We start from the raw sequence: 57,671 nt of genomic DNA on the forward strand, positions 1-57,671 counted from the left end.
AGATTGGTGTGCAGCACGGTGCCGGTCAGGTTAAACACCGGGCGCAGCGCGCTTTGCTGCTGCTGCTGCGCGCGGCGCAGCGCTTCATCCGGCCAGCTGGCGTGCCAGTGCGGTAACGATTGATGTTGCTGAATGTGGTCGCGCGCCTCCTGCTGCATGCCGCGAAGCTGGCGCGTGATAAAGGCGGTACCGGATTGTGCCAGCAGCGTCTGCAGCGCCGGATCGCGCAGCAGGCTGTCGATGGCAGGGAGCTGACTGTAGAGGGCTTTCATCACATCACTTAGTGGGTGGGCGGAACCGTACGGGCAAAGCTTTCCCGCTCGAACAGCGTTTCTGCCAGTTTAACCAGCGCCGGGCGATTGACGCACCAGTTGGGCAGCACGCGGCGAAAATTGAGATAGCCCAGGGTGCAGCCGGTGGCGATATCGGCGAGGTTGAGCGTGCCGCTGTTGAGCAACTCGCCCTGCGCGGCGGCGGTTTCCAGAGCGTCGAGGCCGCGCGCGATTTTCTCGCGATTACGCAGCAGCACCTCTTCCGATTGCCGATCACCGGGACGCATCTGTTCGCGCACGATCATCACCGCCGCATCATTGATGCCGTCGGCCAGCTTCTCCAGCTGGCGGATCTGCAGGGCGCGCAGTGCGTCGTCGGGCAGCAGGGCAGGGGCATCGCCACGCAGTTCAATCACCTGAGCAATGATCGAGGAGTCAAACCAGGTCAGCTGCTGGTCATCAATGAAGGCCGGCACTTTACCCAGCGGATTGTACTGCGGGACGTGGCTGTCAGGCTCCCACGGAGAGTGGTTGACGAATTCAAACACCAGGCCCTTTTCCAGCAGGATCACTGAGATTTTGCGCACAAACGGGCTGGTATAGCTGCCAATCAGTTTCATCAGATGTCTCCGTTGCGATAAATGCCAGGCTCCACATTGTAGCGGCGCGATTTATCGCGCAGGGTTTGATGGTGCAAAACCGCGCGATAAATCGCGCCGCTACAAATCGCAGAATGAGTAAATTTACTGCATCAATCCCCGGGAAACATAAACGGATTCAGGCTGCTGCGCGCGAATCCTTCCTGCTCCATGCGGGCATCCAGCACCAGCGAGGCGAGATCGTCGGCTACCGGTTCCAGCGCCGGATCTTTCTCCTGGTATAGCATCTTCAGATAGGTACCGCAGTCGCCGCAGCTTTCGGCTTTCACGGCGGCCTGCTCGCTGTCCAGCGACCAGTAATGCAGATCGCGCGTTTGCTCGCAGTTCGAGCACTTGCTGCGCACCACGTACCACTCGCTTTCGCACAGGTTACAGTGCAGATAGCGCAGACCCTGCTGGCCAACGTCCATGTGCACCACGCTGGCGACCGGCACGCTGGCACACACCGGGCAGAACTGACGGTGCTCGCCATATTCGGCCCGCGCTTTGCCGGGGATCATCGCCGCCATCTGCGCCCAGTAAATTGACAGCGCCGCCCAGATGAACGGGGCTTTATCACTGCTGACCTGGGCGAATTCGCCTTCCAGCAGCGCGCTGGCAAGGGTTTCCAGCTCGGTGGACGAGGCCTTCTCCAGATTCTCCAGCACCGCCAGCGCCTGGCCGCTCATCTCTGGCTTCAGCTCGGCGATCAGCGAATGCAGCAGCCGCTGCCAGTGTACATCGCGCGGATAAGTGTGGATATCCAGCGGCGGTTTGCCCTGCTGCGCGCTCTCTGCCAGCCGCTGATGCAGATCGATCTGCAGCGGATGGTCATACAGCACGATTTCCTGGGCCTGCGCGATCACTGCGGCAAAACGCAGGTAGTCGCCCAGCGGATTTTTCGCCGCCAGATCACGCAACCGCGCCGCACGGCGGCTGTAGAGATTTTTCAGCCGGGGGAAAAGTAACGGCGGAACTTGCTCCGCCGTGTTCTTTTCGCTCTTCTCCAGCTGCTCCTGCGGGATGATGCGAATACTCATCAGGGACGTTTTTCCTGTTGTGTTTGGCGTTGGCGCTGCTCGCGATACCAGCGTGGGTGATGTTTCTTCGCCCACGCGGCCGGTACCCAGCCCTCAACCATGGCGGTAATGGTGCCTTTCACCCACAGGGCGGCATAAATATGCACCATAATCGTCATGATCAGTGCCACAGCCGAGACCGAATGCACCACCAGCGCGGCGCGAATCAGCGGAATGGTGAAGTACCCGGCGAACCAGGGGCGCCAAATGACAATTCCGCTCGCCAGCAGCAAGACTAAGCTGATGATAGCAGCCCAGAACACACACTTCTGCCCGAAGTTGTATTTCCCGGTATCGCCCACCTCTTCATTACGCACGATTTTGCGGATATTTTTCGCCCATACCAGATCGTCGCGCTGGATAAGATTGTGCTTCCAGTAGCGTAAGAACATGATAATAAAGGCTGCAAACATCACCACGCCGACGAACGGGTGCAGAATACGCGCCAGCTGTGGCGTACCGAGCACGTGCATCAGCCAGTTAAACGACGGGAAAAAGAAACCCAGTCCGCTGAGCGCGGCAAACACAAAACAGAACGCGACAATCCAGTGATTGATGCGTTCCGGCGCGCTGTAGCGCACCAGACGATCGCGCTTTTTCATCATTCGCGCTCCTCTTTTTCATGCAGGTTTTCGTCGTCGTCCTCTTCCACCCGGTTCGGACCGACACCAACGTAGTGGAACACCGCGGCGGCGAAGGTGGCGGCAAAGCCGATAGCAGCCAGCGGTTTCCAGACGCCTTTCCAGAAGGTGACCGCCGGGCTGATGCTCGGGTTGGCCGGCAGGCCGTGATACAGCTGCGGTTTGTCGGCGTGGTGCAGCACGTACATGACGTGCGTGCCGCCGACGCCAGCCGGATCGTACAGCCCGGCGTTGGCATAGCCGCGCGTGTTCAGCTCAGCGACGCGATCGGCAGCCAGCTGCTGCATATCACTTTTGCTGCCGAAATGAATCGCCCCGGTCGGACAGGTTTTCACGCACGCCGGTTCCTGACCGACGTTAACGCGATCAACGCACAGCGTGCATTTATACACGCGGTTGTCGTCTTTATTCAGCCGCGGCACGTCAAACGGACAGCCGGCGATGCAGTAGCCGCAGCCAATGCACTGTTCCGACTGAAAATCGACGATCCCGTTCGCGTACTGAATAATCGCGCCTTCCGACGGGCAGGCTTTCAGACAGCCGGGATCGGCACAGTGCATGCAGCCATCCTTGCGGATCAGCCACTCCAGCTTGCCGTTCTCCTCGACCTCCGAGAAACGCATCACCGTCCAGGATTTGGCGGTCAAATCCGCCGGGTTGTCATACACCCCGACGTTATGACCGACTTCGTCGCGGATGTCGTTCCACTCTGAACACGCGACCTGACACGCCTTACAGCCGATGCAGGTGGTGACGTCGATCAGTTTCGCCACTTCCTGCTGATGGTCACGCGCCTGCGGGGCAGGCGTGAAACCATTGGTGGCGGAGCGGCGGATAATGTCTTGCGATTGATAAGCCATATTCGTTCTCCGTTACACCTTCTCGACGTTAACCAGGAACGCCTTAAACTCCGGCGTTTGCGTGTTGGCGTCACCGACAAACGGCGTCAGGGTATTGGCGATAAAGCCTTTTTTCGCCACGCCCTGATAGCCCCAGTGAATCGGGATGCCAATGGTATCGACAGTTTTGCCATCGACGTTGAGCGGACGCAGGCGCTTGGTGACCACCGCTTTGGCTTTGATATAGCCGCGGTTGGAGCTCACTTTCACCGTATCGCCCTGGGCGATGCCGAGCTTGTTCGCCAGCTTCTCGCCAATCTCCACAAACTGTTCCGGCTGCGCGATAGCGTTGAGCAACGCGTGTTTGGTCCAGTAATGGAAATGCTCGGTCAGACGATACGTGGTGCCGACATACGGGAACTGCTCCGCTTTGCCCATTGCCGCCAGATCGTCTTTGAACACGCGCGCGGCCGGGTTGGAGACCACGTCAGGATGCAGCGGGTTGGTGCCGAGCGGCGTTTCAAACGGCTCGTAGTGCTCCGGGAACGGTCCTTCTGCCATTTTGTCGATGGCGAACAGGCGGCCCATGCCTTCCGGCTGCATGATAAACGGCCCGACGTTACTGCCCGGCGCGGCCGTGCTGTAGTCCGGAATATCCATACCGCCCCACTTGCTGCCATCCCATTTGAGGATCTGGCGTTTCGGATCCCACGGGTTGCCCTGCGGGTCGGCGGAGGCGCGGTTATACAGGATGCGGCGGTTCAGCGGCCACGCCCAGCTCCAGTTCAGCGTATTGCCCAGCCCGCTCGGATCGGTGTTATCGCGGCGCGCCATCTGGTTACCGTCCGGTGTCCAGCTACCGGCAAAAATCCAGCAGCCGCTGCTGGTGCTGCCGTCATCTTTCAGATGGGCAAAAGTGCTGAGCTGCTGGCCTTTTTTCACCAGCAGCGTGCCTTTGTCATCGTAGATATCCGCCAGCGCCTTGCCGTTGCTCTCCATCGCCACCTCTTCCGAGGCCGGATTGTCGGGCGTCAGGTAATTCCAGGTCATGTTCAGCACCGGCTCTGGCTGCGCACCGCCTTCGCGCGCATACATCTCACGCAGACGCAGATAGATACCGGAGAGAATTTCACCGTCGTTGAGCGCTTCGCCCGGCGCATCCTGACCTTTCCAGTGCCACTGCAGCCAGCGGCCGGAGTTAACGATTGAGCCGTTCTCCTCGGCAAAGCAGGTCGATGGCAGACGGAACACTTCGGTCTGAATCTGCGCCGGATCGACATCGTTAAACTCGCCGTGGTTTTGCCAGAAGGTCGAGGTTTCGGTGTTGAGCGGGTCGATGGTGACGAGGAACTTCAGCTTCGACAGTGAATCGATCACTTTGCGCTTGTTCGGGAACGACGCCACCGGGTTAAAGCCCTGGCACAGATAGCCGTTGACCTTGCCCTGCGACATCATCTCGAAGTACTGCAGCACGTCGTAGCCTTTGTCCCACTTCGGCAGCCAGTCAAAGCCCCAGCTGTTCTCCGCCTGCGCTTTATCGCCAAAGAAGGCTTTCATCATGCTGACGAAGAATTTCGGGTAGTTGCCCCAGTAATTCACCTGGCCCGGCAGCGTCGGCTTCGGCGTGTTCGCCGCCAGATAGCTGGTGAGATCGGTTTGTTTTTCCGACGGCAGCGTCATATAGCCCGGCAGGCTTTGCGACAGCAGGCCGAGATCGGTCAGACCCTGAATATTGGAGTGTCCGCGCAGCGCATTGACGCCGCCGCCGGCCATCCCCATATTGCCCAGCAGCAGCTGAATCATCGCCATGGTGCGAATGTTCTGCGCCCCGACGGAGTGCTGTGTCCAGCCCAGCGCATACAGGAACGAGGTGGTGCGGTCGCGCGCGCTGGTTTCGCCAATCAGCTCACAGACGTGCAGGAAATCCGCCTTTGGCGTGCCGCAGATGCGCTCGACCATTTCCGGCGTATAACGGCTGACGTGCTGCTTCAGCAGATTCCAGACGCAGCGCGGATGGCTCAGGCTGTCATCGCGTTTGGCAAAGCCGTCGTCGCCCAGCTCGTAGTTCCAGCTGGTTTTGTCATATTTGCGATTGGCTTCGTCGTAGCCGCTGAACAGGCCGTCGTCGAAATGGTAATCCTCTCGCACGATCAGGCTGGCATTGGTGTACGCCTGCACATATTCATGCTGGATTTTGTCATTCTGCAGCAGCCACAGCAGTACTCCCGACAGGAAGGCAATGTCGGTGCCGGGGCGGATAGGCGTGTAAAAGTCTGCCACCGATGCCGTGCGCGTGAAGCGCGGATCGATAACAATCAGTTTGGCTTTGTTGTGAATTTTGGCTTCCATCGCCCAGCGGAAACCGACCGGATGCGCCTCAGCAGCGTTTCCGCCCATCACCACAACCAGATTGGCATTACGGATGTCGACCCAGTGGTTGGTCATCGCACCGCGACCAAATGTTGGAGCAAGACTTGCTACCGTTGGTCCGTGTCAGACGCGTGCCTGGTTGTCGACCGCCAGCATACCGAGCGATCGGGTAAATTTTTGCGTTAAGTAGCCGGTTTCGTTGCTGGAGGCCGAAGCGCACAGCATGCCGGTGGAGAGCCAGCGGTTTACCGTCACGCCGGCGGCGTTCTGCGCGATAAAGTTGGCGTCGCGATCGGCTTTCATCAGCTGCGCGATGCGCGTAAAGGCGTCATCCCAGCTGATGCGCTGCCATTTGTCGGAGCCTGGCGCACGGTATTCCGGATATTTCAGACGGCTGTCGCTGTGGACAAAATCAAGCAGGCCCGCGCCTTTCGGACAGAGCGCGCCGCGGCTCACCGGATGGTCCGGATCCCCTTCGATGTGGAAAATGGTCTCTTTGGCGTTTTTCGCGCCATCGCCGAGGCTGTACATTAACAGGCCACAGCCGACTGAGCAGTAAGTGCAGGTATTACGGGTTTCGCGGGCACGCAGCAACTTATACTGCCGTGTTTCCGCCAGCGCGGCTTCCGGCGTAAAGCCGAGCAGTGCTGCCGTGGTTCCTGCCATACCGCCAGCGCAGATCTTGAAGAATTTTCTTCGGCTGACGTTCATGGGTAATCCTTGAGTCGACATTGCTGTAATAATTTTTTTGCGCTGGATGGAGCCGGGGTTCAGAATGGCTCCACGCAGGATTGCGTCAAAAGCGACCTGATATTACCACTACTTTAATGTGGTTGTTATGCGAGACGAGAGAAGTGAAAGCGAAACAGCAAAAAAGTAACCAGAATGTGAATGAGATCGCAGGACTGAGCCAGACCACCGTATGGCAGCGCCACGCGATTACTGAAGCGGAAAGCGACTGGCTGGCGCAGGAAGTGCCGGTGGCGCTGGTCTACAACGGCATTTCACACGTGGTGATGATGGCGACGCCGGATAATCTGCAGGCTTTTGCGCTCGGTTTTTCGCTCTCCGAAGGCATTATTGAGCAACCCGGCGAGATCTATGGCATGGATGTGGTGCCGGGCTGCAATGGGTTCGAAGTGCAGATCGAACTCTCCAGCCGGCGTTTTATGGCGCTGAAGGCGCAGCGTCGCGCCATGGCGGGCCGCACCGGTTGCGGCGTATGCGGGGTGGAGCAGCTGGATCAAATCGGCAAGCCGGTGCAGCCGCTGCCGTTTACGCAGACCTTCGATCTGGCCTGCCTTGATAACGGGCTGGCACAGCTGCGCGATTTCCAGCCCATCGGCAATCTGACCGGCTGTACGCACGCCGCCGCGTGGATGTCGCCGCAGGGCGAACTGCAGGGCGGCTGCGAAGACGTGGGTCGCCACGTGGCGCTGGATAAGCTGCTGGGTCAGCGCAGCCAGCAGCACTGGCAGCAGGGCGCGGTGCTGGTTTCCAGCCGCGCCAGCTATGAGATGGTGCAAAAATCTGCCATGTGCGGCGTAGAGATCCTGTTTGCCGTCTCGGCCGCCACCCAGCTGGCGGTTGAAGTGGCCGAGCGCTGTAACCTGACGCTGGTCGGTTTTTCTAAACCGGGACGCGCCACGGTGTACAGCCATCCGCAGCGTCTGATCAACGGTTGATGTGCGATACATGCCGGGAATCTCACCGTTCGCGGCATGCGGCGTACCGGGAGGTGTCAGGCAATCTTATATTACGCTGCGCTTTTTCTGGTTAGCCTGCTAAATAATATGCATGCAATAGTTTTTAATGTGACATTCTTTTCGATAGGAATGAAGAAGTTGATGCGCTATCATTAACGTCTCAATCAATAATAATATATTCATTATGGCTTTAATTAAAAAGCTGCGGCAGCTGAATCGCAGGCGTAATTATTTAAAGAAAGAGATTAAATATTCTCTTGATCTTTATTTTGCAGCAAGGAAATGGAAAAAGACTTCAAGCCACAAACAGAATAGACAGGATATCAAATCCATTCTGCTGGTTCGCAATGAAGGTAAAATCGGCGATGCCATCGTTTCTACGTGTTTTCTCAGAGCGCTGTTTGAAGCCGGGTATCGTGTAGATATTCTGGCGGTAAAGGAGAATGAGAGCCTTTTCCGGCATAACCCGTATATTCACAACATCTATCTCTCGGAGAGTTTCAGCGATTGTCATCAGCGCGATAAATATGACACCGCCATCGGGAGTGAGGTCGTTACCCTCCTGAGAGACAATGCTTACGATTTATTGATCGATACGGCTATCTGGCAAACCGCGCTGTATATGCCCAAAATGATTGCCGATATCAATCCTAAAATGACGCTGGGTTTCAACAAGCCTGGCTGGCTTAAACCCTACGATATCAACATTCAGTTCGATCACCTTAATAACCACGTTAAAAATATCTATCGTGCGGTTCTTGACTATCTTCAGGTTGAGACGGTTGATGGGCTGAATTATGAAATATTTTATCCTGAGCGAATTGATGCCGAAATTCACCAGTCCGGCATGTTTTCCGCTGATGAGCACAATATTTTAATCAATATTTATGCCAGTCATGCCGATCGTGACCTCTCTGAGCAGCAGCTGAATGAGCTAATCGGGGCGATTGTCAGGCACAATGCGGCCACCAATATCGTGGTGCTCGATCACAAAGGCGCGCTGGAACAGGCGTCGCTGCACCCCGCGAAGTTATACCGCGTTCCCTCGCTGTATCACGCTTTCGCTGCGGTTAAGCAAAGTGATTGCGTGATTACTCCCGATACCGCCGTGGTGCATATCTCGGCGGCTTATAACAAAGCCCTGGTTGGCATCTATCAGGACTCATTGAAAAATAATCAGCTGTGGTCGCCTGGCTACAGTAACGGCCATCAGATATTTTCCGATGAGTTTGTTTTTAAAAATGACGGACGGCTGGTTGAGAAAATAAGCCAAAAAATCCACACGCTGGTTCAGCCATAATCGATGAGGTCACTGTGCCGTCAGTACGGTGACCGTGCATCGGGCAGTTCCTTACACCACCTGCACCGCTAACGCCTGCTGCAGAGCGCTGAGCGCACCGGGCTTTGCCGCGCCGCCGTCGCAAATCAACAGATCGATATCGCCGACAGGGGCGTACTGGGTACGGCTGATCACGCCGAGTTTGCTGTGATCCGCCAGCAGCAGGGTGCGGCTGGCCTGCTGTACCATGGCGTGCGCGATGGCGGCTTCATGCGGATGGAAACTGCTGGCGCCGTTTCGGGCGTCGATGCCGACCGGTGACAGCAGCGCCACGTCGGCGCGATATCGATAAATTTCCCCCACCGTCATTTCTCCCCGCGTCTGCTGCGCGCCGGCCATCATCATGCCGCCCAGCAGCAGCACCTGGTTATTCAGGGTTTCATGCTCTTCGGCCGCGGTGAGCGCCAGTGCCGCCTGCAGACTGTTGGTGATGATGGTCAGGCCGGACATGGTGCGCAGCTCTTCTGCCAGCAGCGTGGTGGTGGTGCCGGCATCGAGGAACAGCGTCTGGCCGGGCTGCAGATGTTGTACCGCCGCGGCGGCAATCGCGCGTTTCTCTCTGGCCTGTGCGTTACGGCGCACCTGCAGCGGTGGCTCCGGCGGGCTCTCCAGCGCCACCAGACCGCCATGTACGCGGCGCGCCAGCCCCTGCGCCTCAAGCGAAATGATATCGCGCCGTGCCGTTTCCCGCGAAATACCCAGCTCTTTAATGATGCGTTCAGTGCTGAGCTGATATTGCGTGCTCAGCAGCGCGCGGATGCGATGTAAACGGGTTTCCTGCAGCATGACGTTTCCCTGTGGCAGAGCGAAGCTGGGCCTAAGCTTACCTGAGTGTCATCGTGGCGTCATGTGTATTTGGTTGTATTTGTGTATTTGGTTGCATTTTTCACTAAAGCAGGCATGATGTTCGCAGAGATCAGGCTGCAAACACCCCCTTTCACCTTCGCAACGGGAGTTACCATGGTTACACGTTCCACCATCATGGATACCAACAGTTTTCGCGCCGAACACGCCGACGCGCTGGATCCGGCCACCCGCACTCTGACGGACAAGCGCAGCAAAGTGCTGGGCGAATCGTATCGTCTGTTTTATCGCAAGCCGGTGCATCTGGTGCGCGGCGAAGGGCAGTATTTGTGGGATGCGGCGGGTAATAAATATCTGGATGTGTATAACAATGTGGCGAGCATCGGCCACTGCCATCCGGCGGTCATTGAGGCGGTGAGTCAGCAGATGAAGATGCTGAACACGCACACGCGTTATCTGCACGAGCGCATTCTTGACTACAGCGAAGCGTTGCTGGCGACCACGCCGGAAGCCATCGATCGCGCCATGTATATGTGTACCGGCTCAGAAGCCAACGATTTGGCGATACGCGTGGCGCGCGCCTGGAGCGGTGGCACCGGTATTATTGTCTCGCAGGAGGCGTACCACGGTACCAGTGATTTGACCTCTGGCGCGTCACCGGCGCTGGGTAGCGGTCAGCCGCTGGCCGCGACCACCCGCCTGGTGCCACCACCGGATGCTTATCGTGTCGATGCGCCTGACCTCGGGGCATGGTTCGCCGACCAGATTCAGCAGCAGATTGATGACATGAAAGCGCACGGCATTAAATTCGCCGGTTTCCTCGCCGACTCGATCTTCTCCTCCGACGGCGTGCTGCCTAATCCGCGCGGATTCCTGCAGCAAGCGGTGGATGTGGTGCATGCTAACGGCGGCATTTTTATCGCTGATGAAGTGCAGCCCGGCTTTGCCCGCACCGGCGATGCCTTCTGGGGCTTTGCCCGTCACGGCGTGGTGCCGGATGTGGTCACCACCGGTAAGCCGATGGGCAACGGTATTCCGGTTTCCGGCCTGCTGGCGAAAAGCGACGTGCTGGCCGCGTTCAGCGACGAGATCCCTTATTTCAATACTTTCGGCGGCAATCCGGTGGCGATGGCCGCTGCGCAGGCGGTGCTGACGGTGATTCAGGAAGAGGGGCTGCAGGAGCATAGCCGCGTGGTCGGCGCACAGCTGCTGGCGGAGCTGCAGAAGCTGATGGACCGCCATGACTGCATTGGTGATGTGCGCGGTGCCGGGCTGTTTATCGGGTTTGAGCTGGTGCAGGATCGCAGCAGTAAGACGCCGGACAAAGCGCTGGCGCTGGACTTGATCGAGAAGCTGCGCGATCACCATGTGCTGACGTCGGTGGCCGGGCCGTACGGCAACGTGCTGAAACTGCGTCCGCCGCTGGCGTTCCAGAGCGGTGATATCGACTGGCTGGTGGGAGCACTGGATAAGTCGCTGACCGAGCTGGGGCGTTAATTACTCAGATATCAGGTCGCCATGAATGGCAACCCGACAGCATAATGTGCCAGATGCGCGTTGATGCGCATCTGGCAGGGCGCGAAAGGACATCACGCCGCGGCAGTTTCCTGCGCAAAAATCTGCTCCATCTTCTGCCACGCCTGCGCCACATCATCGTCGAGATTGAACAGGCCGGAGGTGCCGACAATAAACACGTCGACGCCCGAGGCGGCAATCTGCTTAAAGGTGCGCGCATTGCACGACCCATCGATTTCGGTCAGATAGTGATAACCGTGCGTTTCCCGCATGGCGATCAGCTGGCGAATTTTGTTCAGCGTTTCCGGAATAAATTTCTGCCCGGCGAAGCCGGGATCGACCGACATCACCGTCACTTTATCCAGCAGATGCGCATATTCACGAATGCTGTCGGCTGGCGTAGCCGGATTCAGCACCACGCCGCAGCGACGGCCAGCCTCTTTAATTTGCGTCAGCAGGCGAAAAATTTTGTTATTCGCCGTCTCCGGATGGAAACTGATAATATCCGCACCGGCATCAATGCACATCGGAATAATATCTTCCGGGTGGTTCACCATTAAATGCACATCAATCGGCACATCGGTAATTTTACGCAGGTTCTCAATAAAGAACGGCGACAGCGTAATATTCTTAACATAGCTGCCATCCATAATATCGACATGATAGAACGAGGCGCTGGCGTTCATCGCTTCGATCTGCTCGCGGAAGCGGGTCAAATCCATGCACATCAGGGACGGTGAAAAGCGGGCGTTCATGCTGATTTCCTCATTACGCAAACAGCGCCCGCAGGCGCTGTCTGTGACATCAATGGAAGAACGAAATAATATGGCCGAGCACAATGCCGACGATACCGAAGTCCGCATCACCAAAGGTGGTGGACGCGAAGCCAAGGTCACCCATCAGCGGCAGCAGAATGGCGGGCAGGAAGGAGATCAGCAGCCCCTGGACAAAGGAACCGATGATGGCACCGCGCCGTCCGCCGGTGATGTTGCCGTAGACGCCAGCGGTCGCGCCGCAGAAGAAGTGCGGCACCAGGCCCGGCACAATCACGCTCAGACCGAACAGCGGGCATAGGAACATGCTGATCAGACCGGCGGCGAAGCTGCACAGGAAGCCGATGATCACGGCGTTCGGTGCGAACGGGAAGACCGTCGGGCAATCCAGCGCTGGTTTTGCGTTCGGCACCAGTTTATCGGCGATGCCTTTGAACGCCGGGACGATCTCGGCAATCACCATGCGTACACCGGCAAGAATGATGTAAACACCCGCAGCAAAGGTGATTGACTGGATAATGGCAAAGACGATGAAGTTCTGGCCGCCGCTCACCTGGCTTTCGGTAAACTCTTTACCGGCGACCAGTACCAGCGCGACAAACAGAATCATCATGGTCAGCGAAATCGCCACGGACGAGTCGCGCAGGAAGTTGAGGGTTTTGGGTACTTTCAGCTCTTCAATTGACGGGCTGCCTTTGCCCACCGCTTTGCCGACCAGCGCCGACAGCAGGTAGCCGGTGGAGCCAAAGTGGCCCAGCGCCAGGTCGTCCGAGTTGGTGATTTTGCGGGTGAACGGCTGCAGAATCGCCGGACATACCACCATCATGGTGCCGAGAATCAGCGAGCCGATCAGCACCAGCCAGAAGCCGTGCACGCCGCCCACCGACAGGATCACCGCCAGCATGGCCGACATATACAGCGTATGGTGCCCGGTCAGGAAGATGTATTTCAGCGGCGTGATGCGCGCCAGCACAATATTCACCAGCATACCGAACACCATGATCATCGCGGTTTCGGTACCGTAGTTTTTCTGTGCCAGCGCGGCCATTGCATCAGTATTCGGCACTACGCCCTGAATATTGAACGAGTGCTCGAATAGCTGGCTGAAGATGGTCAGGGTGGCCGCAATTAAGTTGGCCCCGGCGATAAGAATAACAAAACCCATGATGGTTTTTAGCGTACCGGAAATCACATCGGATACCGGTTTCTTTTGCAGTAATAAACCAATCAGGGAAAAAAGGCCGACAAGTATAGCGGGTGTTCCAAGAACATCCTTAATTATAAACTGCAGCATAAATTACTCCGTGTGAGTAAATTTCGTCGGGTCAATTACAGGTTGTCGGCGAGAATTTCTTTGATTCTGGCGTTATCCAGTAAATTGCTCAGGCCAAATACCTGTGCGCTGTGGCTCGACAGCTGGTCAGCGATATCTTTAGCGCTGATGATAATATCGGCCTGCTCAGATTTGGCAGAGGTTAAATCGGTATGACCCACTTCAGCCTCTTTACCCAGCTCCTTAATAATTTTCTTCACGTTCATTTCCACAATGAAGCTGCTGCCTAAACCGTTTCCACACACAATCAGTACTTTTTTCATTTTCAGGTTTCTCTGGTGATTAATCTTTAATGACAGCTTCAATCGCTGGCAGGGTCGATGCCGACAGCAACTGCTGCAGGCGGGATTCGTCGCTGAACACCTCAGCCAGCGCGGTGATCATCTGAATATGATCGTCGCCAGACAGGGCGCACAGCATAATAACGACAAACACCGGGTCGTTTTCATCGGCGGCAAAATTCACACCTTGTTTTACGTGCAGCAGCGACAGGCCGTTTTTGCGCGCACCCTGTTCCGGACGCGCATGCGGCATCGCCAGACCCGGCGCCAGCACATAATAGGGCCCCAGCTCAGCGTGCGACGTAAAGATCGCATCCAGATAAGCCGGGGTAATTGCCCCCTCCGCCAGCAGCGGCTCGGCCGATAAACGCACCGCTTCCTGCCAGTCGCTAACGTCGTCTATTACCCGGATATGTTGCGGTGTCAGCCATTGAGTGAGCATCAGTAATTCCTGTTTATTCGTCGATGCGGTGCACTGTAGGTGATTTTATCGCCTGGGTTCTGTGATGTTGCTCGCAAAAGTTAGCGCTAACACGAATGATGTTAAAAAGTGTGTTAGCGATAACATTTTTGCGCGCGCGGTTTGTCACGCTGAGGCCGGGGTGACATGCTCAGGCCAGCGAAAATTACGCAGCCAATGAGACATGCCCGATTCTGTGGTTTTTAACATGGCACCAATTTGCTTTTGGTTTTAAGCTGCGTGCGGATAAATCGAGCGCTACCCGGAACCAGCAGGGTAGAGACAGGAGAACGCATGACAGAAAAACGACGGCGCAGTACCGGCAAAAGCACGCTGGCCGATGTTGCCCGTTTGGTCGGTGTCAGCGCCATGACGGCGTCGCGCGCTTTGCGTATGCCGGAGAAAGTGTCGCCCGAAATTCGCGCAAGGATCGACGCGGCCGTCGCGGAACTGGCCTATGTGCCCAACGTGCAGGCGCGTAACCTGGCGTCAGCCTCGTCGCGGCTGATCACCATGGTGGTACCCTCATTTGCGACGCCGGGCAGCGCGATTGTGTCAGAGGCGCTGCAGGAGGTGCTGCGGCCGCAGGGCTATAACATGATGCTGGCCGAAGCCAATCATTCGGCGGCGGAGGAGAGCGAGCTGATCGAGATGCTGCTCTCTTACAACCCGGCCGCGATGGTGCACTTCAATTTCGACAATGCCGCCGAAGCGCAGCGCCTGCTGAGTAACTCCGGCCTGCCGGTGATGGACATCGGCGGCGTGCATCAGGATTCTGCCGGCATCAGCATCGGCGTGGACTATGCGAAAGCCATTCGCCAGCTGGTAAACAGCCTGGTGGAGCGCGGCTATCGCCATCCCGGCCTGCTGTGCACACAAACGCACAGCACTATTTTCCGTCAGCTGCTCAATGGCTGGCACAGCGGGATGCTGGCGCTGAATCTGGCACCGCACCGCGTAGTGACCTCACCGAAAATGCCCACCTTTGCCGCCGGCCACAGCCTGCTGGCAGAGATCCGTCTCACCTGGCCGGAACTGGACGTCCTGATCTGTACCAGCGATGAAGTGGCGTGCGGTGCCATCATGGCCTGTCACGCAGCCGGCGTCTCGGTGCCCAGCCAGCTGGCAATAGCCAGCATCGGCGGTGGCCCGCTGGCGGCGGTATGTTCGCCGCCGCTGACCAGCATTGTGCTGCCGTACGAGGAGATGGGGCGCATGGCCGGTAAACGCCTGCTGGCGGCGCTCAACGGCGACGAGCCGCCTGCCATCAATGAGCTGCCGGTGCAGCTTAAGCTGCGCGCCAGTACGCATAAGGTGTAGCCGTGTGTGCGCACCTTTTGCCAGATTGATCAAATCCTTATCATTACTAAGGCATTGATAACCCTTTTCCGGATCATGATTTTAACTATAATGATCCGACTGCTTATGCGGCACACCAGCAAGGTTGTGCTGCCAAACACTAAATGGAGAGGAAGAACATGAGTTATTCACTGCCATCCCTGCCGTACGCCTACGACGCACTGGAACCGCACTTCGACAAGCAGACGATGGAAATCCATCACACTAAACATCACCAGACCTACGTTAACAACGCCAACGCGGCGCTGGAAGGTACCGAATTCGCAAACCTGCCGGTTGATGAACTGATCACCAAACTGGATCAGCTGCCAGCAGACAAAAAAGGCCCACTGCGTAACAACGCTGGCGGCCACGCTAACCACAGCCTGTTCTGGAAAGGCCTGAAAACCGGCACCACGCTGCAGGGCGACCTGAAAGCAGCAATCGAAAAAGATTTCGGTAGCGTTGAGAAATTCCAGGAAGAGTTCGAGAAAGCGGCTGCGACCCGTTTTGGCTCTGGCTGGGCGTGGCTGGTGAAAAAAGGCGATAAACTGGCGGTCGTTTCAACCGCTAACCAGGACAACCCGTTGATGGGCGAAGCCATCGCTGGCGTGTCTGGTTTCCCAATCATCGGTCTGGATGTGTGGGAGCACGCTTACTATCTGAAGTATCAGAACAAGCGCCCTGACTACATCAAAGCGTTCTGGAACGTGGTGAACTGGGACGAAGCAGCGGCACGTTTCGCCTCGGCAAAATAAGTTCTGGCTTACGCTATGTGAATAACCGGTGCCTGCGTGCACCGGTTTTTTTATCGCCATCCTAAACCGCAGCTCAACAAACATCACGTCATGACCAGGCTAAAGTGGTTATTAACGCGCCGTTGATATTTTGGGGCATACAGTAGCCTTCAGTTATCTCGCGACGTAAAAATAATCATGTCTATTATTACACATTCTGAGCCGGACTCCGTTTCGTCGGCTGCGCTGTTTATACCTTTAGTCAGTGGAAAGCTGCGGCCAAATAAGCTGTGGAATAGCCAGCAATTTCGCCTGAAATTTGCCTTAAGGTCAGCGGTATTTCCACTTACCACCTTTAATTATCTCCATCAGCTGGCCAGACTCTCTTTTCTGCCGCAGCTGTTAAACAGCCAGGGCTTACTGCCGGCTAAGCCGCATCGTCCCTATTTGCGCGCCGGTTTCAGCGTGGCGCAGCGTGCGCAGGCGATTCTCGATCATTATCAATTGATGGACAGGCTGGCGAATAATCAGCTGCGCCAGTTGCTGCTGAGCCCGACCGGTAATCTCCTTGCCCGTTTCGACGGCAAAAACGAGGAGCAGTTTGCGCTTTATTGCTGCTCCGGCCATTACGACCGGGAAGGGGAAATTACGCTGCTGCTTAATTATCAGGATATGACGCTGGCCTCGCTGTCATTCTCTATTATTCAGGAACAGCAGCAGCGCACGCTATTAATTGGGGGCTTGCAGGGGCCGCGGAAACATATTTCCAGTGACGTTATTCGCGATGCCACCAAAGCCGCACACGGCGTATTTCCCAAGCGTCTGCTGATGGAAGCGGTATTTATTCTGGCGGCACAGTGCGGCGTACAGGCCATTACCGCGGTTGGCGATACCACCCATGTTTTCCGCAGTCTGCGCTACCGTCACAGCAAAGGTGATAAATTCTTTGCCAGCTATAGCGAGTTCTGGCTGTCACTGGGCGGGGAAATGCGTGGTGATGAGCTGTTTACGCTGCCGCTGAGCATGGCACGTAAAGATCTGGAAGAGATTGCCAGCAAGAAGCGCGCGGAGTATCGCCGCCGCTATGCCTTGCTGGATACGCTGGCGCAGCAGGTGCTGCAGGCTGCCGGGGCAGAACGCGACGTGGCCCACGCCGCGTAACGGCAATCAGAACGGCTGCTTCGCGTAGCCGGTCATCACCTTCAGCCCCATCTCGCGTCCCAGCGCGGTCATCGGGTGTACCACCACCAGGCCGCGCACGCTTTTCTTCAGCGCGCCCATGTTTGCCTGCTCTTTTTTGGTGATTTCACGGCTGAACGGCAGCTTTTTCAGCTGCTGGGCTTCTTTGCTCAGCTTCTCTTCGCGCACGTTGCGCAGACGCTCAATCTCCTGCACCAGCGTCTCTTTCTCTTTCAGCAGCGCGCCAAGCTTTTCGGCATCGCCCGCTTCCAGCAGCTGCGGTTCTTTGCGATTCAGCGCGTCCAGCTGGTCGCTGAGACGTTTAATCTCGGCTTTTTCTTGTTCTTTCATTGGGAAAACTCATTAAGGAAAACAGGCAAAGGATACATCAAATCCGCCCGCTTTTGCAGCGCAGCGACAACAGAGGCAATGGGATAATCGGGTGCAGCTGGCGGGCGGGCAAAAAAATACCCAGCGCAAGGCTGGGTATTGACTGGAATTACAGAATGAAGCGGCTGAGATCTTCGTCGGCCACCAGTTCATCCAGATGCTGACCAACGTATTCGGCATCGATGGTGATCGATTCGCCGTGGCGATCGCTGGCGTCGTAGGAGATATCTTCCATCAGACGCTCCAGCACGGTGTGCAGACGACGTGCACCGATGTTCTCGGTGGTTTCGTTCACCTGCCACGCCGCTTCGGCGATGCGACGGATGCCGTCTTCAGTGAATTCAACGTTAACGCCTTCGGTGCCCATCAGCGCTTTGTACTGTACGGTCACGGACGCGTTCGGCTCGGTCAGGATGCGTTCGAAATCATTGACCGTCAGCGCCTGCAGCTCAACGCGAATCGGCAGACGACCCTGCAGCTCCGGAATCAGATCCGACGGGCTGGCCACCTGGAACGCACCGGAGGCGATAAACAGGATATGGTCGGTTTTAACCATGCCGTGTTTAGTGGACACGGTGCAGCCTTCCACCAGCGGCAGCAGATCGCGCTGTACGCCTTCACGTGACACATCCGGGCCCGACGACTGGCCGCCGCGCTTACAGATTTTGTCGATTTCGTCGATGAACACGATACCGTGCTGTTCAACCGCGTCGATGGCGTCCTGCTTCAGCTCTTCCGGATTCACCAGCTTGGCCGCTTCTTCTTCAATCAGCAGCTTCATCGCATCTTTGATTTTCAGCTTACGCGGTTTCTGCTTCTGGCCGCCGAGGTTCTGGAACATCGACTGCAGCTGGCTGGTCATCTCTTCCATGCCCGGAGGCGCCATGATTTCAACGCCCATCGGTGCAGCAGCCAGATCGATCTCAATCTCTTTGTCATCCAGCTGGCCTTCGCGCAGCTTTTTGCGGAACGACTGGCGCGCAGCGGACGGCTCAGCGCTCTGCTCCGGCTGGCCCCAGTTGTTTTTCGCTGGCGGGATCAGCACATCCAGAATGCGATCTTCTGCCATCTCTTCAGCGCGGTATTTGTTTTTCTCGATCGCCTGGCTGCGCACCATCTTGATGGCGGAGTCCGTCAGATCGCGAATAATCGAATCCACTTCTTTCCCGACATAGCCCACTTCGGTGAATTTAGTGGCTTCAACTTTGATGAATGGCGCATTGGCCAGCTTCGCCAGACGGCGGGCGATTTCGGTTTTACCGACGCCGGTTGGGCCGATCATCAGGATGTTTTTTGGGGTCACTTCATGGCGCAGCTCTTCGTCAAGCTGCATGCGGCGCCAGCGGTTACGCAGCGCAATGGCGACCGCTTTTTTGGCGCCGTCCTGGCCGATGATGAAGCGGTTAAGCTCGCTGACAATCTCGCGTGGAGTCATCTCAGACATGGTTTTGGTCCTTACGCCTTAGACGGTAATTCTTCGAAGTTAATGTTGTGGTTGGTGTAGATGCAGATATCACCGGCGATATTCAGCGCTTTGGCTACGATATCGTGCGCACCCATCTCCGTGTTCTCCAGCAGCGCGCGGGCGGCTGCCTGGGCGTAAGGCCCGCCGGAACCGATGGCAATCAGGTCATTTTCCGGCTGAATCACGTCACCGTTACCGCTGATGATCAGCGAGGAGTTCTCATCGGCAACCGCCAGCAGCGCTTCAAGGCGGCGCAGCATCCGGTCAGTACGCCAGTCTTTCGCCAGTTCGACCGCGGCTTTCACCAGATGGCCCTGATGCATCTCCAGTTTGCGTTCGAACAGTTCAAACAGGGTAAAGGCATCTGCGGTGCCGCCAGCAAAGCCCGCGATCACTTTGTCGTTGTAAAGACGACGCACCTTTTTAACATTGCCTTTCATTACGGTATTGCCGAGCGTCGCCTGGCCATCACCGCCGATCACGACCCGGCCGTTGCGTCGTACACTTACTATTGTTGTCACGGGCAGACCCCTTGTTGCAGTGGAAAAAAGACACCGCGCAGCGGGCGCGGCGTATCATGCAACCAGATATGGGGTAATCCTGTGGGGTTTCAACCCCCGGCAATATCTGATGCTGCAAATTGCCGGGGGCGAGCAGGGAGGGTTAAGGCAGGGCGAGCGGGATACAGCTGCTGTGGCCGGAGCTGTGCAGGCGCTTCACGGTGCTGTCTGCGCTGCTGCGGTCTTTAAACGGCCCAATCACCACGCGATTCCAGCCGCCGCCAGTCGTGATGCGGCTTTCGAAACCTTCAAACGCCAGACCGGCGCGTACCGATTCCGCCTGATCGGTGCCTTTAAACGAGCCACACTGCACCATCCAGCGCTGGGTGCTCGCTTTCTCTTCCGTTTTGGCTTTGGCGCTCTCCTGCGGCTTCGCCGGCTCGCGAGTGATCGGCGCGGCCTGTTGCTGCTGCTGGCGTGCCGCCTGCTGCTGCAATTCCTGCTGGCGCTGCTGCTGCAACTGTTGCTGACGCTGCTGCTGTAACTGCTGTTGCTGACGCTGCAACTGCTGTTGTTGCTGTTGTGCCTGCTGCTGACGCTGCAGCGTTTGCTGGCGCTGAGCCGGGGTTTGTTCGTTCCACGGCACTTCATTCAGCTGGGTCGGCTGCTGGCGCATATCGGCCTGCATCTGCTCCAGCAGCTGACGCTGTTCGTCGGTCAGCTGGGTTTGCGACTTGATTTCGCCACCGGCAGACGGCTCGGTGGGCGACGGCACGGTCACCTGACGATTTTCCAGCTCTTTGATGTACTTCCAGCGCTCTTCCGGCTTCGGCGGCAGGCCATTACCGTTGGCTTTATGATTCGGAATCACCGGTGTTTCTTCTTTTTTGTGATGCGAGATGAACCATAAACCACCGGCAAAGGTCACCAGCACTGCCACGGCCAGTACTATCATCAGCTTTGAAGTGCCGGAGCCGCCTTTGCTTTTCTTGCTGCGGCCTGCGGGTTTTTTGCGACGCGTCCCTGTTGAACGCCCGCGGCCTACGTAATCTCTCTGTGCCACTTTCGTTCTGATACCCTTCAAAAAAATGCCACTGGGCGTGTAAATGGGGTGTTAATTTTGCCCGGCAAGGAATGCGTCATGTTACTCAAGGGCTGGAACTTTGACCAGCACAGTCTGCCTTCAGAATCTGCTGAAAATGCAGGGTTCCCGCATTCATTTTTCGCGTTTTGCTGCCGGTGCGGTACTGCCGCGGACGCGGAGTTCGGCGTCGAGCAGGCGTGAACCGTTATTGACCCGTTTGCCCTGCAGCTCATCCAGCAGCAGCAGCATCGCTTCGCGGCCAATGGCAAAACGCGGCTGTGCCACGGTGGTCAGGGGCGGATCGTAGTATTGCGCCAGCTCGATATCATCGAAGCCGACCACCGACAGATCCTGCGGAATACGCATTCCCAGCTTACGCGCCTGGTTCATCGCGCCCAGCGCCATCAGATCGCTATGGCAGAACAGGGCTTTCGGCGGCTGCGGCAGGCTCATCAGCTGCTTCAGCGCGCTGGCACCGGCTTCAAAGGTAAAGTCGCCGTGCACAATCAGCGTGGGATCGATGGCGATATTGCTGCGGCGCAGCGCCTGGATGTAGCCCTGCAACCGATACTGGCTGAGCGGGATATGTTCCGGTCCGGTGATGCAGGCGATCTGCCGATGGCCCAGCTGTAACAGGTGATTCACCGCTTCAAAGGCCGCGGTCAGGTTATCGATATGCACCGTGGGCAGCGCCATCTCCGGCGCGAACTCGTTGCCCATTACCATGGGCGGCAGATTGCGCTGATCTTCAATACCGGCGTCAAACGGCAGCTGCGAACCCAGCAGTACCATGCCGTCAATCTGGCGCGTCAGCATCAGGTTAAGGAAGGTTTTCTCCTGCTGATCCTGATGCGCGCAGTCACCAATCAGCACCAGATAGCCTTCCTGCGCGGCGGTCACTTCCACGCCGCGGATAATCTCGCTGAAGAAAGGGTCACAGATGTCCGGCACAATCACCAGAATGGTTTGCGTGTCGCCGCGTTTGGCGTTGCGCGCCAGACCGTGCGGCGCATAGCCGACGGCCTGCACCGCCTGTTCCACTTTCTGCCGGGTCGCGGCGGAGACTTTTTCCGGATTCATCAGCGCGCGCGAAACCGTGGCGGTGGAGACGCCAGCCTGCTCGGCCACATCTTTCATGGTGGCTGCCGATGAGGGTTGCTTCTGATCCAACGTTAACTCCTGACGCGGTACAGCGCATAGATATTCACACATAGCCGGCCCAGAGCCGGGACGGGCACTATTGTTAACCCAACGCCGTGTGAGGTTGTTACTTAATTTGCATAAAAATTGTGACTTGTGCGACTTTTTTCGATCTGGCTCGCAGATGTGGCGCGGCTTAACTCTCGGTGGGGTCGATATCCAGCGTCCATTTGACTTTGCGCGCGGCGGGCAGGGTGGTGACCAGCGGCAATGAACTGCTCAGCAACTGCTGCAGCCGCTTACGCGACGGATGCTGTAGCAGCAGTTGCCAGCGCCAGCGTCCGCTGCGCTTCGGTGCCAGCGCCGGCACCGGCCCCATCAGCCACATCGCCTCATCTTTGAGCGGGCTGGCTTCCAGCAGGTTACGTAGCTGCGTAAGGAACTCCGCCGCCTGCGCGTTATCCAGATCTTCAGCGCGAAACAGTGCGTGGCTGGTCCACGGTGGCAGCTGCACTGACTGACGCTCCAGCAGCGTCTGATCGGCAAACGCAAAATAGCCGCGATGCAGCAGCGTTTGCAGCAGTGGATGTTCCGGATGGTGCGTCTGTAGTAGCACTTCGCCCTGCTTACCGGCGCGGCCGGCGCGCCCTGCGACCTGCGTATAGAGCTGGGCAAAGCGCTCGGCGGCACGGAAATCCGCAGAAAACAGCGCGCCATCGACATCCAGCAGCGATACCAGCGTCACGTCCGGGAAGTGATGGCCTTTGGCCAGCATCTGCGTGCCGACCAGAATGCGCGCTCCGCCGCGATGCACATCGGCCAGATGCTGCTCCAGCGCGCCTTTGCGGCTGGTGGTGTCGCGATCGATGCGCGACACCGGTACGCCAGGAAACAGCGTGCTGAGCTGCTGCTCCAGCTGTTCCGTGCCCACGCCGACCGGCAGCAGATGGGTGGAACCGCAGCCCGGACACTGATGCGGCAGCGGACGCTGGCTGTCGCAGTGGTGACAGCGCAACTGACGATGCTGCTGATGCAGCGTGTAATAACTGTCGCAACGCTGGCACTCCGCCAGCCAGCCGCAGTCGTGGCACATCAGCGCCGGCGAAAAGCCGCGGCGATTGAGAAACAGCAGAACCTGATTATCCGCCTGCAGGTGCTGGCGCATCTTGCCCAGCAGCGCCGGCGCAAGACCGCCTTTCAGCTGCTGTCCCTTGAGATCGATTAGCTGCTGCAGCGCCGGTTTGGCGTTACCGGCGCGTTTGGTCAGGTTGAGCTGGCGATATTTGCCGACACGCACGTTGTGCAGCGTCTCCAGCGCCGGCGTCGCCGATCCCATCACAATCGGCACATCTTCTTCGTGAGCACGGAATACCGCCAGATCGCGCGCCTGGTAGCGCCAGCCTTCCTGCTGTTTGTAGGAGCTGTCGTGTTCTTCATCAATGATGATCACGCCCGGCCGCGCCAGCGGTGTGAACAGCGCGGATCGTGTGCCGATGACGATGGCGGTCTCGCCGCTGCGCGCGCGCAGCCATACCGCCAGACGCTCGCTGTCATTGAGCGCCGAGTGCAGCACATCAATCGGCGCATCGAAGCGTTCACGGAAACGGGCGATAGTTTGCGGCGTCAGGCCAATTTCCGGCACCAGCACCAGCGCCTGTTTACCGCGCGCCAGCACATTCTCCAGCACGCTGAGATAGACCTCGGTTTTACCCGATCCGGTAATGCCTGCCAGCAGCCACGCGGCGTAATGTTCGTCCTCGCTGCGAATGGCGCCCACCGCCATCGCCTGATCGGTATTCAGCCGCAGCCGTTCACCTTTCACCGCGAAACTGGTGCGCCAGTCGTGCTGCTGTGGCGCATGTTCGCGCAGGTCGCACAGCCCTTTGGCACGCAGCGCCTGCAGCGCGGCATCGGTAAAATCCTGCTCGCCGATCTGATGCCGATACAGCGGCCGCTGACGCAACGCCGCCAGCGCCTGCTGCTGTTTCGGCGCGCGCTTCAGGCTTTCCAGCGCCACTTCGCGCCCGGCTTCGTTCACCACCCACTGCCACAGCGGCGCTTCCTGGGCCGGCTTGCCCTGACGCAGCAGCACCGGCAGCGCATGGCTGAGCACTTCGCCGAGCGGAGAGTGATAGTAGCCGGCGGCCCAGTTGAGGATGCGCCACAGCGCGGGTGAGAACAGCGAGCGGTCGTCGAGCAACGCATCAATCTGCTTCAGCTGGGCAAGGGGGAGATCGCTGGTGGCGCGCGTGCTAACCACGATGCCCGTCATTTTCCGGTTGCCGAACGGTACGCTCACGCGCGCGCCGGCCACCGGCTGCGGCGCATCGGCGGGCAGCAGGTAGTCAAACAGGCGAGGCAGCGGAACGGGCAGGGCAACCTGAACAACGGGCATGTCGATCTCTATCCGGTTCTGTAAAAAGGAGAAGTAGTGTACACGCTGGCGTCACCCCCGTCATACTTCAGCGCGCGGCGGCGCTGGCTGCAGGCGTTTCCCCGGCATGGCAGAGCACGGCGCATTGCGCGGATTTGATCAATGCGCTCATTTTCTGTATACTATGCCGCCTTTGATGAGATGACTCGTCAAAGATACACCATTTATTAACCGCGTGTGGTGCTGTGCAGGTTCGCCTGGCACGGAGAGCGACACGGCCTTTTATGAGGTTCTCCCATGAAACAAGGTATTCACCCGAAATACGAAGCTGTGACCATCACCTGCTCTTGCGGCAACGTGATCAACACCCGTTCAACCATGACTGGTACCCTGAACCTGGACGTGTGCGGCAAATGCCACCCGTTCTACACCGGTAAGCAGCGTGTTGTTGACTCTGGTGGTCGTGTTGATCGCTTCAACAAGCGTTTCAGCATCCCAGGCAGCAAGAAATAAGATTATTTGCCGGCGAATCTTCACGATTCGGTTGCAAGAAAAAACCCAGCCTCGGCTGGGTTTTTTTATTTCTGGCCTCAGTATTCCCAGCTGTCGGGATCGATGCCCATCTCACGCATAATCTGTTTTGCTTCTTCCGGAATCTCGTCGCTGCGCTCTTTACGCAGATCAACATCATTCGGCAGCGGTTGCCCGGTGAAGGCATGCAAAAAGGCTTCGCACAGCAGTTCGCTGTTGGTGGCGTGACGCAGATTGTTCACCTGACGGCGGGTACGCTCATCCGTTAAAATCTTCAGCACTTTCAGCGGGATAGAAACTGTAATCTTCTTAACCTGCTCGCTCTTCTTACCGTGTTCAGCGTAAGGGCTGATATATTCGCCGTTCCATTCAGCCATGGGTTACCTTAATCAATAAAAAGTTGAATATGGGGAAATCCGTTGATTATGCCCGATTTTTCGATGCCTGACCGCTTAAACTGCCGGTTTTATGCTTACACATCGCGTTTCACAGGAAAGCGCGCTGAACACCAGGCGATGACGCGTAATTTTAGCGGGTATTGCGGCTTTGCTCAATCTATACGCAAAGACATTTAGATGTCCAGATGTATTGACGTCCAGTTGCGGAATGTTATTCTGTTGCCACTTTTTTATTACACTTCAGGAACAGTAAGCACCATGACGCGTAAACAGGCAACCATCGCAGTACGCAGCGGTTTGAATGATGACGAGCAATATGGCTGCGTTGTCCCACCGATTCACCTCTCCAGCACCTATAACTTCCTCGATTTCAACGAGCCGCGCGCGCATGACTATTCACGCCGTGGTAACCCGACGCGCGATGTGGTCCAGCGCGCGCTGGCTGAGCTGGAAGGGGGTGCGGGCGCGGTGCTGACCAACACCGGGATGTCGGCGATTCATCTGGTGACGACGGTGTTCCTGAAGCCAGGCGATCTGCTGGTGGCGCCGCACGACTGCTACGGCGGCAGCTATCGTCTGTTTGACAGCCTGAGCAAGCGCGGCGCTTACCGCGTGAAGTTTGTCGATCAGGGCGATGAAGCGGCACTGGCGGCGGCGCTGGCGGAAAAACCAAAGCTGGTGCTGGTCGAAAGCCCGAGCAATCCGCTGCTGCGCGTGGTGGACATTGCGGCCATCTGCGCCGCCGCGCGTGCTGCCGGTGCGGTGAGCGTCGTGGACAACACCTTCCTCAGCCCGGCGCTGCAGAACCCGCTGGCGCTGGGTGCCGATCTGGTGATCCACTCCTGCACCAAATATCTCAATGGTCACTCGGACGTGGTGGCCGGTGCGGTCATCGCTAAAGATCCGGCGCTGGTCACGGAACTCGCCTGGTGGGCGAATAACATTGGCGTCACCGGCGCGGCGTTTGACAGCTATCTGCTGCTGCGCGGCCTGCGCACGCTGGCACCGCGCATGGCGGCGGCGCAGCGTAACGCCCTGGCGATTGTTGATTACCTGAAGCAACAACCGCTGGTGAAAAAGCTGTATCATCCGTCTCTGCCAGAGAACGCCGGCCACCAGTTTGCCGCGCGTCAGCAGCGCGGTTTTGGCGCCATGCTCAGTTTTGAACTCGACGCCGATGAGGCGCGGCTGCGCCGCTTCCTGAAGGCGCTGCAGCTGTTTACGCTGGCGGAGTCGCTGGGCGGCGTGGAAAGTCTGATTTCGCACACCGCCACCATGACGCACGCCGGCATGTCGGCGGACGCGCGTGCCGCAGCGGGCATTTCCGACTCGCTGCTGCGTATTTCTGTCGGAATTGAAGATCACGAAGATTTAATCGCCGACCTGGATAATGCATTCAGGATCGCAGCCGAGGGGTAACCATGACGATTTCAGCAGGCGCGGGAACGCCGATCAAGCAGTTGCATAAATTTGGTGGCAGTAGCCTGGCCGACGCGCGCTGTTATCAGCGCGTCGCCGGTATCATGGCCGATTACAGCCAGCCGGGCGACTTAATGGTGGTCTCTGCCGCAGGCAGCACCACTAACCAGCTGATCAGCTGGCTCAAACTGAGTCAGAGCGATCGCTTATCGGCCCATCAGGTGCAACAGGCGTTACGCCGTTTTCACAGCGAGCTGATCGCTGCACTGCTGCCTGCTGAATATGCAGAAACCCTGACCGCAGCCTTCATCCGCGATCTTGAACGCCTGGCGGCGCTGCTCGACGGCGCCATCACCGATGCGGTGTACGCCGAAGTGGTCGGCCACGGCGAAATCTGGTCGGCGCGCCTGATGGCGGCGGTGCTCAGCCAGCGCGATATCGAAGCGGCGTGGCTGGATGCGCGCGACTTCCTGCGTGCCGAACGTGCGGCGCAGCCGCAGGTAGATGAAGGCAAATCCTGGCCGCTGCTGCAGGCGCTGCTGGCGCAGCATCCGCATAAGCGTCTGGTGGTGACGGGCTTTATCAGCCGCAGCGAAGCGGGCGAAACCGTGCTGCTCGGCCGTAACGGCTCTGACTACTCGGCAACGCAGATTGGCGCGCTGGCGGGCGTGAACCGCGTCACCATCTGGAGCGACGTGGCTGGCGTTTACAGCGCGGACCCGCGCAAGGTTTCCGATGCCTGCCTGCTGCCGCTGCTGCGGCTGGATGAGGCCAGCGAGCTGGCCCGACTGGCGGCGCCGGTGCTGCACACGCGTACGCTGCAGCCGGTCTCCAATAGCGACATCGATTTACAGCTGCGCTGCAGCTATCAGCCGGAGCAGGGCTCAACGCGCATTGAGCGCGTGCTGGCGTCCGGCACCGGCGCGCGCATTGTCACCAGCCACGACGATGTCTGCCTGGTTGAGATTCAGATTCCCGATAGCCACGATTTTGCTACCCAGCAGAAAGAGATCGATCTGCTGCTGAAGCGCGCGCAGCTGCGTCCGCTGGCGATGGGTATCCATCCGGATCGTCGCCTGCTGCAGCTGTGTTACACCTCGGAAGTGGTCAACAGCGCCTTTAACCTGCTGCAGGACGCGGCGCTGCCCGGTCATCTGCAGCTGCGCGACGGTCTGGCGCTGGTGGCGCTGGTCGGTGCTGGCGTAACGCGTAATCCGCTGCACAGCCATCGCTTCTGGCAGCAGATCAAAGACCAGCCGGTCGAATTCGTCTGGCAGTCAGAAGATCACATCAGCCTGGTGGCGGTGCTGCGTGTCGGACCGACCCAGCACCTGATTCAGGGACTGCACCAGTCGCTGTTCCGCGCCGAGAAGCGCATCGGCCTGATTCTGTTCGGCAAAGGCAATATCGGCTCACGCTGGCTGGAGCTGTTCGCGCGCGAGCAGGAGACGCTGTCGGCTCGTACCGGGTTCGAGTTTGTGCTGGCGGGCGTGGCGGACAGTAGCCGCAGCCTGCTGAGCTATGACGGTCTCGACGCCAGTCGGGCGCTGGCCTTCTTTGATGATGAGGCCGAAGCGCGCGACGAAGAGTCGCTGTTCCTGTGGATGCGCGCACACCCGTTTGACGATCTGGTGGTGCTTGACGTCACCGCCAGTGATTCGCTGGCGCAGCAGTATCATGATTTTGCCAGCCACGGCTTCCACGTCATCAGCGCCAACAAAGTGGCCGGCGCTGCCAGCGGCCAGAGCTGGCGTCAGGTACGCGATGCCTTCGCCAAAACCGGTCGCCACTGGCTGTATAACGCGACCGTGGGTGCCGGATTGCCGGTCAATCACACGGTGCGCGACCTGCGCGAAAGCGGCGACAGCATTCTGGCGATCAGCGGTATCTTCTCCGGCACGCTGTCGTGGCTGTTCCTGCAGTTTGACGGCACGGTGCCGTTCAGCGAGCTGGTCGATCAGGCGTGGCAGCAGGGCTTAACCGAGCCCGACCCGCGCGTCGATCTCTCCGGTCAGGACGTGATGCGCAAACTGGTGATTCTGGCGCGCGAAGCCGGTTACGACATCGAACCGGATCAGGTGCGGGTTGAATCGCTAGTGCCGTCACAGTGCGAAGGCGAATCCATCGACCACTTCTTCGAAAACGCCGACGAGCTGAACGAGCAGATGCTGCAGCGCTTCGAAGCCGCACAGGAGATGGGGCTGGTGCTGCGCTACGTAGCGCGTTTCGATGCCAACGGTAAAGCGCGCGTCGGCGTGGAAGCGGTGCGTCCGGAGCATCCGCTGGCGGCGCTGCTGCCGTGCGATAACGTGTTTGCTATTGAAAGCCGCTGGTATCGCGACAATCCGCTGGTGATCCGCGGGCCGGGCGCCGGCCGGGATGTCACCGCCGGTGCGCTCCAGTCTGATATCAATCGTCTCGCCCAACTGCTGTAAACCTGCTGCGCAGACGGCGTCCGCTGTCTGCGTTTTTCCCTCTGCTTCCCCGTCAGGTGAATCCCTTTCACTTTGGTTGAATATTTGTCACGCCCGGCAAACAATTTTATGTTGACGCTAAGCTGAAGATCGTTCATTTTGTGCATCTGGACGTCTAAACGTATGGATGTTCGCGGTTCGCAAATTAATCGATATGTGATGATGAGGTAACAGGATGAGTTTCTTTCATGCCAATCAGCGCGAAGCGCTGAACCAGAGCCTGGCTGAGCTGAACGGGCAAATTAATGTCTCTTTTGAGTTTTTCCCGCCCCGCACCAGCGAAATGGAAGCAACTCTGTGGAACTCCATCGACCGCCTGAGCAGCCTGAAACCCAAATTCGTCTCGGTAACTTACGGAGCCAACTCCGGCGAGCGCGACCGCACTCACAGCATCATCAAAGGCATTAAAGAGCGCACCGGACTGGAAGCGGCACCGCATCTCACCTGTATTGATGCGACGCGCGATGAACTGCGCGCCATTGCGCGAGACTACTGGAATAACGGCATTCGCCATATCGTGGCGCTGCGCGGCGATTTACCACCGGGCGGCGGCAAACCAGACATGTACGGCAGCGATCTGGTGTCGCTGCTGAAAGAGGTCGGTGATTTTGATATCTCGGTAGCGGCCTATCCCGAAGTGCATCCGGAAGCGAAGAGTGCGCAGGCGGATCTGATCAATCTGAAGCGAAAAATTGATGCCGGCGCCAGTCGCGCGATCACCCAGTTTTTCTTCGACGTGGAGAGCTATCTGCGCTTTCGCGATCGCTGCGTGGCTACCGGTATCGACGTGGAGATCGTGCCGGGCATTCTGCCGGTCTCCAACTTTAAACAGCTGCAGCGTTTCGCCACCATGACCAACGTGCGCGTACCGGGCTGGATGAACGCCATGTTTGACGGGCTGGATGATGATGCGGAGACGCGCAAAATGGTCGGTGCCAACATCGCCATGGACATGGTGAAAATCCTGTCGCGCGAAGGGGTGAAGGACTTTCATTTCTACACGCTGAACCGCGCCGAGATGAGCTACGCCATCTGCCACACGCTGGGTGTTCGCCCGACGCTGGCGGCATAAGCGTGAAAGGATAAAAAAGAGAAGGGGGCCTCAGGGCCCCCTTCTTGCTGTGATGCGCCGCCAGCCGTTAGCCAGTGTTACGCATGCCGGCCGCGACGCCAGCGATAGTGACCATCAGCGCCTGTTCTACGCGCGCATCAGGTTCATCGCCGCGCTCTTCCTGCGCACGCGCACGCTGCAGCAGTTCCGCCTGCAGCACGTTGAGCGGATCGGTATAGACGTTACGCAGCGCGATGGATTCGGCGATCCACGGCTGGTCCGCCATCAGATGCGCATCGTTCGCGATGGTCAGCACCGCTTTGATGTCGGCATCGAGCTGATCGCGCAGCTGTTTGCCGAGCGGCCACAGCGATTTATCCACCAGACGCTGATCGTAATACTCCGCCAGCCACAGGTCAGCCTTCGAGAACACCATCTCCAGCATGCCGAGGCGCGTGGCGAAGAACGGCCATTCGCTGCACATGGTTTCCAGCTGATCCTGATGGCCTTCGTCCATCGCTTTCTGCAGCGCCGCGCCGGCCCCCAGCCACGCGGGCAGCATCAGGCGGTTCTGCGTCCAGGCGAAGATCCACGGAATGGCGCGCAGCGACTCTACGCCGCCGGTCGGACGCCGTTTCGCCGGGCGCGATCCGAGCGGCAGTTTACCCAGCTCCTGCTCTGGCGTCGCCGAGCGGAAGTAGGGAACGAAGTCCGGATTTTCACGCACATAGCCACGGTACATGGCGCACGAATAGGCTGACAGGCCGTTCATGATCTCCTGCCATTCGCGTTTTGGCTCTGGCGGTGGCAGCAGGTTGGCTTCCAGAATCGCCCCGGTGTAAAGCGACAGGCTGGCGATGGTGACTTCCGGCAGGCCATATTTGAAGCGAATCATTTCGCCCTGTTCGGTCACGCGCAGGCCGCCTTTCAGGCTGCCCGGCGGCTGTGACAGCAGGGCTGCATGCGCCGGTGCGCCACCGCGGCCAATCGAACCGCCGCGTCCGTGGAACAGCGTCAGGGTAATGCCGGCTTTGTCGCAGGTTTTAATCAGCGCATCCTGGGCCTGATACTGTGCCCAGCTGGCTGCCATCACGCCGGCATCTTTTGCCGAGTCGGAATAGCCAATCATCACCATCTGCTTGCCGTTGATGAAGCCGCGATACCAGTCGATATTCAGCAGCTGGCTCATCACGTCATTGGCGTTGTTGAGGTCGTCGAGGGTTTCAAACAGCGGCGCCACCGGCATTGCGTAAGGGATGCCGGCCTCTTTCAGCAACAGATGCACCGCCAGTACATCAGACGGCGTTTTGGCCATTGAAATCACATAGGCGGCAATCGAGCCCTGCGGCGCTTCTGCCGCCACTTTGCAGGTATCCAGCACTTCACGCGTGTTGTCGCTGGGCTCCCACTGCCGCGGCAGCAGCGGCCGCTTGGAATTCAGTTCACGGATCAGGAACGCCTGCTTGTCGGCTTCTGACCAGCTTTCGTAGTCGCCCAGTCCGAGATAGCGCGTCACTTCGGCAATCGCTTCGGTGTGGCGGGTGCTCTCCTGACGGATATCGATGCGCACCAGCGGCACGCCGAAGCACTTCACGCGGCGCAGCGTGTCCAGCAGCTGGCCGTTGGCGATGATGCCCATGCCGCACTGCTGCAGCGACTGGTAAATAGCAAACAGTGGCTGCCACAGCTGATCGTTAGAAACCAGCAGATCGGCCGGACGCGGCAGGCGCTCACCCTTCAGACGGCGCTCCAGATAGCTCTGGGTGCTCATCAGCTGGCTGCGGATACGCTTCAGAATCACACGATATGGCTCCAGCGCCTCCGCATCGCCACACAGTTCGCGCACTTCGTCGCTGCACTCGGACATCGACAGCTCGGACACCAGCACGCCGATGTCGCGCAGGAACAGGTCGGCGGCTTTCCAGCGGCTTAGCTGCATCACGTGGCGGGTAATCGGTGCGGTGACGTTCGGGTTACCGTCACGGTCGCCGCCCATCCACGAGGTAAATTTGATTGGCACAAAATCCACCGGCAGCTGGATGCCGAAGCTCTCTTCCACCTGCTGGTTCAGCTCGCGCAGAAACGCCGGTACGCCTTCCCACAGGCTGTTCTCTACCACCGCGAAGCCCCATTTGGCTTCATCTACCGGCGTCGGGCGATATTTACGGATCTCATCGGTGTGCCACGCCTGCGCCACCAGCTGACGCAGACGGCGCATGACCTGGTTGCGTTCGTAGTCGGTGATGTCGCTGTGGTCGAGCTGTTGCAGACAGCTGTTCACTTCGCCCAGCTTGTGGATCAGCGTGCGGCGGGTAATTTCGGTCGGGTGGGCGGTGAGCACCAGCTCCAGCGACAGCTCCTCAATCGCCTGGCGGATGGCCGGCTCGCTGAGATCGCTCTGCTGCTTCAGGCGCTCGAAGGTCTTTTTCAGCAGCTCCGGATGGTTAGCACCGTCGCCGCTGCGCGAAATGGTTTGATACTGTTCTGCCACGTTGGTGAGGTTAAGGAACTGGCTGAACGCGCGTGCCACCGGCAGCAGCTCGTCGTTAGACAGGTTTTGCAGCGTGGAGAGCAGTTCCTTACGATGAGTGTCATTTCCTGCACGGGATGACTTAGAGAGCTTGCGGATGGTCTCCACCCGATCGAGGATGTTCTCTCCCAGTGCATCCTTTATCGTATCCCCGAGCAGTTTGCCGAGCATACTGACATTACTTCGCATTGCGGAATATTGTTCGTTCATGTGACCCTGACACCCTTATCGTCTTAAATATAAAACCTCTATACCCAACGGGCATAACATCGTCTTTTATCTAGCCACGGTTCTTCCTGTTCGTCAATTGACTTAAATTGCCGGTATCGTGCTGCTAACTATCGGAAATTCATCGAATTTAATTGACAGGAGGTGGGATAAGTTATTCTTATTATCAAATCCCGGATAATGACGGGGCAATTTGCTGATTTCGCAGTGAAATGCCCCATCTTTTAATCATCAATGGCAAAAATGCTGCACAACCTGAGTGATAAGCGCATGAGTCGGCTTAATAAATGCGGTATCAATAAACTCGTCTGGCTGATGCGCCTGATTGATGGATCCAGGCCCTAACACCAGCGTCGGGCACAACTGCTGGATAAACGGCGCTTCGGTGCAGTAATTCACCACTTCTGTCGGCACGCCCAGTAGCTTCTCCACCACTTTGACCAGTTCATGGTCGGCCGGGCATTCGTAGCCGGGAATCGGCGGATGCAGCTCACCGACAGTCAGACGGCCCGGCCAGCGCGCGCTCACCGGCGCCAGCGCTTCATTGAGTAAACCGTCGAGATCGCTCAGCGTCAGTCCCGGCAGCGGACGGATATCCATATGCAGCTCGCAGCAGGCGCAGATGCGGTTCGCCGCGTCGCCGCCGTGGATATGGCCAAAGTTCATGGTCGGATACGGAATGGCGAAGCCGTCGTGGTGATAGCGCTCTTTCAGCGTATTACGCAGCTGCATCAGCTGAGTAATGGATTCATGCATCAGCTCGATAGCGTTCACGCCGCGCGCCGGATCGCTGGAATGACCGGACTGACCCTGAATGCGGATGGCGTGCGACAGGTGGCCTTTGTGGGCGCGCACCGGTTTCAGCGACGTCGGTTCGCCGATGATGGCGCAGTCCGGCCGCAGCTGGGTCGATTCAGAGAAGTATTTCGCGCCGGCCATCGTGGTCTCTTCATCGGCGGTGGCAAGGATGTACAGCGGTTTGCTGAGCTTCGTCACGTCAACGTCACGCAGCGCATCAAGAATAAAGGCAAAGAAACCTTTCATGTCGGCGGTGCCTAAGCCGTACAGCTTGTTGTCGTGTTCGGTCAGGGTAAAGGGATCGCGCGTCCAGCGGCCGTCGTCATACGGCACGGTGTCGGTATGGCCCGCCAGCAGCAGGCCACCTGCGCCGCTGCCGCTGCGCGCCAGCAGGTTGAATTTGTGGCGTGTACCCGGCACCGGCTGGACTTCCACGCTGAAGCCGAGATCGCGGAACCAGCCCGCCAGCAAATTGATTAAAGTTTCATTGCTCTGATCCAGCGCGCTGTCGGTGGCGCTGATCGACGGTGTCGCAATCAGCTGGCGGTAGAGTTCGATAAAAGGTGGAATTTTTGTCTTCACTGTTGACGGTCCCTGGGTTAGGATGTATCAATATTAATGCATTAATAGTGAATAAAAATACATTAACGTCGTCTGCATGTGAACTGAAAAAAGCTGCAAACGGCATCGTGGGCAACGGGGCAATGCCGCGACCCGATACGTGTGACTGTAATAAGGTATACAGCCTGATGTTGAATACGCTGATCGTTGGTGCCAGTGGTTATGCTGGCGTAGAGCTTGCCACCTACCTGAATCGCCACCCGCATATGAACATAACCGCTTTGGCGGTTTCAGCGCAAAGCCCGGATGCCGGAAAGTTACTCTCCGATCTCCATCCGCAGCTGAAAGGCAGGGTCGATTTGCCATTGCAGCCGCTGGGTGATGCCGCAGAGTGGGCCGGCAAGGTCGATGTGGTGTTCCTCGCCACCGCACACGAAGTCAGCCACGATCTGGCCCCGGAATTCCTGAAAGCCGGCTGCGTGGTGTTCGACCTCTCAGGTGCGTTCCGCGTTAACGACGACGGCTTTTATCAACAGTATTACGGTTTCAGCCATCAGCACCAGGCGTGGCTCGACAAAGCCGTTTACGGCCTGGCCGAATGGAACCACGAGCAGATTAAGGACGCGCAGCTGGTGGCGGTGCCGGGTTGCTATCCGACCGCCGCGCAGCTGGCGCTTAAGCCGCTGATTAAGGCTGGCCTGCTTAATCCGGCTCAGTGGCCGGTCATCAATGCCACCAGTGGCGTCAGCGGTGCCGGGCGTAAAGCCAGCGTCACCACCAGCTTCTGTGAAGTCAGCCTGCAGCCGTACGGCCTTTTCAATCACCGTCACCATCCGGAGATTGTGGCCCATCTCGGCACGCCGGTGATCTTCACGCCGCATCTCGGTAATTTCCCGCGCGGCATTCTGGAAACCATCACCTGTCGTCTGAACGCCGGCGTGAGCCAGCAGGATGTGGCGGCGGCGTTCCACAGCGCTTACCACGACAAACCGCTGGTGCGGCTGTACGACAAAGGCGTACCGGCGCTGAAAGGGGTGGTTGGCCTGCCGTTCTGCGATATCGGCTTTGCCGTGCAGGGCGAGCACCTGATTGTTGTCGCAGCGGAAGACAACCTGCTGAAAGGCGCCTCCTCACAGGCGGTGCAGTGTCTCAATATTCGTTTCGGCTTCCCCGAAACGCTGTCTCTGATTTAACGGACGGATAACCTGACCATGAGCAATCCTCTGATCATTAAGCTGGGCGGTGTACTGCTGGATAGCGAAGAAGCGCTGGCGCGTCTGTTTGATGCCCTGCTGGCGTACCGCACGCAGCACCAGCGTCCGCTGATCATTGTCCACGGCGGCGGCTGCCTGGTGGACGAGCTGATGAAGAAACTGGCGCTGCCGGTGAAAAAGAAGAACGGTTTGCGCGTGACGCCAGCCGATCAGATCGACATTATTACCGGTGCGCTGGCCGGCACCGCCAACAAAACGCTGCTGGCGTGGGCGAAGAAGTACGGCATCGGCGCGGTGGGTTTGTGCCTTGGCGATGCGGACCTGGTGAATGTGGCGCAGTTCGATGAAGAGCTGGGTCACGTGGGCAACGCCACGCCGGGCAATCCGCAGCTGCTGAATACGCTGCTGGACGCGGGCTATATGCCGGTAATCAGCTCGATTGGCATCACCGACGGCGGTGAACTGATGAACGTCAACGCTGACCAGGCTGCGACTGCACTGGCCGCGACCATCGGTGCCGATCTGGTGCTGCTGTCGGACGTCAGCGGTATTCTGGACGGCAAAGGTCAGCGTATCGCCGAGATGACTGCAGCCAAAGCCGAGCAGCTGATTGCCCAGGGCATTATTACCGATGGCATGATTGTGAAAGTGCATGCGGCGCTCGACGCGGCGCGTACGCTGGGCCGCCCGGTGGATATTGCCAGCTGGCGTCATGCTGAACAGCTGCCAACCCTTTTCAACGGCGTGTCGATTGGCACCCGGATTCTCGCATAATCAAGGATTACGACATGAGCACGCAAAACATCAAAAAAATCGTTCTGGCTTACTCGGGCGGTCTGGATACCTCGGCCATCATTCCCTGGCTGAAAGAGAACTACGGTGGTTGTGAAGTGGTGGCGTTCGTGGCCAACATTGGTCAGGATCCGGCCGATCTGGAAGGCGTAGAGACGAAAGCGCTGCAGTCGGGCGCGTCTGAGTGCCATGTGGTCGATCTGCGTGAAGAGTTTATCAGCGAATACGTTTACCCGGTGCTGCAGACCGGTGCGCTGTACGAAGGCACCTATCTGCTGGGCACCTCAATGGCGCGTCCTATCATCGCCAAAGCGCAGGTTGAACTGGCGCTGAAAGTGGGCGCAGACGCGCTGTGCCACGGCGCAACCGGTAAAGGCAACGATCAGGTGCGTTTCGAAACCACCTATACCGCGCTGGCACCGCAGCTTAAAGTGGTGGCGCCATGGCGTGAGTGGAACCTGCGTTCGCGTGAAGCGCTGCTGGATTACCTGAAAGAGCGCAATATCCCGACCACCGCGTCGCTGGAGAAGATCTACAGCCGTGATGAAAACGCCTGGCACATCTCGACCGAAGGTGGCGTGCTGGAGAGCCCGTGGAACGCGCCAAACAAAGATTGCTGGGTGTGGACTGTCGATCCGCTGGAAGCGCCGGATCAGCCAGAAAATGTCACTGTCAGCGTGGAGAAAGGCCAGGTTGTCGCGGTGAACGGTGAGAAACTGAGCCCGTTCCAGTGTCTGGAAAAACTCAATGCGCTGGGAGCGAAACACGGCGTAGGCCGGATTGATATCGTGGAAAACCGTCTGGTGGGCATCAAATCACGCGGCTGCTACGAAACCCCTGGCGGTACCATCATGGTCAACGCGCTGCGTGCGGTTGAGCAGCTGGTACTGGATCGCGACAGCTTCAAATGGCGTGAACAGCTGGGTCAGGAGATGTCTTACGTGGTGTATGACGGCCGCTGGTTCGCACCGCTGCGTCAGTCAATCCAGGCCGCTGCCGCATCGCTGGCAGAGCTGGTGAACGGTGAAGTGGTACTGCAGCTGTATAAAGGCCAGGCCACGGCGATCCAGAAAAAATCGGCGAACAGCCTGTACTCAGAAGAGTTTGCCACCTTCGGCGAAGACGAAGTGTACGATCACCGTCACGCGGGCGGCTTTATCCGTCTATTCTCGCTCTCTTCACGCATTCGCGCGCTGAACGAGCAGAAGAAGTAATACCGGCGGCAGGCGACATATTTTGCAGGGGCGGCTTCGGGCCGCCCTTTGTTTAACAGATTCAGGAGCAAGCAGATGGCACTTTGGGGCGGACGTTTTTCGCAGGCGGCAGATCAACGGTTTAAACAGTTCAACGACTCACTGCGGTTTGACTACCGCCTGGCGGAGCAGGACATCATCGGTTCGGTGGCCTGGTCAAAAGCGCTGGTAACGGTAAACGTGCTGAGCAGTGAAGAGCAGCAGCAGCTGGAAGCCGCGCTGAATGCGCTGCTGGAAGAGGTTCGCGCCAACCCGCAGCAGATTCTGCAGAGCGATGCCGAGGATATTCACAGCTGGGTGGAAGGCAAGCTGATCGATAAAGTCGGCGCGCTGGGCAAAAAGCTGCACACCGGGCGCAGCCGTAACGACCAGGTGGCGACCGATCTCAAACTGTGGTGTAAAACGCAGGTGGCACTGCTGCTGGAAGCTACGCGCGAGCTGCAGTCAGCGCTGGTAGCCACGGCTGAAGCCAATCAGGATGCCGTGATGCCGGGCTACACCCACCTGCAGCGGGCGCAGCCGGTGACGTTTGCCCACTGGTGTCTGGCCTACGTTGAGATGCTGGCGCGCGACGAGAGCCGTCTGCAGGATACGCTGAAGCGGCTGGATGTCAGCCCGCTGGGCTGCGGCGCGCTGGCCGGGACTGCTTATGAGATCGACCGTGAGCAGCTGGCCGGCTGGCTCGGCTTCGCTTCTGCCACGCGTAACAGCCTGGATACCGTGTCAGACCGCGATCACGTGCTGGAGCTGCTGTCTGATGCCTCGATTGGCATGGTGCACCTGTCGCGCTTCGCTGAAGACATGATCTTCTTCAACACCGGTGAAGCCGGCTTTATTGAGCTGTCCGATAAAGTGACGTCGGGCTCATCGCTGATGCCGCAGAAGAAAAATCCGGACGCGCTGGAGCTGATCCGCGGCAAGTGCGGTCGCGTGCAGGGCGCACTGACCGGCATGATGATGACGCTGAAAGGGCTGCCGCTGGCGTATAACAAAGATATGCAGGAAGACAAAGAAGGGCTGTTCGATGCGCTCGATACCTGGCTTGACTGCCTGCATATGTCAGCGCTGGTGCTGGACGGCATTCAGGTGAAGCGTCCGCGCTGTCAGGAAGCCGCCGAGCAGGGTTACGCCAACTCGACCGAACTGGCCGATTATCTGGTAGCCAAAGGCGTGCCGTTCCGCGAAGCGCACCATATCGTCGGCGAAACCGTGGTGGAAGCGATCAAACAAGGCGTCGCGCTGGAGGCATTAAGTCTGGCGCAGTTTAAGCAGTTTAGCGCGGCGATCGGGGAAGATGTTTATCCGGTGCTGTCGCTGCAGTCTTGTCTAGATAAGCGTAACGCGCGCGGCGGCGTGGCACCACAGCAGGTGGCGCTGGCGATCGGCGAAGCGAAGCAGCGCTTAAACCTCGCGTAATGCGCGCCAGGAAATTTCTTTCGTAAAAAAGAGACAATTCTTGATCGGCCTGGCGTGAAGAGTTCTTAAAGTGTGCTCGCAGTTAATTTGGAGAACATAAATGAGCACTTCACGCTTTGGCTACCCTTTCTTTCCTCTGGAGCCGGCCGTTGAAAACCAGGTTCCTGTCACCTTCGATTCCGCCTCGGTGAATGACGGCGGTTTTATTGTCGATGGCGAAATCACCCGCGATACGCGCCCTGCGCTGAACGGCTATGCCGGCCGGGGCGTCACGCTTGAGTGTTACCATAACGGCGAGTTAGTGGGCAGCACGCTCAGCGATGCTCAGACCGGCTACTTCAGTTTTACGCTGCCTGCCGCGCTGGTGGGCGGGAGTCATCAGTTCGTGGCACAGGTGGCGGCAATGCCGCAGAGCGCCAGCGCGCCCTTCACGCTGATCGTCGAAGACGCCGGTTTTGTGCCGGTCACGCTAACCGCCATGCACAGCGGTGCGCAGTTTATCTGGCCGGAAGAGAGCACTACGCAAACCCAGCCGACCTTTTCCGGTAAAGGCCAGCCCGGCAGCCGGGTTGAGCTGTTTGATAACGATGAGCCGCTCGGCAGTGCGCTGGTCGATAGCGATCACAAATGGACCTTTACGCCATCTCATGCGCTGGCCGCTGGCGAGCATCAGATCGTGGTGACATGCGGCGCAGGGAATGTCAGTGCGCCGGTCAGCCTGATCGTCGCGGATGATATTACGGGAGATGTGGCCCGGCCGGAGGCACTCAGCGGCCTGCATCTGCATGATCTGCTGGCCAGCGTGCCGGTTAACCTGTTCCAGGACGCGGAGCTTAACCCGGCCACGCAGCAGTATGAGCTGGTGCTGAATAATGACGATCTGCAGCAGGAGCTGACGCAGTCCGGTATCGTTGGCCACTCCCTGGTGCTGACGGAGCAGGATTTGCAGCAGTTGCTGGGTGATGTGCCACTGTGATGCAGAGGCAAAAAAAAGCGGGCTTTAAGTAGCCCGCCAACCTCTAGCTTCGGAATTACATATAGTTATAGGCACATCATCAAAGGGCTGGCACTCCCGGCCAACTCAGTGATTTCGTGAGCAGGTTGCAGGTGCTGCTCCAGATTGTTGTTGTTGCGTGTCTGCGTTAGCCGCTTTAACAATCTGTGGTCTTAATCAGATGGCCGGTATTATTCCTGTTCACCGCTTGATAGGGCTAATCGTTCATTGCTATTCTATCTATCGCCACGGGCTATCGTGGTTTGGAGGCTATCAATGAACATTCGTGATCTGGAATATCTGGTTTCGCTGGCGGAACATCGCCACTTTCGTCGTGCCGCTGATGCCTGTCATGTCAGCCAGCCGACCCTGAGCGGGCAGATTCGCAAGCTGGAAGATGAACTGGGTGTGATGCTGCTGGAACGGACCAGCCGTAAGGTGCTGTTTACTCAGGCTGGACTGCTGCTGGTGGATCAGGCGCGAACCGTGCTGCGTGAAGTGAAGGTACTGAAGGAGATGGCCAGCCAGCAGGGCGAAACCATGTCCGGGCCGCTGCACATTGGTCTGATTCCGACCACCGGTCCCTATCTGCTGCCGCATATTATTCCGATGCTGCATCAGACCTTCCCGAAACTCGAGATGTATCTGCACGAGGCGCAAACGCAGCAGCTGCTGGCGCAGCTCGACAGCGGTAAGCTCGACTGCGCGATTCTGGCGCTGGTAAAAGAGAGCGAAGCTTTTATTGAAGTGCCGCTGTTTGATGAGCCGATGAAGCTGGCGATCTACCAGGATCACCCGTGGCACGATCGCGATCGCGTGCCGATGTCGGATCTGGCCGGTGAGAAACTGCTGATGCTGGAAGATGGTCACTGTCTGCGCGATCAGGCGATGGGCTTCTGCTTCGAAGCCGGTGCTGATGAAGATACCCATTTCCGCGCGACCAGCCTGGAAACGCTGCGCAACATGGTAGCAGCCGGCAGCGGTATCACTTTGCTGCCGTCGCTGGCGGTACCGAATGAGCGCGTACGTGATGGCGTGTGCTATCTGCCGTGTTACAAACCGGTGCCGCAGCGCACCATCGCGCTGGTGTATCGTCCGGGATCGCCTCTGCGCAGCCGCTATGAGCAGCTGGCAGAAGCAATTAAAACCCACATGCAGGGTTACCTGGGCCGTTCGTTAAAACAGGCGGTTTAAGCCGTTTAACGCCGCCACGCGGTAGGCTTCGGCCATGGTGGGGTAGTTGAAAGTAGTGTTCACGAAATACTCAATCGTGTTACCGCCGTTCTTCTGCTCCATGATGGCCTGGCCTATGTGAATGATCTCCGCCGCACGCTCGCCAAAGCAGTGAATACCCAGAATCTCTTTGGTTTCGCGGTGGAACAGGATCTTCAGGCTGCCGACGTGCATGCCGACAATCTGCGCGCGCGCCAGATGCTTAAACTGCGCACGGCCCACTTCATACGGCACTTTCATCGCCGTCAGCTGCTGTTCGGTTTTGCCGACGGAGCTGATTTCCGGAATGGTGTAGATTCCGGTCGGGATATCTTCAATCAGGTGCGCGGTGGCTTCCCCTTTGATGATCGCCTGCGCGGCAATGCGGCCCTGATCGTAAGCGGCAGAGGCCAGGCTCGGGTAACCAATCACGTCGCCCACCGCATAAATGTGCGGCTGCGCAGTCTGATACATACTGTTCACTTTCAGCAGGCCACGGCCATCGGCTTCCAGCCCGACGTTTTCCAGCGCCAGTGAATCGGTATTACCGGTACGGCCGTTAGCATACAGCAGGCAATCGGCTTTGACCTTTTTGCCGGACTTGAGGTGCATGATGACGCCATCGCTGACACCTTCAATCTTCTCAAACTCTTCGTTGTGACGAATCACCACGCCGCTGTTCCAGAAGTGATAAGAGAGCGAATCAGACATCTCCTGATCGAGGAACGCCAGCAGGCGATCGCGGGTGTTGATCAGGTCAACCTTGACGTTAAGGCCGCGGAAAATCGACGCATATTCACAGCCAATCACACCCGCACCGTAAATGATGACGTGGCCGGGTTCATGATGCAGGTTGAGGATGGAGTCGGAGTCGTAAATGCGCGGATGGGTAAAATCGACGTCCGCCGGATGATACGGGCGGGAACCACAGGCGATGACAAACTTCTCTGCGGTTAAGCGCTCGCGCGTGCCGTCTGGCTGTTCCACTTCGATGGTGTTGGCATCAACAAAATGGGCGTCGCCCTGATAAAGCTCACAGCGGTTACGCTCGTAAAAGCCCTGACGCATGGCAGTCTGCTGGCTGATGACGTTCTCAGTATGATTCAGAATGTCGGCGAACGAGGAGCGCAGGAGTCGGGTGTGATCGCTATAAAGAGGGTTTTGATTGAACTCAATGATACGGCTGACAGCGTGACGCAGAGCTTTGGAAGGGATGGTTCCCCAGTGAGTACAACCGCCGCCGATGTTGTGGTAGCGTTCGATCACTGCAATGCGCGCTCCCTGCTTCACCAGCCCCATCGCCGCACCTTCGCCGCCCGGACCGGAGCCAATCACAATGGCATCGTAATCGTAAGACTTTTGCATACCAGTACGTCCTATGTTTCTATACATTTTTACAACGAGATTCTAACATCTCGCCGCGCACATCTGAATTCTAACAGCGTAAATTGGCAAAGTTTGACAATCAGTGAGGTTAACAGGCGGTCACAAACTTTGCGCCGCTGTACGCTGAAAAGTTTGTTATAGTGCCTGCCTGATTACTCACAAGGCCGGGAAAATGGGCGTTCGAGCGCAACAAAAAGAACGTACACGACGTTCACTGATTGAAGCGGCATTCAGTCAGTTAAGTGCAGAAAGGAGTTTTGCCAGCCTGAGTTTACGCGAAGTGGCACGCGAAGCCGGCATTGCACCGACCTCGTTTTACCGTCACTTTCGCGATGTGGATGAGCTCGGCCTGACGATGGTCGATGAAAGTGGCCTGATGCTGCGCCAGCTGATGCGCCAGGCGCGCCAGCGCATTGCCAAAGGTGGCAGCATCATCAAAACCTCGGTCGCCACGTTTATGGAGTTCATCGGGAACAATCCCAACGCTTTTCGTCTCTTACTACGCGAGCGCTCCGGCACCTCAGCGGCTTTTCGTGCGGCGGTCGCGCGGGAGATTCAGCACTTTATCGCTGAACTGGCCGACTACCTTGAGCTGGAAAACCGCATGCCGCGCAGCTTTACCGAAGCGCAGGCGGAAGCGATGGTGACGATTGTGTTCAGCGCCGGCGCGGAAGCGCTGGATGTGGATATCGAACAGCGGCGCAAACTGGAAGAGCGTCTGGTGCTGCAGCTGCGAATGATCGCCAAAGGCGCGTATTACTGGTATCGCCGGGAGCAAGAGCGCCTGGCGGTTACCCTGGAAACCCCCGAAGAGTAATGTGATAAGGATAATGAAATGATTGAGCAAAACCCTCGCGATAAAGGAACGCTGTTACTGGCTTTTATCACCGGTTTAGCTATCAACGGCTCCTTTTCGGTGCTGTTCAGCACCTTTGTTCCCTTTTCGATTTTCCCGCTGATCGCCCTTGGCCTTGCCGCGTGGTGTCTGCATCAGCGCTATCTCAACCGCAATATGCCGGACGGCATGCCTTCGCTGGCGGCGGCATTTTTTCTGCTGGGGATTCTGGTGTACAGCGCGCTGGTGCGTGCCGAATATCCGGATATCGGGTCTAACTTCATCCCGACCATTCTGATGGTGGCGCTGGTGTTCTGGATCGCCATGCGCTTCCGCCGCAGCAAGAACAAGCACTGAAAACAATCACGGGAACCGCAGGGTTCCCGTTTTTTTAGGCTTTGCGCGTCAGTAACACACCGCATTCCATATGGTGGGTGTAAGGGAACTGGTCAAACAGCGCCAGCCGCGTGATGTTATGCGTGGCACTCAGTACGCTGAGGTTGTCGCACAGCGTTTGCGGATTACAGGAAATATAGAGAATACGCGGATAGGCCTGCACCATCTTCACCGTCTCATCATCCAGCCCGCTGCGCGGCGGATCGACAAAGATGGTCTCGCACTGATAGCTGTTGAGATCGATGCCTTCCAGACGGTTGAAGCTGCGCACGCCGTTCATCGCCTGGGTAAACTCTTCGGCTGCCATACGAATAATTTGCACGTTGTCGATGTGGTTGGCCGCGATGTTGTACTGCGCCGAAGCCACCGACGGTTTGGCGATTTCCGTCGCCAGTACGCGGCGGAAGTTACGCGCCAGCGCCAGCGAAAAATTGCCATTACCACAGTACAGCTCCAGCAGATCGCCGCGCGAATCTTGCGTCACGTCCAGCGCCCACTCCAGCATCTGAATATTCATCGCCGCATTCGGCTGGGTGAAGCTGTTCTCCACCTGACGATAGATCATCTCCTGACCGGCCACCGGCAGGCGCTCATCGACGTAATCGCGATCGAGGCAGATTTTGGTTTTCGTGGCACGGCCAATCAGTTGCACATCAAACCCTTCTGCACGCAGGCTATCGCGCAGCGCAGTCGCGGCTTCGGTCCAGTCGGCTTCCAGCTTGCGGTGATACAGCAGCGAGATCACGATCTGGTTGCTCAGGGTGGAGAGATAATCGATCTGGAACAGTTTGAAACGCAGCGCGCGATTATCGCGGATCGCGGCGATCAACTTTGGCATCAGCGTGTTGATCAACTGGCTGGCCGCCGGAAACTGATCGACGCGGATACGCTGTTTGGTCTCTTGATCGAAGATGATGTGATAGAGCTCGTCACCGTCGTGCCAGATGCGGAATTCGGCGCGCATACGATAGTGGCTGACCGGCGAGCGGAACACCTCCACGTCGGGCGCTGCGTAGGGGGCCATCATCGCCTGTAAGCGGCTGACTTTTTCCGCCAGTTGCGCGTCGTATTGTTCAATCGGGAGTTGTTCGGGTGTCATCTTCAATCCTGGTGTTAAGCCTGCCTGCCGGGCGATTGTAGGCATTCACCTGCTGATGTCCAGTCCCGGACAGTGCAGGAAGGCTGGCAGTCTGGATTTCCGGCCTTCTTAAACGTAGACTGCGGCTGCCGGCCTCCTTGAGTTAAAAGGGAATCCAGTGTGAATCTGGAGCTGACGCGCAGCGGTAAAAGAATGTCGTGGTGATCGCAATTGCAGACACTGTCCTCGCGGATGGGAAGTCTTCACCACTTATGATTCCCAGCCCGAAGACCTGCCGGTGTGACGTCGCAACTTCTGAGATCATCGCGTGCTATCGATCCCGGACCTGCGGCATCCTGCTTCGTCTTTTGGATGCTATAACAATGAAAACAACACATGCTTCGCTGTTTGCCTTTAGTGCAACGGCGTTGTCGCTCTGGGCGCAATCTGGCTACGCGCAGCAGAATGATGATACGCAAATCGTTACCGCCAACCGGTTTTTGCAGCCGGTTTCCTCCGTTCTCGCGCCGACGACAGTCGTGACCCGCGACGATATCGATCGCTGGCAGGCGAAAAGCCTGACGGACGTCATGCGTCGCCTGCCTGGCGTGGACATCGCGCAGAACGGTGGCCTCGGCCAGTTGAGCTCGCTGTTTGTGCGCGGCACCAACTCCAGCCACGTACTTATACTCATCGACGGTATCCGGCTAAACCAGGCGGGTGTGTCCGGATCGTCTGATTTAAGCCAGATTCCGCTTTCTCTGGTCCAGCGCATCGAATATGTGCGCGGTGCGCGCTCGGCGGTGTATGGTTCCGATGCGATTGGCGGCGTGGTGAACATCATCACCGGTCGTGATAAGCCGGGCACGACGCTGAGCGCGGGCGTGGGCTCGAAAGGCTATCAAAACTATGAAGGTTCTACCCAGCAGCAGCTGGGCGCAGCCACGACGCTGACCATGGCGGGCAACTACACCTATACGCGCGGCTATGATGTGGTGGCAAACCTGCCGGATGTGTATGGCGATCCGGCGCAGAAAGATCGCGATGGCTTCATGAACAAGACACTGTATGGCGCGCTGGAGCACCAGTTCAGTGACGGGCTGAGCGGCTTTGTTCGCGGCTACGGTTTTGACAACCGTACGGCCTACGACGGCACCTACAGCTACGATAACAGTTTTAACATCAACGGATTAAACGATACCCGCCAGCTCTACAGCCAGACCTGGGACAGCGGCTTGCGTTACAGCAACGACATTTATTCGACGCAGCTGATCGCCAGCTACAGCCGCAGCAAAGACTATAACTATGATCCGCGTACAGGCCGCTACGGCCCGTCGACCACGCTGGATGACAGCAAGCAGTACAATGTGCAGTGGGGCAATACGTTGCAGGTGGCGCAGGGCAGCGTAAGCGCGGGTGTGGACTGGCAGAAACAGACCACGGAACCCGGCACCGCTTACGTGGCTGACAGCACCGAACTGCGTAACACCGGCATCTATGCCACCACCCAGCAGCAGCTGGGCAGCGTAACGCTGGAAGGCGCGGTACGCGGTGACGACAACAGCCAGTTTGGCTGGCACGGCACCTGGCAGGGCGGGGCGTCGTGGGCGTTTGTTGATGGCTATAGCGTGTTTGCCAATTACGCGACGGCGTATAAAGCGCCTCGTCTCGGCCAGTTGTATGGTTCTTATGGCAACAGCGACCTGAAGCCGGAAGAGAGTAAACAGTGGGAAGCGGGCTTCTCTGGCCTGACCGGGCCGGTAAACTGGCGCGTATCCGGTTATCGTAACGATATCGATAATCTGATTGATAGCGATCCCACCACCTATATCTATTACAACATCGATAAAGCGCGCATTAAGGGCGTAGAAGCCACGGCGTCGTTCGATACCGGTCCGCTTAGCCATCAGATTTCTTACGATTATGTTGATGCGCGCGATGCTGAAACCGATCAACCGCTGGTGCGCCGTGCGAAGCAGCAGGTGAAATACCAGCTCGACTGGACGATTTATGAGTTTGACTGGTCACTGACCTATCATTATCTCGGCGATCGCTATGATACGGATTACAACCACTCCTTTACCCCGCAGCGCGTCAAACTGGGCGGTGTAAGTTTATGGGATCTGGCAGTTTCGTATCCGGTCACATCACAGCTCACCGTTCGTGGTAGAATTGCCAACCTGTTCGATAAAGACTACGAGACAGTGTATGGCTATCAAACTCCAGGAACGGAGTACTATCTCAGCGCCAGCTACAGCTTCTGATCTGCGCCCCACCGTGCTGGTGTTTGACTCCGGTGTCGGTGGGCTCTCCGTCTATGATGAGGTCCGGCAACTGCTGCCGGGCCTGCACTATCTCTATGCCTTCGATAATGCCGGCTTCCCTTACGGTGAAAAAAGCGAAGAGTACATTGTTGAGCGGGTCGTAGCGGTGGTGGAGGCTATCGTGCAGCGCGTGCCGCTGGCTTTAGTGGTCATCGCCTGTAACTCCGCCAGTACTGTATCCCTGCCAGCATTGCGTCAGCGCTTTGAGTTCCCGGTCGTTGGCGTCGTGCCGGCGATTAAACCGGCGGCCCGTCTGACGCGTAACGGCGTGGTCGGCCTGCTGGCCACGCGCGGCACGGTGAAACGGCCTTACACCCATGAGCTGGTGGCGCAGTTTGCGCGCGAATGTAAAATCGAAATGCTGGGCTCGGCGGAACTGGTTGAACTGGCGGAAGCCAAACTGCACGGAGAAACGGTGTCGCTGGACGATGTGCGTCGCGCAGTACAACCGTGGCTGCGTATGAAAGAGCCGCCGGATACCGTGGTGCTGGGTTGTACCCATTTCCCGCTGTTACGTGAAGAGCTGCAGCAGGTGTTGCCTGATGGCACCCGGCTGGTGGATTCGGGCGCAGCGATTGCACGGCGCACCGCCTGGTTGTTAGAGCACGAAGCGCCTCAGGCGCGTTCCAGCGGACAGAATGTGGCATTTTGTACGCGTATGGATGACGAAGTGGTGCAATTATCACCGGTTTTGCAGCGTTATGGCTTCCCGCTGCTGGAAAAACTGGCGATTTGACGGGCTTTCGCCGAAAAAAACAGCACTCGAAAATTAATTTGCATTTAGCCCTTGTCAGCCCGAAAGAACTCCCTATAATGCGCCTCCACTGACACGGCACAACGGCTTACGAAGCGCCCTGTTAGTGAGGTGGCCCTTAACGGCAACCTTCAGAAAAGCAAAAATAAATGCTTGACTGAGAAAGCGGAAAGCGTAATATACGCATCCCGCGCCGCTTGAGAAATCGCGGCACTGCTCTTTAACAATTTATCAGACAATCTGTGTGGGCACTCGCAGGATTGATATCAGCGTCTCCGGACGTAAAAAATATCAAGTCTTTGCTGAGTGAACACGTAATTCATTACGAAGTTTAATTCACAGAGCATCGCTGCACTCGTTGCAGCAAATCAAACTTAAATTGAAGAGTTTGATCATGGCTCAGATTGAACGCTGGCGGCAGGCCTAACACATGCAAGTCGAACGGCAGCACAGAAGAGCTTGCTCTTTGGGTGGCGAGTGGCGGACGGGTGAGTAATGTCTGGGAAACTGCCCGATGGAGGGGGATAACTACTGGAAACGGTAGCTAATACCGCATAACGTCGCAAGACCAAAGTGGGGGACCTTCGGGCCTCACACCATCGGATGTGCCCAGATGGGATTAGCTAGTAGGTGGGGTAATGGCTCACCTAGGCGACGATCCCTAGCTGGTCTGAGAGGATGACCAGCCACACTGGAACTGAGACACGGTCCAGACTCCTACGGGAGGCAGCAGTGGGGAATATTGCACAATGGGCGCAAGCCTGATGCAGCCATGCCGCGTGTATGAAGAAGGCCTTCGGGTTGTAAAGTACTTTCAGCGGGGAGGAAGGCGGTGAGGTTAATAACCTTGCCGATTGACGTTACCCGCAGAAGAAGCACCGGCTAACTCCGTGCCAGCAGCCGCGGTAATACGGAGGGTGCAAGCGTTAATCGGAATTACTGGGCGTAAAGCGCACGCAGGCGGTCTGTTAAGTCAGATGTGAAATCCCCGGGCTTAACCTGGGAACTGCATTTGAAACTGGCAGGCTTGAGTCTCGTAGAGGGGGGTAGAATTCCAGGTGTAGCGGTGAAATGCGTAGAGATCTGGAGGAATACCGGTGGCGAAGGCGGCCCCCTGGACGAAGACTGACGCTCAGGTGCGAAAGCGTGGGGAGCAAACAGGATTAGATACCCTGGTAGTCCACGCCGTAAACGATGTCGACTTGGAGGTTGTGCCCTTGAGGCGTGGCTTCCGGAGCTAACGCGTTAAGTCGACCGCCTGGGGAGTACGGCCGCAAGGTTAAAACTCAAATGAATTGACGGGGGCCCGCACAAGCGGTGGAGCATGTGGTTTAATTCGATGCAACGCGAAGAACCTTACCTGGCCTTGACATCCAGAGAACTTAGCAGAGATGCTTTGGTGCCTTCGGGAACTCTGAGACAGGTGCTGCATGGCTGTCGTCAGCTCGTGTTGTGAAATGTTGGGTTAAGTCCCGCAACGAGCGCAACCCTTATCCTTTGTTGCCAGCGGTTCGGCCGGGAACTCAAAGGAGACTGCCGGTGATAAACCGGAGGAAGGTGGGGATGACGTCAAGTCATCATGGCCCTTACGGCCAGGGCTACACACGTGCTACAATGGCGCATACAAAGAGAAGCGACCTCGCGAGAGCAAGCGGACCTCATAAAGTGCGTCGTAGTCCGGATTGGAGTCTGCAACTCGACTCCATGAAGTCGGAATCGCTAGTAATCGTAGATCAGAATGCTACGGTGAATACGTTCCCGGGCCTTGTACACACCGCCCGTCACACCATGGGAGTGGGTTGCAAAAGAAGTAGGTAGCTTAACCTTCGGGAGGGCGCTTACCACTTTGTGATTCATGACTGGGGTGAAGTCGTAACAAGGTAACCGTAGGGGAACCTGCGGTTGGATCACCTCCTTACCTGAAGATACCTTCCCGCGAAGTGCTCACACAGATTGTCTGATAGAAAAGTAACGAGCAGAAAAAACCTCTACAGGCTTGTAGCTCAGGTGGTTAGAGCGCACCCCTGATAAGGGTGAGGTCGGTGGTTCAAGTCCACTCAGGCCTACCAGATTTCTTCTCATGCCGCGTTATGTTTCCGGCTCGCATAGTTCACTATGCTTCGCGAAAACATGCCTTGCCTGAGACGAAATCACATTTCCCGTGTGAGAAACGTGACTCCTGGTGAGTGGATGTAGATGGTCTCTGCAGTGACTGTATGGGGCTATAGCTCAGCTGGGAGAGCGCCTGCCTTGCACGCAGGAGGTCAGCGGTTCGATCCCGCTTAGCTCCACCATTACAGTACTGAAACTTACTTCAGAGTATACCGGCGACGGTGTGCTGCGAAGTATTTGCTCTTTAACAATCCGGAACAAGCTGAAAATTTGAAACGACGCGTCGTATTCATTCTCCGTAATAAGAATGAAATGGCGATGCGTTCGAGTCTCTCAAATGCTTGCAGTCCGCAGCGTTGTAAAACGCCTGTGGGTTGTGAGGTTAAGCGACTAAGCGTACACGGTGGATGCCCTGGCAGTCAGAGGCGATGAAGGACGTGCTAATCTGCGAAAAGCGACGGTAAGGTGATATGAACCGCTACAGCCGTCGATGTCCGAATGGGGAAACCCGGTGCACTCTGTGCATCATCGTTTGATGAATACATAGTCAAACGAGGCGAACCGGGGGAACTGAAACATCTAAGTACCCCGAGGAAAAGAAATCAACCGAGATTCCCCCAGTAGCGGCGAGCGAACGGGGAGCAGCCCAGGACCTGAATCAGCTTGTGCATCAGTGGAAGCGTCTGGAAAGTCGCGCGATACCGGGTGACAGCCCCGTACACGAAGATGCATGAGCTGTGAGTCCGACGAGTAGGGCGGGACACGTGGTATCCTGTCTGAACATGGGGGGACCATCCTCCAAGGCTAAATACTCCTGACTGACCGATAGTGAACCAGTACCGTGAGGGAAAGGCGAAAAGAACCCCGGCGAGGGGAGTGAAACAGAACCTGAAACCGTGTACGTACAAGCAGTGGGAGCACCTTCGGGTGTGACTGCGTACCTTTTGTATAATGGGTCAGCGACTTATATTCTGTAGCAAGGTTAACCGCATAGGGGAGCCGAAGGGAAACCGAGTCTTAACCGGGCGTTAAGTTGCAGGGTATAGACCCGAAACCCGGTGATCTAGCCATGGGCAGGTTGAAGGTTGGGTAACACTAACTGGAGGACCGAACCGACTAATGTTGAAAAATTAGCGGATGACTTGTGGCTGGGGGTGAAAGGCCAATCAAACCGGGAGATAGCTGGTTCTCCCCGAAAGCTATTTAGGTAGCGCCTCGTGAACTCATCTCCGGGGGTAGAGCACTGTTTCGGCTAGGGGGCCATCCCGGCTTACCAACCCGATGCAAACTGCGAATACCGGAGAATGTTATCACGGGAGACACACGGCGGGTGCTAACGTCCGTCGTGAAGAGGGAAACAACCCAGACCGCCAGCTAAGGTCCCAAAGTCATGGTTAAGTGGGAAACGATGTGGGAAGGCACAGACAGCCAGGATGTTGGCTTAGAAGCAGCCATCATTTAAAGAAAGCGTAATAGCTCACTGGTCGAGTCGGCCTGCGCGGAAGATGTAACGGGGCTAAACCATGCACCGAAGCTGCGGCAGCGACACTATGTGTTGTTGGGTAGGGGAGCGTTCTGTAAGCCGCTGAAGGTGTGCTGTGAGGCATGCTGGAGGTATCAGAAGTGCGAATGCTGACATAAGTAACGATAAAGCGGGTGAAAAGCCCGCTCGCCGGAAGACCAAGGGTTCCTGTCCAACGTTAATCGGGGCAGGGTGAGTCGACCCCTAAGGCGAGGCTGAAAAGCGTAGTCGATGGGAAACAGGTTAATATTCCTGTACTTGGTGTTACTGCGAAGGGGGGACGGAGAAGGCTAGGTTATCCGGGCGACGGTTGTCCCGGTTTAAGCGTGCAGGTGTGAAGACCAGGCAAATCCGGTCTTCTTTAACACTGAGGCGTGATGACGAGCCGCCACGGCGGTGAAGTAACTGATGCCCTGCTTCCAGGAAAAGCCTCTAAGCTCCAGGTAACACGAAATCGTACCCCAAACCGACACAGGTGGTCAGGTAGAGAATACCAAGGCGCTTGAGAGAACTCGGGTGAAGGAACTAGGCAAAATGGTGCCGTAACTTCGGGAGAAGGCACGCTGGCGCGTAGGTGAAGGGACTTGCTCCCGGAGCCGAGGCCAGTCGAAGATACCAGCTGGCTGCAACTGTTTATTAAAAACACAGCACTGTGCAAACACGAAAGTGGACGTATACGGTGTGACGCCTGCCCGGTGCCGGAAGGTTAATTGATGGGGTTATCCGCAAGGAGAAGCTCTTGATCGAAGCCCCGGTAAACGGCGGCCGTAACTATAACGGTCCTAAGGTAGCGAAATTCCTTGTCGGGTAAGTTCCGACCTGCACGAATGGCGTAATGATGGCCAGGCTGTCTCCACCCGAGACTCAGTGAAATTGAAATCGCTGTGAAGATGCAGTGTACCCGCGGCAAGACGGAAAGACCCCGTGAACCTTTACTATAGCTTGACACTGAACATTGAGCCTTGATGTGTAGGATAGGTGGGAGGCTTTGAAGCGTGGACGCCAGTCTGCGTGGAGCCAACCTTGAAATACCACCCTTTAATGTTTGATGTTCTAACGTAGGCCCGTAATCCGGGCTGCGGACAGTGTCTGGTGGGTAGTTTGACTGGGGCGGTCTCCTCCCAAAGCGTAACGGAGGAGCACGAAGGTTGGCTAATCCTGGTCGGACATCAGGAGGTTAGTGCAATGGCATAAGCCAGCTTGACTGCGAGAGTGACGGCTCGAGCAGGTGCGAAAGCAGGTCATAGTGATCCGGTGGTTCTGAATGGAAGGGCCATCGCTCAACGGATAAAAGGTACTCCGGGGATAACAGGCTGATACCGCCCAAGAGTTCATATCGACGGCGGTGTTTGGCACCTCGATGTCGGCTCATCACATCCTGGGGCTGAAGTAGGTCCCAAGGGTACGGCTGTTCGCCGTTTAAAGTGGTACGCGAGCTGGGTTTAGAACGTCGTGAGACAGTTCGGTCCCTATCTGCCGTGGGCGCTGGAGAATTGAGGGGGGTTGCTCCTAGTACGAGAGGACCGGAGTGAACGCACCGCTGGTGTTCGGGTTGTCATGCCAATGGCACTGCCCGGTAGCTAAGTGCGGAAGAGATAAGTGCTGAAAGCATCTAAGCACGAAACTTGCCCCGAGATGAGTTCTCCCTGACCCTTTAAGGGTCCTGAAGGGACGTTGAAGACGACGACGTTGATAGGCCGGGTGTGTAAGCGCAGCGATGCGTTGAGCTAACCGGTACTAATGACCCGTGAGGCTTAACCTTACAACGCCAGAGGCGTTTTGGTCTGAGAGACCGAAAGAATTTTCAGCTTTGTTCACCGGATTACGTCCAGTGGATTTTGTGCTGTGACAAGGCGGCACGCGAGACGACGTGAAGGAGCATACACGAGTATGTGACTGAGCGGCGCGAGCGGGGCAACGCAGTCAGAGCGCGAAAGACGCGGACGAAAACAGAATTTGCCTGGCGGCAACAGCGCGGTGGTCCCACCTGACCCCATGCCGAACTCAGAAGTGAAACGCCGTAGCGCCGATGGTAGTGTGGGGCCTCCCCATGCGAGAGTAGGGAACTGCCAGGCATCAATTTAAGACCCCTAATCGGGTCGTGACCTTCCCGGTGACGCGGAAAGGGCGAAACACCTGAAATCAGCGACGGTCTGATATCAGTACAGAATCGGTGGAGCGGTAGTTCAGTTGGTTAGAATACCTGCCTGTCACGCAGGGGGTCGCGGGTTCGAGCCCCGTCCGTTCCGCCACCCTAATTAGGGGCGTAGTTCAATTGGTAGAGCACCGGTCTCCAAAACCGGGTGTTGGGGGTTCGAGTCCCTCCGCCCCTGCCAGAAAATAATCCTTTGCTTCGGCAAAGGATTTTTTTTGCCTGAAATTCGGTACACGCAAGAGCCTGAGTTTCATTTCTTCCACTCAAACTCCCTCATTTATTGCTTCAGTGAGTCAGGACCGGATATTTAAGCAGCTGACGAATGTGTGCCTGTTGATCGCTATTCTGCAGCCATACCGCATATAACGGTCGCACTGCGACAGGTGTGTCTGGAATAACCATCAAATCACTGTAAATGCCGTGCCAGAAATCAGGTAAAAAAGCGCAGGCTCCCGTGGTATGTAGCAATTCGCGGGTCACATGTGCTGAAGTGGTAGTTAATACCGGTACGTCATCACTGGAAAGATAACTTTCATGCTGATGGAAATCCGCGCCCCACTCGAGTTTGATGTAATCATATTTTTCACGCTTTTCAGTTTTGCGTGCGCGAAAGAGCGCGAGTGAAATATGACCGATCTGCTGACTGGTGAGTTCATCCATTTTTGGCGCTTCGGTGGTGATCAGCAAATCAAGCTGGCGCTCATGTAACTGCTTGACCAGCAAATGGCGCTGAGCAATACGTGCTTCCAGATGCAGGCTCTCCCGGTTCTCGTATAGCGTCTGCAGCCAGGGCGTAAGATACGCTTCCCAGAGCGATGCACTGGCACCGATTGATAGCTCATGGTGCTGCTGGGTATGCGAAACCTCCTTCTTTGCCATCAGCCAGGTACTCATCAGGCTTTCAGCGTAGGGCAATAAGCGCTCGCCTGCTGAAGTCAGCCGGATATTATTGCGGTGACGGGTAAAAAGATTAACGCCCAGCTGATTTTCCAGCTGACGGATGCGAAAACTAACGGCAGATTGCGTGAGGTAAAGCGCTTCAGCAGCACGCCCGAAATGACGCGTTCTGCTCACTTCGAGGAAAGTTTTCAGTAATTCCGTATCCACAGCATTCTCCCAAAAAATGTTTGTCGTACTGATTTAAATGTTTTGTTTTACACTCTGTCAAGCCTATCTAATACTCCGCGCCATAAATAGCACGGCCATATGAGAATCAGGAGCGTGTAAGATGGCGGACAGCTTCGCAACAACTAATCGTTTCTTTGATAACAAACATTACCCTCGTGGTTTTTCGCGTCATGGTGACTTCACCATTAAAGAAGCTCAGCTTCTGGAACGCCACGGATACGCTTTCAACGAACTGGATCTCGCTAAGCGCGATCCGGAGACCGAAGAAGAGCGTCTGTTTATTGAAGTCTGTCGTGGTCTGCGTGAGCCGCAGACTGAGGCTGAACGTGTCTGGTCAAAATACACTGCACGTATCAAGCGTCCGAAACGTTTTCATACCTTGTCCGGCGGTAAACCGCAGATGGACACGGTGGAAGACTTCAGCGATAGCGACGATTAACATGACGGGGCTGATTTCAGCCCCGTTGTCATTCCAGGCTTTTATGCAGGTAAATCAGTAAACGATCGATACTGCGATATCCCACCGCCTCCTGCAGATGCTGACGCGTAATCTGCCGTTCACCCGCTAAATCTGCGATGGTTCTCGCCACCTTTAAGATGCGCTGCCATGCACGCACCGATAATCCCAGTGCATTCAGGATCTCCTCCAGCCATTCCGCGTCCTGCTGCTGTAACACACAATCACGGGCGATCTCCGGATTCGACAGCTGCGCATTCACCTTGCCCGCGCGTGCCATCTGTATCGCCCGGGCGGCCAGTACGCGGGCGCGCACCTGCGCGCTGGTTTCGCTGTGCTGCTGCTTCTGGCTGAGCGAGCCGCCCGGTAGCAGCGGAATCTCCAGCGACAGGTCGAAGCGATCCAGAAACGGGCCAGACAGCCGGCTGAGATAGCGCAGCACCTGCTGCGGCGTGCAGCGATTATGATTCCCCTGATAATGGCCCGTCGGGCTGGGATTCATTGCACCAATCAGCTGAAAGCGCGCAGGGAAAGTGACTTTGGCGCGGGAACGGGAAATGGCGATTTCACCGGACTCAATCGGTTCGCGTAACGCATCCAGCGCTTTGCGCTCAAACTCGGGCAGTTCATCAAGAAACAGCACCCCATTGTGCGCCAGCGAAATTTCGCCCGGCCGCGGCAGAGATCCTCCGCCGACCAGCGCATACAGCGATGCGCTGTGATGAGGCGCTCTGAACGGCCGTTTACGCCACTGATGATGTAGCGTACCGCTGCTGACCAGGCTGGCAATCGCGGCGCACTCCAGCGCTTCCTGGTCATCCAGCGGCGGCATAATGCCGGGCAATCGGGTTGCCAGCATGGTCTTACCGGTGCCGGGCGGGCCCAGCAGCAACAGGTTATGGCCACCGGCGGCGGTAATTTCCAGCGCGCGCCGTCCCTGCTGCTGGCCAATAATATCGCTCAGGTCCTGCTGCTCGTGCGGCACCGTTTCAGGCTGGTAATGGGCGACCGTCAGCGCCGTCTGGTTATGCAGGAAAGCGCAGATCTCCACCAGATGCTTGCCCACCAGCGTTTCACCCTGTTGTATCAGGCCGACATCCTGTTGATTCTGCTCCGCTAAGACCATCTGACGTCCGGCCTGCAGCGCTGCCATGGCAGCAGGAATCGCGGCCTGAACGCCACACAGCGCGCCGTTTAGCGCCAGCTCACCCAGGAACTCATAATGGGCCAGCTTATCGCCTGGCAGCTGCTCTGAGGCCGCGAGAATGGCGATAGCGATCGGCAGGTCGTAGCGCCCACCCTCTTTAGGTAAATCAGCTGGCGCGAGGTTAATGGTGACGCGCTTCGCCGGAAAGGTGAAACCGCTATTGATAATGGCGCTGCGCACGCGTTCGCGGGCTTCTTTGACGGTGGTTTCCGGCAGACCTACCAGCGTCAATGCTGGCAGACCGTTGCTGATATGCACTTCAATCGTCACCAGTGGAGCCTGCACTCCGAGCGCCGCGCGTGTTAATACTTTCGATAAAGACATAACCGCTCCTTGTTGCCTTTATCCTTGCTGAAAAAAATCCACACGGCGACCGCTAAAACTATCATCCTGAAGCGGTATTCAGGAAAATCGCTGCGCTTTTCATCCTGTTCATTAATTTTCGCAGCCAGATCGCAAAAGCAAAATAACGGTTGCGTCGCGGGCGTAATGAATAATTATCACAAATGCGAATAACCTTTTACTTACAAAGCGATAACGCACGTCAGCTGCGCGCGTCATAAAATTTTCCGATGAAAATTATTGTAAATCCCCTGCTAACTATGGTAACTCTGTAGGTATTACTTCGAACTAACGAAAAAACAGACGACACATGAAAGCCCTTCTACAAGTGATTAGCCTAGTCGTGATTAGCGTGGTGGTGATTATTAACCCACCGTGCGGGGCTACGCTTGGAGAAAGAAAGGCTTAAAAATCAAGCCTGGAATTCGAAAAACCCCCGCACCGTAAGGTCCGGGGGTTTTTTTTCGACCAGACGAAATATCAGCGAATCAGCGAGGAACAGATTATGAGCAATAGCATAAAATTCTGTTGTTCCAGCAGGAATACAGGAGAATAACCATGACAGGTGCACAGTGGGTAGTTCAGGCTTTACGCGCGCAGGGTGTCGACACAGTGTTTGGTTATCCTGGCGGAGCAATCATGCCAGTGTACGATGCGCTCTACGATGGCGGCGTGGAACATCTACTGTGTCGTCATGAACAAGGTGCGGTGATGGCAGCGATCGGTTATGCGCGTGCGACCGGCAAAACCGGGGTTTGCATCGCGACTTCCGGACCGGGCGCCACCAACCTGATCACCGGGCTGGCCGATGCGATGATGGATTCCGTTCCGGTTGTCGCCATCACCG

47 protein-coding genes, 4 tRNA genes, 3 rRNA genes and 1 riboswitch (2 of these 55 cut by a window edge) are annotated in these 57,671 nt (G+C 57.2%); of the genes, 30 read left to right on the forward strand and 24 right to left on the reverse strand.

Translation table 11 applies throughout. The features are described 5' to 3' along the window. The 6 genes from selA to fdnG all read right to left on the reverse strand — a co-directional run. Positions 1-272, reverse strand: the 5' portion of a protein-coding gene (gene selA, locus AC6I79_RS00550) for an L-seryl-tRNA(Sec) selenium transferase (protein WP_498027514.1). Its footprint begins 1,108 nt before the window's first position; only the first 272 of its 1,380 coding nucleotides appear in the window; its start codon is at positions 270-272; its stop codon lies beyond the left edge, outside the window. An 8-nt stretch (positions 273-280) separates the two neighbouring features. Continuing rightward, positions 281-892 carry a glutathione S-transferase gene (locus AC6I79_RS00555; RefSeq protein ID WP_021506859.1) on the reverse strand — a complete coding sequence of 204 codons (612 nt, stop codon included), beginning with the start codon at positions 890-892 and terminating at the stop codon, positions 281-283. A 131-nt stretch (positions 893-1,023) separates the two neighbouring features. Next, a complete protein-coding gene (gene fdhE, locus AC6I79_RS00560; protein ID WP_058770768.1) occupies positions 1,024-1,950 on the reverse strand; it encodes a formate dehydrogenase accessory protein FdhE in 927 nt (308 codons plus the stop codon). Next, positions 1,950-2,591 carry a formate dehydrogenase cytochrome b556 subunit gene (gene fdoI / locus AC6I79_RS00565; RefSeq protein WP_031279592.1) on the reverse strand — a complete coding sequence of 214 codons (642 nt, stop codon included), beginning with the start codon at positions 2,589-2,591 and terminating at the stop codon, positions 1,950-1,952. Before fdoI ends, fdhE begins: the two co-directional genes overlap by 1 nt. After that, positions 2,591-3,490, reverse strand: a complete 900-nt coding sequence (fdxH, locus tag AC6I79_RS00570) for a formate dehydrogenase subunit beta (protein ID WP_021506856.1) — start codon at positions 3,488-3,490, stop codon at positions 2,591-2,593. Before fdxH ends, fdoI begins: the two co-directional genes overlap by 1 nt. A 12-nt stretch (positions 3,491-3,502) precedes the next feature. Further along, a complete protein-coding gene (fdnG, locus tag AC6I79_RS00575; protein WP_081049407.1) occupies positions 3,503-6,550 on the reverse strand; it encodes a formate dehydrogenase-N subunit alpha in 3,048 nt (1,015 codons plus the stop codon). A 143-nt stretch (positions 6,551-6,693) separates the two neighbouring features. Between fdnG and fdhD the strand changes: the two genes are divergently transcribed. Both fdhD and AC6I79_RS00585 read left to right on the forward strand, forming a co-directional pair. Further along, on the forward strand, positions 6,694-7,524 hold the full coding sequence (gene fdhD / locus AC6I79_RS00580; RefSeq protein WP_058758153.1) for a formate dehydrogenase accessory sulfurtransferase FdhD: 831 nt from the start codon (positions 6,694-6,696) through the stop codon (positions 7,522-7,524). Between the two features lie 205 nt (positions 7,525-7,729). Then, a complete protein-coding gene (locus AC6I79_RS00585) occupies positions 7,730-8,845 on the forward strand; it encodes a glycosyltransferase family 9 protein (RefSeq protein WP_159377249.1) in 1,116 nt (371 codons plus the stop codon). 51 nt (positions 8,846-8,896) lie between these two features. Here AC6I79_RS00585 and AC6I79_RS00590 read toward each other — a convergent pair whose 3' ends face one another. Then, positions 8,897-9,670 carry a DeoR/GlpR family DNA-binding transcription regulator gene (locus tag AC6I79_RS00590; protein WP_159377248.1) on the reverse strand — a complete coding sequence of 258 codons (774 nt, stop codon included), beginning with the start codon at positions 9,668-9,670 and terminating at the stop codon, positions 8,897-8,899. Between the two features lie 174 nt (positions 9,671-9,844). Between AC6I79_RS00590 and AC6I79_RS00595 the strand changes: the two genes are divergently transcribed. Continuing rightward, complete coding sequence (locus tag AC6I79_RS00595) at positions 9,845-11,185, forward strand: aspartate aminotransferase family protein (protein ID WP_132466968.1); 1,341 nt, start codon at positions 9,845-9,847, stop codon at positions 11,183-11,185. Positions 11,186-11,277: 92 nt separating this feature from the next. On the opposite strand, the gene alsE is transcribed toward AC6I79_RS00595, so the two are convergent. Genes alsE through AC6I79_RS00615 form a run of 4 tightly spaced genes read right to left on the reverse strand, consistent with a single transcriptional unit; the run spans position 11,278 to position 14,032 of the window. Beyond that, the gene (alsE, locus tag AC6I79_RS00600; RefSeq protein ID WP_021506849.1) at positions 11,278-11,958 is read right to left on the reverse strand and encodes a D-allulose 6-phosphate 3-epimerase; all 681 of its coding nucleotides are present in this window, start codon (positions 11,956-11,958) and stop codon (positions 11,278-11,280) included. Between the two features lie 49 nt (positions 11,959-12,007). Then, positions 12,008-13,270, reverse strand: coding sequence for a PTS ascorbate transporter subunit IIC (gene ulaA, locus AC6I79_RS00605; RefSeq protein WP_058758148.1), 1,263 nt, complete (start codon positions 13,268-13,270; stop codon positions 12,008-12,010). 35 nt (positions 13,271-13,305) lie between these two features. Then, entirely contained in the window at positions 13,306-13,572 is a 267-nt protein-coding gene (locus tag AC6I79_RS00610; RefSeq protein ID WP_021313417.1) for a PTS sugar transporter subunit IIB, read from the reverse strand. 19 nt (positions 13,573-13,591) lie between these two features. Continuing rightward, positions 13,592-14,032: a PTS sugar transporter subunit IIA gene (locus tag AC6I79_RS00615; protein WP_021506847.1), complete on the reverse strand. Its 441-nt coding sequence runs from the start codon at positions 14,030-14,032 to the stop codon at positions 13,592-13,594. A 312-nt stretch (positions 14,033-14,344) separates the two neighbouring features. Here AC6I79_RS00615 and AC6I79_RS00620 point away from each other — a divergent pair, with 312 nt between their 5' ends. The 3 genes from AC6I79_RS00620 (at position 14,345) to AC6I79_RS00630 (ending at position 17,286) form a co-directional block, all read left to right on the forward strand. After that, positions 14,345-15,370: a LacI family DNA-binding transcriptional regulator gene (locus AC6I79_RS00620; protein WP_021506846.1), complete on the forward strand. Its 1,026-nt coding sequence runs from the start codon at positions 14,345-14,347 to the stop codon at positions 15,368-15,370. Between the two features lie 158 nt (positions 15,371-15,528). Further along, on the forward strand, positions 15,529-16,146 hold the full coding sequence (gene sodA / locus AC6I79_RS00625; RefSeq protein ID WP_021506845.1) for a superoxide dismutase [Mn]: 618 nt from the start codon (positions 15,529-15,531) through the stop codon (positions 16,144-16,146). 177 nt (positions 16,147-16,323) lie between these two features. Then, the gene (locus AC6I79_RS00630; RefSeq protein WP_498027515.1) at positions 16,324-17,286 is read left to right on the forward strand and encodes a VirK/YbjX family protein; all 963 of its coding nucleotides are present in this window, start codon (positions 16,324-16,326) and stop codon (positions 17,284-17,286) included. 6 nt (positions 17,287-17,292) lie between these two features. Here AC6I79_RS00630 and AC6I79_RS00635 read toward each other — a convergent pair whose 3' ends face one another. The 6 genes from AC6I79_RS00635 to priA all read right to left on the reverse strand — a co-directional run bounded on the left by AC6I79_RS00635 (position 17,293) and on the right by priA (position 24,278). Continuing rightward, complete coding sequence (locus AC6I79_RS00635; RefSeq protein ID WP_021506843.1) at positions 17,293-17,655, reverse strand: YibL family ribosome-associated protein; 363 nt, start codon at positions 17,653-17,655, stop codon at positions 17,293-17,295. Positions 17,656-17,803: 148 nt separating this feature from the next. Beyond that, entirely contained in the window at positions 17,804-19,138 is a 1,335-nt protein-coding gene (gene hslU, locus AC6I79_RS00640) for an ATP-dependent protease ATPase subunit HslU (protein ID WP_021506842.1), read from the reverse strand. Between the two features lie 11 nt (positions 19,139-19,149). After that, positions 19,150-19,680 carry an ATP-dependent protease subunit HslV gene (gene hslV, locus AC6I79_RS00645; protein ID WP_125310719.1) on the reverse strand — a complete coding sequence of 177 codons (531 nt, stop codon included), beginning with the start codon at positions 19,678-19,680 and terminating at the stop codon, positions 19,150-19,152. Between the two features lie 142 nt (positions 19,681-19,822). Beyond that, the gene (gene ftsN / locus AC6I79_RS00650) at positions 19,823-20,722 is read right to left on the reverse strand and encodes a cell division protein FtsN (protein WP_072208558.1); all 900 of its coding nucleotides are present in this window, start codon (positions 20,720-20,722) and stop codon (positions 19,823-19,825) included. Positions 20,723-20,875: 153 nt separating this feature from the next. After that, complete coding sequence (gene cytR, locus AC6I79_RS00655; protein ID WP_021506839.1) at positions 20,876-21,913, reverse strand: DNA-binding transcriptional regulator CytR; 1,038 nt, start codon at positions 21,911-21,913, stop codon at positions 20,876-20,878. Between the two features lie 166 nt (positions 21,914-22,079). After that, positions 22,080-24,278, reverse strand: a complete 2,199-nt coding sequence (priA, locus tag AC6I79_RS00660) for a primosomal protein N' (protein ID WP_058770775.1) — start codon at positions 24,276-24,278, stop codon at positions 22,080-22,082. 276 nt (positions 24,279-24,554) lie between these two features. Here priA and rpmE point away from each other — a divergent pair, with 276 nt between their 5' ends. Further along, on the forward strand, positions 24,555-24,770 hold the full coding sequence (gene rpmE, locus AC6I79_RS00665) for a 50S ribosomal protein L31 (RefSeq protein ID WP_021506837.1): 216 nt from the start codon (positions 24,555-24,557) through the stop codon (positions 24,768-24,770). Positions 24,771-24,847: 77 nt separating this feature from the next. Here rpmE and metJ read toward each other — a convergent pair whose 3' ends face one another. Further along, entirely contained in the window at positions 24,848-25,165 is a 318-nt protein-coding gene (gene metJ, locus AC6I79_RS00670; protein WP_007885403.1) for a met regulon transcriptional regulator MetJ, read from the reverse strand. Between the two features lie 279 nt (positions 25,166-25,444). Here metJ and metB point away from each other — a divergent pair, with 279 nt between their 5' ends. From metB to metF, 3 genes are all read left to right on the forward strand, one after another. Further along, complete coding sequence (gene metB / locus AC6I79_RS00675) at positions 25,445-26,605, forward strand: cystathionine gamma-synthase (protein ID WP_021506836.1); 1,161 nt, start codon at positions 25,445-25,447, stop codon at positions 26,603-26,605. Between the two features lie 2 nt (positions 26,606-26,607). Continuing rightward, complete coding sequence (locus AC6I79_RS00680) at positions 26,608-29,040, forward strand: bifunctional aspartate kinase/homoserine dehydrogenase II (RefSeq protein WP_021506835.1); 2,433 nt, start codon at positions 26,608-26,610, stop codon at positions 29,038-29,040. A 214-nt stretch (positions 29,041-29,254) separates the two neighbouring features. After that, complete coding sequence (gene metF / locus AC6I79_RS00685; RefSeq protein ID WP_021506834.1) at positions 29,255-30,151, forward strand: methylenetetrahydrofolate reductase; 897 nt, start codon at positions 29,255-29,257, stop codon at positions 30,149-30,151. Between the two features lie 67 nt (positions 30,152-30,218). Here the strand turns inward: metF and ppc are convergent, their stop codons facing one another. Next, on the reverse strand, positions 30,219-32,870 hold the full coding sequence (ppc, locus tag AC6I79_RS00690) for a phosphoenolpyruvate carboxylase (RefSeq protein ID WP_031279588.1): 2,652 nt from the start codon (positions 32,868-32,870) through the stop codon (positions 30,219-30,221). A gap of 249 nt (positions 32,871-33,119) precedes the next feature. Beyond that, the gene (gene argE, locus AC6I79_RS00695) at positions 33,120-34,268 is read right to left on the reverse strand and encodes an acetylornithine deacetylase (protein ID WP_021506832.1); all 1,149 of its coding nucleotides are present in this window, start codon (positions 34,266-34,268) and stop codon (positions 33,120-33,122) included. 167 nt (positions 34,269-34,435) lie between these two features. On the opposite strand from argE, the gene argC reads away from it, so the two are divergent. The 6 genes from argC to oxyR all read left to right on the forward strand — a co-directional run bounded on the left by argC (position 34,436) and on the right by oxyR (position 41,110). Continuing rightward, positions 34,436-35,440, forward strand: a complete 1,005-nt coding sequence (gene argC / locus AC6I79_RS00700; protein ID WP_058781919.1) for an N-acetyl-gamma-glutamyl-phosphate reductase — start codon at positions 34,436-34,438, stop codon at positions 35,438-35,440. Between the two features lie 18 nt (positions 35,441-35,458). Next, a complete protein-coding gene (gene argB, locus AC6I79_RS00705) occupies positions 35,459-36,235 on the forward strand; it encodes an acetylglutamate kinase (protein WP_125310725.1) in 777 nt (258 codons plus the stop codon). Between the two features lie 14 nt (positions 36,236-36,249). Continuing rightward, positions 36,250-37,467 (forward strand): argininosuccinate synthase, encoded by a 1,218-nt coding sequence (locus AC6I79_RS00710; protein ID WP_498001690.1) that lies wholly within the window; start codon positions 36,250-36,252, stop codon positions 37,465-37,467. 75 nt (positions 37,468-37,542) lie between these two features. Further along, positions 37,543-38,922, forward strand: coding sequence for an argininosuccinate lyase (argH, locus tag AC6I79_RS00715; protein WP_104094280.1), 1,380 nt, complete (start codon positions 37,543-37,545; stop codon positions 38,920-38,922). Positions 38,923-39,022: 100 nt separating this feature from the next. After that, positions 39,023-39,898 (forward strand): Ig-like domain-containing protein, encoded by an 876-nt coding sequence (locus AC6I79_RS00720; protein WP_159377243.1) that lies wholly within the window; start codon positions 39,023-39,025, stop codon positions 39,896-39,898. A gap of 294 nt (positions 39,899-40,192) precedes the next feature. Next, a complete protein-coding gene (oxyR, locus tag AC6I79_RS00725; RefSeq protein ID WP_498027516.1) occupies positions 40,193-41,110 on the forward strand; it encodes a DNA-binding transcriptional regulator OxyR in 918 nt (305 codons plus the stop codon). Here oxyR and sthA read toward each other — a convergent pair. Next, positions 41,093-42,493, reverse strand: a complete 1,401-nt coding sequence (gene sthA / locus AC6I79_RS00730; RefSeq protein ID WP_021506825.1) for a Si-specific NAD(P)(+) transhydrogenase — start codon at positions 42,491-42,493, stop codon at positions 41,093-41,095. The genes oxyR and sthA overlap by 18 nt on opposite strands. Positions 42,494-42,686: 193 nt before the next feature. Here sthA and fabR point away from each other — a divergent pair, with 193 nt between their 5' ends. Both fabR and AC6I79_RS00740 read left to right on the forward strand, forming a co-directional pair. Beyond that, positions 42,687-43,331 carry an HTH-type transcriptional repressor FabR gene (fabR, locus tag AC6I79_RS00735; protein ID WP_031279587.1) on the forward strand — a complete coding sequence of 215 codons (645 nt, stop codon included), beginning with the start codon at positions 42,687-42,689 and terminating at the stop codon, positions 43,329-43,331. A gap of 18 nt (positions 43,332-43,349) precedes the next feature. Continuing rightward, positions 43,350-43,706 (forward strand): YijD family membrane protein, encoded by a 357-nt coding sequence (locus AC6I79_RS00740; RefSeq protein WP_021506823.1) that lies wholly within the window; start codon positions 43,350-43,352, stop codon positions 43,704-43,706. Positions 43,707-43,740: 34 nt separating this feature from the next. Here the strand turns inward: AC6I79_RS00740 and trmA are convergent, their stop codons facing one another. Beyond that, positions 43,741-44,844, reverse strand: a complete 1,104-nt coding sequence (gene trmA / locus AC6I79_RS00745) for a tRNA (uridine(54)-C5)-methyltransferase TrmA (protein ID WP_136547370.1) — start codon at positions 44,842-44,844, stop codon at positions 43,741-43,743. A gap of 112 nt (positions 44,845-44,956) precedes the next feature. After that, positions 44,957-45,138, forward strand: a riboswitch (cobalamin riboswitch). A gap of 68 nt (positions 45,139-45,206) precedes the next feature. Here trmA and btuB point away from each other — a divergent pair. From btuB to AC6I79_RS00790, 9 genes are all read left to right on the forward strand, one after another. Further along, entirely contained in the window at positions 45,207-47,087 is a 1,881-nt protein-coding gene (btuB, locus tag AC6I79_RS00750; protein ID WP_150059713.1) for a TonB-dependent vitamin B12 receptor BtuB, read from the forward strand. Then, positions 47,032-47,883 (forward strand): glutamate racemase, encoded by an 852-nt coding sequence (gene murI, locus AC6I79_RS00755; protein WP_040679621.1) that lies wholly within the window; start codon positions 47,032-47,034, stop codon positions 47,881-47,883. The genes btuB and murI overlap by 56 nt, the downstream gene beginning before the upstream one ends. Positions 47,884-48,277: 394 nt before the next feature. Continuing rightward, positions 48,278-49,819: ribosomal RNA gene (locus AC6I79_RS00760) — 16S ribosomal RNA — on the forward strand. Positions 49,820-49,893: 74 nt separating this feature from the next. Beyond that, positions 49,894-49,970: transfer RNA gene (locus tag AC6I79_RS00765), tRNA-Ile, on the forward strand. Between the two features lie 149 nt (positions 49,971-50,119). Beyond that, positions 50,120-50,195 (forward strand) — tRNA-Ala (locus tag AC6I79_RS00770). 198 nt (positions 50,196-50,393) lie between these two features. Continuing rightward, positions 50,394-53,297, forward strand: a 23S ribosomal RNA gene (locus tag AC6I79_RS00775). Positions 53,298-53,494: 197 nt separating this feature from the next. Beyond that, a 5S ribosomal RNA gene (rrf, locus tag AC6I79_RS00780) occupies positions 53,495-53,610 on the forward strand. Together the 16S, 23S and 5S rRNA genes with 4 tRNA genes alongside form the textbook arrangement of a ribosomal RNA operon. 100 nt (positions 53,611-53,710) lie before the next feature. Then, positions 53,711-53,787: transfer RNA gene (locus AC6I79_RS00785), tRNA-Asp, on the forward strand. Positions 53,788-53,795: 8 nt separating this feature from the next. Beyond that, a tRNA-Trp gene (locus AC6I79_RS00790) sits at positions 53,796-53,871 on the forward strand. A 104-nt stretch (positions 53,872-53,975) separates the two neighbouring features. Here AC6I79_RS00790 and hdfR read toward each other — a convergent pair. After that, positions 53,976-54,797, reverse strand: a complete 822-nt coding sequence (hdfR, locus tag AC6I79_RS00795) for an HTH-type transcriptional regulator HdfR (RefSeq protein WP_031279770.1) — start codon at positions 54,795-54,797, stop codon at positions 53,976-53,978. Between the two features lie 121 nt (positions 54,798-54,918). Between hdfR and AC6I79_RS00800 the strand changes: the two genes are divergently transcribed. Next, positions 54,919-55,257 carry a MaoP family protein gene (locus tag AC6I79_RS00800; RefSeq protein WP_021507919.1) on the forward strand — a complete coding sequence of 113 codons (339 nt, stop codon included), beginning with the start codon at positions 54,919-54,921 and terminating at the stop codon, positions 55,255-55,257. 28 nt (positions 55,258-55,285) lie between these two features. Here the strand turns inward: AC6I79_RS00800 and AC6I79_RS00805 are convergent, their stop codons facing one another. Next, positions 55,286-56,806 (reverse strand): YifB family Mg chelatase-like AAA ATPase, encoded by a 1,521-nt coding sequence (locus AC6I79_RS00805; protein WP_058775137.1) that lies wholly within the window; start codon positions 56,804-56,806, stop codon positions 55,286-55,288. Between the two features lie 328 nt (positions 56,807-57,134). On the opposite strand from AC6I79_RS00805, the gene ilvL reads away from it, so the two are divergent. Continuing rightward, positions 57,135-57,233, forward strand: coding sequence for an ilv operon leader peptide (gene ilvL, locus AC6I79_RS00810; RefSeq protein ID WP_071813600.1), 99 nt, complete (start codon positions 57,135-57,137; stop codon positions 57,231-57,233). A 149-nt stretch (positions 57,234-57,382) separates the two neighbouring features. Then, positions 57,383-57,671, forward strand: the start of a protein-coding gene (ilvG, locus tag AC6I79_RS00815) for an acetolactate synthase 2 catalytic subunit (protein ID WP_021507917.1). 1,358 nt of this gene lie beyond the right edge of the window; only the first 289 of its 1,647 coding nucleotides appear in the window; the start codon lies at positions 57,383-57,385; the stop codon falls past the right edge of the window.

The organism is gamma proteobacterium symbiont of Scutellera amethystina, from assembly GCF_059730845.1.

Coding starts and splice junctions, on each gene's coding strand:
- AC6I79_RS00555 (WP_021506859.1), bottom strand. CDS start 892: ATGAAACTGATTGGCAGCTATACCAGCCCGTTTGTGCGCAAAATCTCA.
- fdhE (WP_058770768.1), bottom strand. CDS start 1,950: ATGAGTATTCGCATCATCCCGCAGGAGCAGCTGGAGAAGAGCGAAAAG.
- fdoI (WP_031279592.1), bottom strand. CDS start 2,591: ATGAAAAAGCGCGATCGTCTGGTGCGCTACAGCGCGCCGGAACGCATC.
- fdxH (WP_021506856.1), bottom strand. CDS start 3,490: ATGGCTTATCAATCGCAAGACATTATCCGCCGCTCCGCCACCAATGGT.
- AC6I79_RS00585 (WP_159377249.1), top strand. CDS start 7,730: ATGGCTTTAATTAAAAAGCTGCGGCAGCTGAATCGCAGGCGTAATTAT.
- AC6I79_RS00590 (WP_159377248.1), bottom strand. CDS start 9,670: ATGCTGCAGGAAACCCGTTTACATCGCATCCGCGCGCTGCTGAGCACG.
- AC6I79_RS00595 (WP_132466968.1), top strand. CDS start 9,845: ATGGTTACACGTTCCACCATCATGGATACCAACAGTTTTCGCGCCGAA.
- alsE (WP_021506849.1), bottom strand. CDS start 11,958: ATGAACGCCCGCTTTTCACCGTCCCTGATGTGCATGGATTTGACCCGC.
- ulaA (WP_058758148.1), bottom strand. CDS start 13,270: ATGCTGCAGTTTATAATTAAGGATGTTCTTGGAACACCCGCTATACTT.
- AC6I79_RS00610 (WP_021313417.1), bottom strand. CDS start 13,572: ATGAAAAAAGTACTGATTGTGTGTGGAAACGGTTTAGGCAGCAGCTTC.
- AC6I79_RS00615 (WP_021506847.1), bottom strand. CDS start 14,032: ATGCTCACTCAATGGCTGACACCGCAACATATCCGGGTAATAGACGAC.
- AC6I79_RS00620 (WP_021506846.1), top strand. CDS start 14,345: ATGACAGAAAAACGACGGCGCAGTACCGGCAAAAGCACGCTGGCCGAT.
- sodA (WP_021506845.1), top strand. CDS start 15,529: ATGAGTTATTCACTGCCATCCCTGCCGTACGCCTACGACGCACTGGAA.
- AC6I79_RS00630 (WP_498027515.1), top strand. CDS start 16,324: ATGTCTATTATTACACATTCTGAGCCGGACTCCGTTTCGTCGGCTGCG.
- AC6I79_RS00635 (WP_021506843.1), bottom strand. CDS start 17,655: ATGAAAGAACAAGAAAAAGCCGAGATTAAACGTCTCAGCGACCAGCTG.
- hslU (WP_021506842.1), bottom strand. CDS start 19,138: ATGTCTGAGATGACTCCACGCGAGATTGTCAGCGAGCTTAACCGCTTC.
- priA (WP_058770775.1), bottom strand. CDS start 24,278: ATGCCCGTTGTTCAGGTTGCCCTGCCCGTTCCGCTGCCTCGCCTGTTT.
- rpmE (WP_021506837.1), top strand. CDS start 24,555: ATGAAACAAGGTATTCACCCGAAATACGAAGCTGTGACCATCACCTGC.
- metJ (WP_007885403.1), bottom strand. CDS start 25,165: ATGGCTGAATGGAACGGCGAATATATCAGCCCTTACGCTGAACACGGT.
- metB (WP_021506836.1), top strand. CDS start 25,445: ATGACGCGTAAACAGGCAACCATCGCAGTACGCAGCGGTTTGAATGAT.
- AC6I79_RS00680 (WP_021506835.1), top strand. CDS start 26,608: ATGACGATTTCAGCAGGCGCGGGAACGCCGATCAAGCAGTTGCATAAA.
- metF (WP_021506834.1), top strand. CDS start 29,255: ATGAGTTTCTTTCATGCCAATCAGCGCGAAGCGCTGAACCAGAGCCTG.
- ppc (WP_031279588.1), bottom strand. CDS start 32,870: ATGAACGAACAATATTCCGCAATGCGAAGTAATGTCAGTATGCTCGGC.
- argC (WP_058781919.1), top strand. CDS start 34,436: ATGTTGAATACGCTGATCGTTGGTGCCAGTGGTTATGCTGGCGTAGAG.
- argB (WP_125310725.1), top strand. CDS start 35,459: ATGAGCAATCCTCTGATCATTAAGCTGGGCGGTGTACTGCTGGATAGC.
- AC6I79_RS00710 (WP_498001690.1), top strand. CDS start 36,250: ATGAGCACGCAAAACATCAAAAAAATCGTTCTGGCTTACTCGGGCGGT.
- argH (WP_104094280.1), top strand. CDS start 37,543: ATGGCACTTTGGGGCGGACGTTTTTCGCAGGCGGCAGATCAACGGTTT.
- AC6I79_RS00720 (WP_159377243.1), top strand. CDS start 39,023: ATGAGCACTTCACGCTTTGGCTACCCTTTCTTTCCTCTGGAGCCGGCC.
- oxyR (WP_498027516.1), top strand. CDS start 40,193: ATGAACATTCGTGATCTGGAATATCTGGTTTCGCTGGCGGAACATCGC.
- sthA (WP_021506825.1), bottom strand. CDS start 42,493: ATGCAAAAGTCTTACGATTACGATGCCATTGTGATTGGCTCCGGTCCG.
- fabR (WP_031279587.1), top strand. CDS start 42,687: ATGGGCGTTCGAGCGCAACAAAAAGAACGTACACGACGTTCACTGATT.
- AC6I79_RS00740 (WP_021506823.1), top strand. CDS start 43,350: ATGATTGAGCAAAACCCTCGCGATAAAGGAACGCTGTTACTGGCTTTT.
- trmA (WP_136547370.1), bottom strand. CDS start 44,844: ATGACACCCGAACAACTCCCGATTGAACAATACGACGCGCAACTGGCG.
- btuB (WP_150059713.1), top strand. CDS start 45,207: ATGAAAACAACACATGCTTCGCTGTTTGCCTTTAGTGCAACGGCGTTG.
- murI (WP_040679621.1), top strand. CDS start 47,032: ATGGCTATCAAACTCCAGGAACGGAGTACTATCTCAGCGCCAGCTACA.
- AC6I79_RS00800 (WP_021507919.1), top strand. CDS start 54,919: ATGGCGGACAGCTTCGCAACAACTAATCGTTTCTTTGATAACAAACAT.
- AC6I79_RS00805 (WP_058775137.1), bottom strand. CDS start 56,806: ATGTCTTTATCGAAAGTATTAACACGCGCGGCGCTCGGAGTGCAGGCT.
- ilvL (WP_071813600.1), top strand. CDS start 57,135: ATGAAAGCCCTTCTACAAGTGATTAGCCTAGTCGTGATTAGCGTGGTG.